The organism is Agrobacterium sp. BT-220-3 (assembly GCF_025910175.1).
Classification (GTDB): domain Bacteria; phylum Pseudomonadota; class Alphaproteobacteria; order Rhizobiales; family Rhizobiaceae; genus Agrobacterium; species Agrobacterium oryzihabitans.
Genome location: NZ_JAPAIX010000004.1, coordinates 1 through 57,671 on the forward strand (window position 1 = coordinate 1; position 57,671 = coordinate 57,671).

54 protein-coding genes (1 of these 54 running past the window's edge) are annotated in these 57,671 nt (G+C 58.9%); 28 read left to right on the top strand and 26 right to left on the bottom strand.

What is annotated here, in order from left to right:
• The 4 genes from OK142_RS13270 to OK142_RS13285 form a co-directional block, all read left to right on the top strand.
• A partial coding sequence (locus OK142_RS13270) for a hypothetical protein (protein ID WP_498683258.1) occupies nt 1-213 on the top strand: 213 nt, incomplete at its 5' end.
• A gap of 136 nt (nt 214-349) precedes the next feature.
• A complete protein-coding gene (hrpB, locus tag OK142_RS13275) occupies nt 350-2,836 on the top strand; it encodes an ATP-dependent helicase HrpB (RefSeq protein WP_498683259.1) in 2,487 nt (828 codons plus the stop codon).
• Between the two features lie 29 nt (nt 2,837-2,865).
• Entirely contained in the window at nt 2,866-4,173 is a 1,308-nt protein-coding gene (locus OK142_RS13280; RefSeq protein WP_080600209.1) for an ActS/PrrB/RegB family redox-sensitive histidine kinase, read from the top strand.
• Nucleotides 4,174-4,238: 65 nt separating this feature from the next.
• On the top strand, nt 4,239-4,826 hold the full coding sequence (locus tag OK142_RS13285) for an ActR/PrrA/RegA family redox response regulator transcription factor (RefSeq protein ID WP_003492893.1): 588 nt from the start codon (nt 4,239-4,241) through the stop codon (nt 4,824-4,826).
• Between the two features lie 58 nt (nt 4,827-4,884).
• On the opposite strand, the gene OK142_RS13290 is transcribed toward OK142_RS13285, so the two are convergent.
• Complete coding sequence (locus tag OK142_RS13290; protein WP_035241937.1) at nt 4,885-5,370, bottom strand: MmcB family DNA repair protein; 486 nt, start codon at nt 5,368-5,370, stop codon at nt 4,885-4,887.
• 183 nt (nt 5,371-5,553) lie between these two features.
• Between OK142_RS13290 and OK142_RS13295 the strand changes: the two genes are divergently transcribed.
• Nucleotides 5,554-6,267: a L,D-transpeptidase gene (locus OK142_RS13295; protein WP_137038433.1), complete on the top strand. Its 714-nt coding sequence runs from the start codon at nt 5,554-5,556 to the stop codon at nt 6,265-6,267.
• 78 nt (nt 6,268-6,345) lie between these two features.
• On the opposite strand, the gene OK142_RS13300 is transcribed toward OK142_RS13295, so the two are convergent.
• The 4 genes from OK142_RS13300 to hslV form a co-directional block, all read right to left on the bottom strand.
• The gene (locus OK142_RS13300; protein ID WP_498683260.1) at nt 6,346-8,514 is read right to left on the bottom strand and encodes a malate synthase G; all 2,169 of its coding nucleotides are present in this window, start codon (nt 8,512-8,514) and stop codon (nt 6,346-6,348) included.
• Nucleotides 8,515-8,635: 121 nt separating this feature from the next.
• On the bottom strand, nt 8,636-9,601 hold the full coding sequence (locus tag OK142_RS13305; protein WP_498683262.1) for a DUF1402 family protein: 966 nt from the start codon (nt 9,599-9,601) through the stop codon (nt 8,636-8,638).
• Between the two features lie 196 nt (nt 9,602-9,797).
• Nucleotides 9,798-11,105 carry an ATP-dependent protease ATPase subunit HslU gene (hslU, locus tag OK142_RS13310; RefSeq protein WP_082183333.1) on the bottom strand — a complete coding sequence of 436 codons (1,308 nt, stop codon included), beginning with the start codon at nt 11,103-11,105 and terminating at the stop codon, nt 9,798-9,800.
• A gap of 84 nt (nt 11,106-11,189) precedes the next feature.
• A complete protein-coding gene (gene hslV, locus OK142_RS13315) occupies nt 11,190-11,714 on the bottom strand; it encodes an ATP-dependent protease subunit HslV (RefSeq protein WP_003492881.1) in 525 nt (174 codons plus the stop codon).
• 202 nt (nt 11,715-11,916) lie between these two features.
• Between hslV and hisB the strand changes: the two genes are divergently transcribed.
• Genes hisB through coaA form a run of 7 tightly spaced genes read left to right on the top strand, consistent with a single transcriptional unit; the run spans nt 11,917 to nt 16,537 of the window.
• Nucleotides 11,917-12,513 (top strand): imidazoleglycerol-phosphate dehydratase HisB, encoded by a 597-nt coding sequence (gene hisB / locus OK142_RS13320; protein ID WP_216330452.1) that lies wholly within the window; start codon nt 11,917-11,919, stop codon nt 12,511-12,513.
• A gap of 23 nt (nt 12,514-12,536) precedes the next feature.
• Nucleotides 12,537-13,028: a DUF2628 domain-containing protein gene (locus tag OK142_RS13325; protein WP_003492877.1), complete on the top strand. Its 492-nt coding sequence runs from the start codon at nt 12,537-12,539 to the stop codon at nt 13,026-13,028.
• Nucleotide 13,029: 1 nt separating this feature from the next.
• Nucleotides 13,030-13,680, top strand: a complete 651-nt coding sequence (gene hisH / locus OK142_RS13330; RefSeq protein WP_498683265.1) for an imidazole glycerol phosphate synthase subunit HisH — start codon at nt 13,030-13,032, stop codon at nt 13,678-13,680.
• A gap of 1 nt (nt 13,681) precedes the next feature.
• Nucleotides 13,682-14,425 (top strand): 1-(5-phosphoribosyl)-5-[(5-phosphoribosylamino)methylideneamino]imidazole-4-carboxamide isomerase, encoded by a 744-nt coding sequence (gene hisA / locus OK142_RS13335; protein ID WP_137038426.1) that lies wholly within the window; start codon nt 13,682-13,684, stop codon nt 14,423-14,425.
• Nucleotides 14,422-15,198 (top strand): imidazole glycerol phosphate synthase subunit HisF, encoded by a 777-nt coding sequence (hisF, locus tag OK142_RS13340; RefSeq protein WP_498683267.1) that lies wholly within the window; start codon nt 14,422-14,424, stop codon nt 15,196-15,198. Before hisA ends, hisF begins: the two co-directional genes overlap by 4 nt.
• Before the next feature lie 17 nt (nt 15,199-15,215).
• On the top strand, nt 15,216-15,539 hold the full coding sequence (locus OK142_RS13345) for a phosphoribosyl-ATP diphosphatase (RefSeq protein ID WP_498683268.1): 324 nt from the start codon (nt 15,216-15,218) through the stop codon (nt 15,537-15,539).
• The gene (coaA, locus tag OK142_RS13350; protein ID WP_498683270.1) at nt 15,536-16,537 is read left to right on the top strand and encodes a type I pantothenate kinase; all 1,002 of its coding nucleotides are present in this window, start codon (nt 15,536-15,538) and stop codon (nt 16,535-16,537) included. Before OK142_RS13345 ends, coaA begins: the two co-directional genes overlap by 4 nt.
• 49 nt (nt 16,538-16,586) lie before the next feature.
• Here coaA and lysM read toward each other — a convergent pair whose 3' ends face one another.
• The 3 genes from lysM to OK142_RS13365 form a co-directional block, all read right to left on the bottom strand.
• Entirely contained in the window at nt 16,587-17,039 is a 453-nt protein-coding gene (lysM, locus tag OK142_RS13355; RefSeq protein ID WP_003492864.1) for a peptidoglycan-binding protein LysM, read from the bottom strand.
• 83 nt (nt 17,040-17,122) lie between these two features.
• Nucleotides 17,123-17,557, bottom strand: coding sequence for an alternative ribosome rescue aminoacyl-tRNA hydrolase ArfB (gene arfB, locus OK142_RS13360; protein ID WP_498683272.1), 435 nt, complete (start codon nt 17,555-17,557; stop codon nt 17,123-17,125).
• A gap of 112 nt (nt 17,558-17,669) precedes the next feature.
• Nucleotides 17,670-19,280: a phosphoenolpyruvate carboxykinase gene (locus OK142_RS13365; RefSeq protein WP_082183319.1), complete on the bottom strand. Its 1,611-nt coding sequence runs from the start codon at nt 19,278-19,280 to the stop codon at nt 17,670-17,672.
• A 338-nt stretch (nt 19,281-19,618) separates the two neighbouring features.
• Here OK142_RS13365 and chvI point away from each other — a divergent pair, with 338 nt between their 5' ends.
• The 12 genes from chvI (at nt 19,619) to trxA (ending at nt 37,171) form a co-directional block, all read left to right on the top strand.
• Entirely contained in the window at nt 19,619-20,347 is a 729-nt protein-coding gene (gene chvI, locus OK142_RS13370; protein ID WP_080600208.1) for a two-component system response regulator ChvI, read from the top strand.
• 56 nt (nt 20,348-20,403) lie between these two features.
• Nucleotides 20,404-22,194: a two-component system sensor histidine kinase ChvG gene (gene chvG, locus OK142_RS13375; protein ID WP_498683274.1), complete on the top strand. Its 1,791-nt coding sequence runs from the start codon at nt 20,404-20,406 to the stop codon at nt 22,192-22,194.
• Nucleotides 22,184-22,648: an HPr kinase/phosphorylase gene (locus tag OK142_RS13380; RefSeq protein WP_498683276.1), complete on the top strand. Its 465-nt coding sequence runs from the start codon at nt 22,184-22,186 to the stop codon at nt 22,646-22,648. The genes chvG and OK142_RS13380 overlap by 11 nt, the downstream gene beginning before the upstream one ends.
• Nucleotides 22,649-22,773: 125 nt before the next feature.
• Nucleotides 22,774-23,175: a PTS sugar transporter subunit IIA gene (locus OK142_RS13385; RefSeq protein WP_035222011.1), complete on the top strand. Its 402-nt coding sequence runs from the start codon at nt 22,774-22,776 to the stop codon at nt 23,173-23,175.
• An 11-nt stretch (nt 23,176-23,186) separates the two neighbouring features.
• On the top strand, nt 23,187-23,462 hold the full coding sequence (locus tag OK142_RS13390; protein WP_003492846.1) for an HPr family phosphocarrier protein: 276 nt from the start codon (nt 23,187-23,189) through the stop codon (nt 23,460-23,462).
• A 128-nt stretch (nt 23,463-23,590) separates the two neighbouring features.
• On the top strand, nt 23,591-24,991 hold the full coding sequence (gene ahcY / locus OK142_RS13395) for an adenosylhomocysteinase (protein ID WP_498683278.1): 1,401 nt from the start codon (nt 23,591-23,593) through the stop codon (nt 24,989-24,991).
• A gap of 209 nt (nt 24,992-25,200) precedes the next feature.
• Nucleotides 25,201-27,783, top strand: a complete 2,583-nt coding sequence (locus OK142_RS13400; RefSeq protein WP_498683280.1) for a sensor histidine kinase — start codon at nt 25,201-25,203, stop codon at nt 27,781-27,783.
• Nucleotides 27,780-29,291: a tRNA (adenosine(37)-N6)-threonylcarbamoyltransferase complex ATPase subunit type 1 TsaE gene (tsaE, locus tag OK142_RS13405; RefSeq protein WP_498683285.1), complete on the top strand. Its 1,512-nt coding sequence runs from the start codon at nt 27,780-27,782 to the stop codon at nt 29,289-29,291. The genes OK142_RS13400 and tsaE overlap by 4 nt, the downstream gene beginning before the upstream one ends.
• Before the next feature lie 16 nt (nt 29,292-29,307).
• A complete protein-coding gene (locus tag OK142_RS13410; RefSeq protein WP_498683287.1) occupies nt 29,308-30,045 on the top strand; it encodes a nucleotidyltransferase family protein in 738 nt (245 codons plus the stop codon).
• The gene (gene addB / locus OK142_RS13415; protein ID WP_498683290.1) at nt 30,042-33,227 is read left to right on the top strand and encodes a double-strand break repair protein AddB; all 3,186 of its coding nucleotides are present in this window, start codon (nt 30,042-30,044) and stop codon (nt 33,225-33,227) included. The genes OK142_RS13410 and addB overlap by 4 nt, the downstream gene beginning before the upstream one ends.
• Nucleotides 33,217-36,774 (top strand): double-strand break repair helicase AddA, encoded by a 3,558-nt coding sequence (gene addA / locus OK142_RS13420; RefSeq protein WP_498683291.1) that lies wholly within the window; start codon nt 33,217-33,219, stop codon nt 36,772-36,774. Before addB ends, addA begins: the two co-directional genes overlap by 11 nt.
• A 76-nt stretch (nt 36,775-36,850) precedes the next feature.
• Complete coding sequence (trxA, locus tag OK142_RS13425; protein WP_003492832.1) at nt 36,851-37,171, top strand: thioredoxin; 321 nt, start codon at nt 36,851-36,853, stop codon at nt 37,169-37,171.
• 48 nt (nt 37,172-37,219) lie between these two features.
• Here the strand turns inward: trxA and OK142_RS13430 are convergent, their stop codons facing one another.
• From OK142_RS13430 to OK142_RS13465, 8 genes are all read right to left on the bottom strand, one after another.
• Entirely contained in the window at nt 37,220-38,599 is a 1,380-nt protein-coding gene (locus tag OK142_RS13430) for a bifunctional folylpolyglutamate synthase/dihydrofolate synthase (protein WP_498683293.1), read from the bottom strand.
• A gap of 85 nt (nt 38,600-38,684) precedes the next feature.
• Nucleotides 38,685-39,578, bottom strand: a complete 894-nt coding sequence (gene accD, locus OK142_RS13435; protein WP_003492828.1) for an acetyl-CoA carboxylase, carboxyltransferase subunit beta — start codon at nt 39,576-39,578, stop codon at nt 38,685-38,687.
• Nucleotides 39,579-39,605: 27 nt separating this feature from the next.
• Nucleotides 39,606-40,445 carry a tryptophan synthase subunit alpha gene (trpA, locus tag OK142_RS13440; protein WP_035241931.1) on the bottom strand — a complete coding sequence of 280 codons (840 nt, stop codon included), beginning with the start codon at nt 40,443-40,445 and terminating at the stop codon, nt 39,606-39,608.
• Nucleotides 40,446-40,449: 4 nt separating this feature from the next.
• Complete coding sequence (trpB, locus tag OK142_RS13445; RefSeq protein ID WP_216330441.1) at nt 40,450-41,670, bottom strand: tryptophan synthase subunit beta; 1,221 nt, start codon at nt 41,668-41,670, stop codon at nt 40,450-40,452.
• A gap of 1 nt (nt 41,671) precedes the next feature.
• Nucleotides 41,672-42,334, bottom strand: coding sequence for a phosphoribosylanthranilate isomerase (locus OK142_RS13450; RefSeq protein WP_498683294.1), 663 nt, complete (start codon nt 42,332-42,334; stop codon nt 41,672-41,674).
• A gap of 102 nt (nt 42,335-42,436) precedes the next feature.
• Nucleotides 42,437-43,204: a M48 family metallopeptidase gene (locus OK142_RS13455; protein WP_498683295.1), complete on the bottom strand. Its 768-nt coding sequence runs from the start codon at nt 43,202-43,204 to the stop codon at nt 42,437-42,439.
• Nucleotides 43,205-43,272: 68 nt separating this feature from the next.
• Nucleotides 43,273-44,505 carry a polyhydroxyalkanoate depolymerase gene (locus OK142_RS13460; protein WP_498683297.1) on the bottom strand — a complete coding sequence of 411 codons (1,233 nt, stop codon included), beginning with the start codon at nt 44,503-44,505 and terminating at the stop codon, nt 43,273-43,275.
• Nucleotides 44,506-44,631: 126 nt separating this feature from the next.
• On the bottom strand, nt 44,632-45,474 hold the full coding sequence (locus OK142_RS13465; protein ID WP_080836351.1) for a fumarylacetoacetate hydrolase family protein: 843 nt from the start codon (nt 45,472-45,474) through the stop codon (nt 44,632-44,634).
• Nucleotides 45,475-45,602: 128 nt separating this feature from the next.
• Between OK142_RS13465 and OK142_RS13470 the strand changes: the two genes are divergently transcribed.
• Nucleotides 45,603-46,205, top strand: a complete 603-nt coding sequence (locus OK142_RS13470; RefSeq protein WP_498683298.1) for a nitroreductase family protein — start codon at nt 45,603-45,605, stop codon at nt 46,203-46,205.
• Nucleotides 46,206-46,301: 96 nt separating this feature from the next.
• On the opposite strand, the gene gyrB is transcribed toward OK142_RS13470, so the two are convergent.
• The 5 genes from gyrB to OK142_RS13495 all read right to left on the bottom strand — a co-directional run bounded on the left by gyrB (nt 46,302) and on the right by OK142_RS13495 (nt 51,629).
• Nucleotides 46,302-48,737, bottom strand: a complete 2,436-nt coding sequence (gene gyrB, locus OK142_RS13475; RefSeq protein WP_498683300.1) for a DNA topoisomerase (ATP-hydrolyzing) subunit B — start codon at nt 48,735-48,737, stop codon at nt 46,302-46,304.
• Between the two features lie 156 nt (nt 48,738-48,893).
• Entirely contained in the window at nt 48,894-49,259 is a 366-nt protein-coding gene (locus OK142_RS13480) for a helix-turn-helix domain-containing protein (RefSeq protein ID WP_003492812.1), read from the bottom strand.
• Nucleotides 49,256-49,825, bottom strand: a complete 570-nt coding sequence (locus OK142_RS13485; protein WP_498683302.1) for a Smr/MutS family protein — start codon at nt 49,823-49,825, stop codon at nt 49,256-49,258. The genes OK142_RS13480 and OK142_RS13485 overlap by 4 nt, the downstream gene beginning before the upstream one ends.
• Nucleotides 49,822-50,934, bottom strand: a complete 1,113-nt coding sequence (mltA, locus tag OK142_RS13490; RefSeq protein WP_498683304.1) for a murein transglycosylase A — start codon at nt 50,932-50,934, stop codon at nt 49,822-49,824. The genes OK142_RS13485 and mltA overlap by 4 nt, the downstream gene beginning before the upstream one ends.
• Entirely contained in the window at nt 50,931-51,629 is a 699-nt protein-coding gene (locus OK142_RS13495) for a Tim44/TimA family putative adaptor protein (protein WP_216330434.1), read from the bottom strand. The genes mltA and OK142_RS13495 overlap by 4 nt, the downstream gene beginning before the upstream one ends.
• 141 nt (nt 51,630-51,770) lie before the next feature.
• On the opposite strand from OK142_RS13495, the gene OK142_RS13500 reads away from it, so the two are divergent.
• Complete coding sequence (locus tag OK142_RS13500) at nt 51,771-52,319, top strand: FxsA family protein (protein WP_498683306.1); 549 nt, start codon at nt 51,771-51,773, stop codon at nt 52,317-52,319.
• 101 nt (nt 52,320-52,420) lie between these two features.
• Nucleotides 52,421-52,903, top strand: a complete 483-nt coding sequence (gene secB, locus OK142_RS13505; protein ID WP_003492802.1) for a protein-export chaperone SecB — start codon at nt 52,421-52,423, stop codon at nt 52,901-52,903.
• Between the two features lie 103 nt (nt 52,904-53,006).
• On the opposite strand, the gene dnaQ is transcribed toward secB, so the two are convergent.
• The 5 genes from dnaQ to OK142_RS13530 are packed head-to-tail and all read right to left on the bottom strand — an operon-like array spanning nt 53,007 to nt 56,611.
• A complete protein-coding gene (gene dnaQ, locus OK142_RS13510) occupies nt 53,007-53,705 on the bottom strand; it encodes a DNA polymerase III subunit epsilon (RefSeq protein ID WP_498683308.1) in 699 nt (232 codons plus the stop codon).
• On the bottom strand, nt 53,698-54,306 hold the full coding sequence (gene coaE, locus OK142_RS13515; RefSeq protein WP_498683309.1) for a dephospho-CoA kinase: 609 nt from the start codon (nt 54,304-54,306) through the stop codon (nt 53,698-53,700). The genes dnaQ and coaE overlap by 8 nt, the downstream gene beginning before the upstream one ends.
• Nucleotides 54,306-55,166, bottom strand: a complete 861-nt coding sequence (locus OK142_RS13520) for a shikimate dehydrogenase (RefSeq protein WP_498683310.1) — start codon at nt 55,164-55,166, stop codon at nt 54,306-54,308. Before OK142_RS13520 ends, coaE begins: the two co-directional genes overlap by 1 nt.
• Nucleotides 55,159-55,758: a Maf-like protein gene (locus OK142_RS13525; RefSeq protein ID WP_498683311.1), complete on the bottom strand. Its 600-nt coding sequence runs from the start codon at nt 55,756-55,758 to the stop codon at nt 55,159-55,161. The genes OK142_RS13520 and OK142_RS13525 overlap by 8 nt, the downstream gene beginning before the upstream one ends.
• Before the next feature lie 31 nt (nt 55,759-55,789).
• Complete coding sequence (locus tag OK142_RS13530; protein ID WP_003492790.1) at nt 55,790-56,611, bottom strand: pyruvate, water dikinase regulatory protein; 822 nt, start codon at nt 56,609-56,611, stop codon at nt 55,790-55,792.
• A gap of 410 nt (nt 56,612-57,021) precedes the next feature.
• Between OK142_RS13530 and hemE the strand changes: the two genes are divergently transcribed.
• Nucleotides 57,022-57,671, top strand: partial view of a uroporphyrinogen decarboxylase gene (gene hemE / locus OK142_RS13535; protein WP_498683313.1) — the 5' portion only. 385 nt of this gene lie beyond the right edge of the window; the window shows 650 of its 1,035 coding nt (coding positions 1-650); its start codon is at nt 57,022-57,024; its stop codon lies beyond the right edge, outside the window.

Below are 57,671 nucleotides of genomic sequence, written 5' to 3' on the forward strand. Positions count from 1 at the left end.
CAGCGCCGCCGCCCTCGTTCAGTGAGCGGACTTATAAGAGAACACCCACAAACAAGTCAACACACCCATCGTCAAAAAACTGACATTTTTCTCAAGATGCTGAAATTAAAAGGTAATTTAACGGAAGCGGCTGTGGAAGGAGAGAATGGGCGAAGTCTTCCGCTGTTTTCCATACGCACCGGATTCCGCCTTTCCAAGGCTCAACCCAAATAGCTTGCAAGGAACCTCGATTTTTGCAGGAAGAGCTTTTGCGAAACCCTCACAGCCGGCTGTCAAAGCGCCGGGCCGTGCTTTAGAAACGGCATATGAGACACTCAGACACCAACACGATTGCCGCAGGCCTGTTTGCATGACCAAAACGCCAGCCTTTATAAAGACGGATCTGCCCGAACTTCCCGTCAGCGACGTTCTGGCAGATATCGCCGATGCGCTTGGGGGAGCAAAGCGTGCGGTTCTTTCAGCTCCGCCGGGCGCGGGCAAAACCACGCTGGTGCCGCTTCACCTCTTGCGAGAGGAATGGCGGGGTGACGGCAAGATCATTCTTCTCGAACCACGTCGGCTTGCGGCCCGCGCCGCCGCCGGGCGCATGGCTGATCTGCTACATGAGAATGTCGGGGAAACCGTCGGCTACCGCATGCGGCTCGACAATCGCATCTCCTCAAGGACCCGGATTGAAGTGGTGACGGAGGGCGTGTTCGCCCGGATGGTTCTTGACGACCCGGAACTTGCCGGCGTTTCCACGGTGATTTTCGACGAGTTTCACGAACGTTCGCTCGACGGCGATTTCGGACTGGCGCTTGCGCTCGACGTGCAGGAAGGGTTGCGAGATGATCTGCGCATCCTCGTCATGTCCGCCACCCTCGATGTGGACCGCATCAGCACGCTGATGGGTGACGCCCCGGTCATTCAGAGCCTGGGTCGGACATTTCCGATCGATATCCGCTACGAGGACCGCTGGCAGGGTGTCCCCGTCGAAGAGAAAGTCACAAAGGCGATTACCGAAGCCCATGCAGCGGAAACGGGCTCCATCCTCGCCTTCCTTCCGGGACAGGCTGAGATCACCCGCACGGCTGCACGGCTGGAGGGACGTTTTTCCACAGATACGGATGTCATCCCGCTTTACGGCAATCTTTCGCAAAAGGAACAGGATGCGGCGATCAAGCCGGCACCGGCCGGACGGCGCAAGATCGTGCTTGCCACCTCTATCGCCGAAACCTCGATCACCATAGACGGCGTGCGCGTGGTGATCGACAGCGGGTTGCAGCGACTGCCGGTCTTCGAACCGGCAACGGGCATAACGAGGCTGGAGACTGTGCGGGTTTCGCGGGCTTCCGCCGATCAGCGGGCGGGCCGCGCTGGGCGAACGGAGCCCGGCGTTGCGGTCCGTCTTTGGCATCAAGGGCAGATGGCGGCGCTCAACACCTTCACACCACCGCAAATTCTGGCGAGCGACCTTTCCAGCCTAGCGCTTGATCTTGCCCATTGGGGCGTTCACGATCCGTCTGCGCTTGCATTTCTGGACGCCCCTCCCGAAGCGGCGCTGAAGGAATCCATCGCGCTTCTCAAAAATCTCGGCGCACTCGATGAAGCCGGATCACTGACGCAACGCGGCCACCTCATGCGCGGCCTCTCATTGCCGCCGCGACTGGCGGCCATGGTGATTGCCGCGACGGGTGAAGGTGCGGGAAAAAAGGCGGCTATGCTCGCCGTCATGCTGACCGAACAGGGGCTCGGCGGAAACGACATTGATCTCGATGAACGATTGCGGCGCTTTCTTTCCGAGAAGAACGAAAGGGCGCAGGCGGCCCGCAAGCTGGCGTCGAGGCTTTTCGATACGATCGGCGGTGCGAAGGCAGCAACCGAATTGCCGAACGAGGCTGGCCCCCTGCTGCTGCATGCCTATCCGGACCGGATTGCGCTTCAGCGTGGAGCACGCGGCCGTTACGTGATGGCGAACGGCCGGGGTGCCGAACTCGCCGAGACCGAGCGGCTTGCCGCAAGCAGGATGCTGGTGGTTGCCGACATCACCGGGCGGGCGGCGCAGCCGCGTATCCTTTCAGCTGCCGGCATTGAGCGAGCCGATATAGAAGAGCGAATGCCGCATCTTATCGTGCAGCAGGACCAGCTGCTGTTCGACAAGGCGAGCGGCCAGGCGCGTGCGCGCCGCGTCACGCGCCTCGGCGCCATCATACTCGACGAAACGCCCCTACCCCGTCCCGAAGGCGAACAGGCGGCGCAGGCGCTCGCCAACGGCGTTCGCGAATACGGCATCGGCATTCTTCCTTTTTCGAAAGAGACCCTTCAGCTGCGTGACAGGATCGGCTTTCTGAGCGCCAGCATCGGAGAGCCTTGGCCGGATGTCAGCGATGCGGCATTGCTTTTGCGACTGGATGAATGGTTCGTGCCTTTCCAGCACGGCGCACGCAGCCTGCAGGATATCCGGCCCGGCAGCCTTTCCGAGGGACTTTTATCCTTGGTGCCCTATGAGGCCGCGCGCGATCTCGGCAGGCTTGCGCCGACGCATTTCGAAGCACCGACGGGCCAGCGGCATCCCATCCGCTACGACGCCAGCGAACCGACGCTTTCCATTCGCGTGCAGGAGCTTTTCGGGCTGACGGCCCACCCTGCCATCGCGCAGGGACGATTGCCGCTGCTTCTGGAATTGACCTCGCCGGCGCACAGGCCGATACAGACGACACGCGATCTTCCCGGTTTCTGGGCGGGATCGTGGAAGGACGTGCGGGCGGATATGCGCGGGCGTTATCCGCGCCATCCATGGCCGGAAGACCCCGCATCGGCATTGCCGACCAGCCGCGCCAAACCGCGCGGAACGTGACGACGATGACAAAGGTAAAGGAGACGAAGGTGGCTGGTCATCCGATCGAAACCACAAGGCTTGGCCGCGCCAGCCGCAGGATAAGGCTGCAAACCATCGTATGGCTGCGCTGGCTGGCGGTGGCGGGACAGACCGCAACGATCCTGTTCGTCGCCCTGGGGCTGAATTTCCCCCTACCGCTTCTCGCTTGCAGCCTTTTGATTGCGGCTCTGGCGCTTGCCAACCTGTTTCTCACAGCCCGTTTTCCCTCCACCTATCGTCTGGAGCCCTGGGAAGCGACGCTGCTGCTTGCTTTCGATCTGCTGCAATTGACCGCGCTCATCTATATTACCGGCGGCCTTTCCAATCCGTTCGCGCCGCTGATCTGCGTGCAGGTCATCATTGCCTTTGCCTCGCAGCCGCTTCGGCATTCTCTTATTCTTCTCGCCTTTGCCGTCATCTGCTCGACGGCGATTGCCTTTTCGCCGTTTCCGGTTCCTTGGTATCCCGGCGAGGTGCTGCCGATCCAGCTTCTGCTGCATGTGGGCACCTGGGTCGCGATCATTGCTACCACTTCTTTCGCAGCCTTTTATGCCTATCGCGTTTCGCACGAGGCCAACCAGCTCGCGGATGCGCTGGCTGCGACCGAACTGGTGCTGGAGCGGGAAAAACATCTGTCGCAGCTGGATGGGCTTGCAGCAGCAGCAGCGCATGAACTGGGCACACCGCTCGCGACAATCAGTGTCGTCGCCAAGGAGATGGAGCGGGAATTCGGCAATGATGAAAGATTTGGCGAAGACATAGCGCTGCTGCGCAGCCAGAGCGAACGATGCCGCGATATTCTGCGCCGCCTCACATCGCTTTCCGCCGACAATGAGGAGCACATGCGCCGCCTGCCTCTCTCCTCCCTGATCGAGGAGGTGGTGGCGCCGCACCGGGAATTCGGCATCCGCCTGGAACTCGTTGAAAAGAACAACCGGGCTGACGAGCCGGTCGGCATCCGCAATGCCGGCGTCATTTACGGGCTGGGCAACCTCATTGAAAACGGTGTCGACTATGCGCGGGAAAAAGTAACCGTGACGGTGGACTACGATTCGCAGACCATCACTGTCATCATTGAGGATGACGGACCTGGTTATGCCCATGACGTGCTTGCGCGCATCGGCGAACCCTATGTGACCGAACGTCACAATGACACGCGGGCTGGCGGGCTGGGCCTTGGGCTTTTTATCGCCAAGACGTTGCTGGAAAGGTCCGGCGCCGCCGTCACCTTCGGAAATCGCGGTTCGAGCGGAACCGGAGCGCGGGTCACAATCGTCTGGCCTCGGGCACTTATGGACGATAAAAGAAGCCGTTGACTTTACCATCCACGTTGAAGCGGCGATAAGAAGAAAGCCGACGAAGTTGCCGGAAGGCCGGAAACATGAAGACAGAAGACCAGAACCCATCCACCAGCGCGCCGACGGACGACGAAGATCCGATCGGACCTGACAGATCACTGCTGATCGTCGATGACGACGGCCCGTTTCTGCGCCGGCTTGCCCGGGCGATGGAAACACGCGGATTTGCCGTCGACACCGCCGAGACGGTCAGCGAGGGCATTGCGCGCTCCAAGGCGGCACCGCCCAAATATGCGGTCGTCGATCTGAGGCTTGCGGATGGCAATGGTCTGGAGGTCATCGAAGCCATCAGGCAGAACCGGGACGATACGCAGATCGTTGTCCTGACCGGCTACGGCAATATTGCAACCGCCGTTACCGCGGTAAAACTCGGGGCGCTGGACTATCTTGCAAAACCCGCCGATGCGGACGATGTCTTCAATGCGCTGACGCAGCGCAAGGGCGAGAAGACCGAAGTCCCTGAAAACCCCATGTCGGCGGACCGGGTTCGGTGGGAGCATATTCAGCGCGTTTATGAAATGTGCGAGCGCAACGTTTCGGAAACAGCCCGCCGGCTCAACATGCATCGGCGAACGCTGCAGCGCATTCTGGCGAAACGCGCGCCGAAGTAGAGCATTTCCAGTAAAAGTGCGAAGCGGTTCTGCGCCCGGAAAATGCGCCGAACCGGAACTACTCTCCGAAGCTGCGCCCGGTCGTCCATTCCGCCAGCATCAGCCGGGTTGCAGCGGTTCTCGAGAAATCCAGCATCACCGATTTGCGGGTCGCCGGCGGCAATTTGTGCTCCGGCGCATCGCGAAGCATATGGGCGCCATATCCATCCGACAGGATCAAACCGCATTCCTCCGGGAAGATTTCGACCGGTACTTCCGGATGGGTCGCGAAAAACAGCCGGTCGCAATGCAGGCGGTATTCCGGCCATTTGCGGTCGACCCGAAAATCCTCGATGGAGGATTTGATCTCGATGATCCAGATTTCACCCTTCACCGACAGGCTGATGAGGTCCGCCCTGCGTCCGCTTGCAAGCGGCAGTTCCGGCAGCACCGAATGGCGCATCTCGTGCAGAAGCACTTGAACGCCACGGCGTACAAGCATCGCCTTGTCCGACTGGCGGCCGTCGATTAACGGATTATTGTTGGTAACGGAAAGAATAGTCATGGATAAAAGCTGCTGAAGCGTTTGACCTATTGTTGCAAAAAGGCAATCAACCGGCAATTTCGAGGGCACAACCGTCTTGCGGCAGCGCAACGGCTTGCCAAGAGCGGCTGAATGGAAAATAACCGATTTATCCTGTTAAGCCTACTCCTTCGCACAATTTGGCGAATTTTCCGCGAGAACGACATGCGCATCCGCACCCCATTGACCGCACTCGGTCTGACGGCAGCACTGGCTCTGGCCGGCTGCGCCGAAACCACTTCCCAATCATCTGCGCCGACTTCCGGCAAGATCGCGGCGTCCGTGCCGGTCGCCGACCCGGTTCCGGCGAAGGTCGAAACGGTCCAGATCTTCAACGATGTTTACGGCCCCGTGACCGATGCGGGCTATGCGCTGCCGGCCATTCCGATCAATCGCGTGAATGAGAAGTTCCGTCGCCAGATCGTCGAGTTCCAGACCAACGAACGGCCGGGCACGATCATCGTCAACACGCGTGACCGTTACCTCTATTATATCCTGTCCGGCAACCGTGCCGTTCGTTACGGCATCGGCGTCGGCAAGGCGGGTTTCGCCTGGGCCGGTGAGGCCTATGTCGCCTGGAAGCAGGAATGGCCAATGTGGCATCCGCCAAAGGAAATGGCGGACCGCAAGCCGGAAGTCGCGAAATATGTCGAGGCGGGCATGGGCCCGGGTCTTTCCAACCCGCTCGGCGCGCGCGCCATGTATCTCTTCAACGAAAAGGGACAGGACACGCTGTTCCGTATCCATGGTTCGCCTGAATGGGCTTCGATCGGCACTGCCGCCTCTTCCGGCTGCATCCGCATGATCAACCAGGACGTCATGGACCTCTACAGCCGCGTCCGTCCGGGCCGCAGCTCCAAGGTTGTCGTGATCCAGTAAGATCGACACCAGACCAAGAAAAAGCCGCCGAGGAATGCCCGGCGGCTTTTTTGTTTATGGAAATGGCTTGCGGCGACGTCAGGCCGCCTGCTTCGCCTTGAGTTCAAGACGGCGGCGATGCAGAACCGGTTCGGTATAACCGTTCGGCTGCTCCCGACCCTTCAGCACCAGTTCGACGGCAGCCTGAAACGCGACCGATCCATCAAAGTCGGACGCCATCGGCAGATAGGCCGGATCTCCGGAATTCTGGCCATCGACCACCGCCGCCATGCGCTTCATGGTCTCAACGATCTGCCCCTCTGTCACCACGCCATGGCGCAGCCAGTTCGCCATATGCTGCGCGGAGATACGCAGTGTGGCGCGGTCTTCCATCAGCCCGACATTGTTGATGTCAGGCACCTTGGAGCAACCAACGCCCTGATCAACCCAGCGCACGACATAGCCGAGAATACCCTGCGCATTATTATCGAGTTCGCGCTGGATTTCCTCCGGCGTCCAGTTGGGACGCGTCGCGACCGGGACGGACAGAATATCCGAGAGCTTCGCGCGGCCGCGGCTTTTCAAGCCTTCCTGAACGGCTGCGACATCGACCTTGTGATAATGCGTGGCGTGCAGCGTTGCCGCCGTCGGTGAAGGCACCCAAGCGGTGTTGGCGCCGGCCTTCGGATGCGCGATCTTCTGTTCCAGCATGGCCGCCATCAGGTCCGGCATAGCCCACATGCCCTTGCCTATCTGCGCATGGCCGGAAAGGCCGCATTCCAGCCCGATATCGACGTTCCAGTTCTCGTAAGCCGCGATCCAGGCCGCCTGCTTCATGTCGCCCTTGCGGATCATCGGACCCGCTTCCATCGAGGTATGGATCTCGTCGCCCGTGCGGTCGAGGAAGCCCGTATTGATGAAGACGACCCGATCCTTTGCCGCGCGGATGCTTTCCTTGAGGTTGACCGTCGTGCGGCGCTCCTCATCCATGATGCCCATTTTCATGGTGTTAGGCGCCATACCGATCAGATTTTCGACCCGCGCGAAAATCTCGTTGGCGAAGGCGACCTCCTCCGGCCCGTGCATCTTCGGCTTGACGACGTACATCGAGCCGGCGCGTGAATTCTGACGCCGCCCGGACGGGCCAACATCATAGAGCGCGATCAGCGCAGTGACGACGGCGTCCATGATGCCTTCCGGCACCTCACGACCATCCCTGTCGAGGATCGCCGGATTGGTCATGAGATGACCGACATTGCGCACCAGCATCAGGGAGCGCCCCGGCAGAGTAAGCGCCGACCCATCGGGGGCCGTATAATAACGATCCGGATTGAGGCTGCGGGTGAAGGTCTTGCCACCCTTCGACACCTCCTCCGTCAGGTCGCCGCGCATCAGGCCAAGCCAGTTGCCATAAACCAGCACCTTGTCCTCGGCGTCGACTGCGGCAACCGAATCCTCGCAATCCATGATGGTCGTGAGCGCTGATTCGAGAAGGACATCCGAGATACCCGCCTTGTCGCCCTTGCCGATTTCTATCGACGGATCGATGACGATCTCCGTGTGCAAACCATTCTTGCCAAGCAGGATGGTTGCCGGTTTTTCCGCCTCACCGGTAAAGCCCTTGAATTGCGCCGCATCCTTCAGTTCCGTCGTGCCCTCACCGATTGCAAGCTGCAATACGCCGCCGACAATCTCGAAGCCGGTCACATCCGACCAGTCTGCCGTTTCGAGCGGGGCCGATTCGTTGAGGAAGTTCCGCGCCCAGGCAATGACCTTGTCACCGCGCTTGGGATTGTAGCCCCTGCCCTTTTCCGCTCCGTCGGCGTCAGAAATGGCATCCGTTCCGTAAAGCGCATCATAAAGCGAACCCCAGCGGGCATTGGCGGCATTCAGCGCATAACGCGCATTCATGACCGGAACGACGAGCTGCGGGCCAGCAACGGCGGCAATTTCAGGATCGACGTTGCTCGTTTCCACCTTGAAGTCGGGGCCTTCCGGCAGCAGATAACCGATTTCCTTGAGGAAACCTTCATACACATCGAAATCCGTCGGCGCGCCGTTCTGCCGGTACCAGCCATCAAGCTTTTCCTGCAAGGCGTCGCGCTTGGCGAGCAGCTCACGGTTTTTCGGGGAAAGCTCGTGGACGATGGCTGAAAAGCCTTCGAAAAAAGCCTCGCTGTTCAGGCCCGTGCCCGGCAGCACCTCATCCGTCAAAAAGGCATGAAGCCTGTTATCGATGGAAAGACCGAATTTATCCGTGCGGCTCACATGCGCCTCCATTTTAACTTGAGGGCACAGAGTGGACGCTGAGGCGGCCGCTCGTCAATTGCGGGAGACAACCAAATATTATTTCCATTTTGGAAATAATGCAGGAGATAATAGCCTTTTCCTACAAAAGCGCCTGCAGGTCCTTGAGGCGGTCATTCACCAGCCAGCCGTAATAATTCTCTTCCGGCAACAGGGGCTGTTCCCCGCCAGCGGCGCGCTGCCGGTTTTTCTGGGCGAGCGCCGCCGCACGCTGCTGCGAGCCGCCGACATTATAAAGCGTTGAGGTGACGCCCGGATTTCTGGTGATGTCCATGTCGGCAATCGATTTATAGTCATCGATCGATCTACGGATGGACGCCGCCATGAAAGCCAGCGAGCGGTCGGGATCCATGATCGCGGTATAAACGGCGGTAGCGTCATTCTCGTCCAGCTTCTCGTAACCGGACGTTCTCGACACCATGTCGGACAGCATCAGTGCCGTCAGCGGATTGATCTGGCCGAGACCGAAAGTCTGTCCTGCATAAAAGGGCTGGAAGAATACGGCGCTGAAACGATTGTTCGGATAGGCAACCCCATCCACCGTCTTGCCGCGGAAGCTGTCGTCCCAGACGTCTTCCCGACAGTTCCAAAGGCTGTAGGAGTCCTTTTTCGACTGGCATCTGGAAAATTGCGAATGCGTCAGAAACTGCGCAATGGTTTCGTCCTTGTAGCCGAAACGGAAGCTGTTGCCGGCATAGGAAGCCGCCTTGACGTAATAGGATTGCAGGCGGTCATAGGCATCGACATTATAAGTATGCTCACCAACGATTGCGCCTATCATATGGATCGGATCGATACCGTAGCGCGCGGCCGTCGACTTGATCTTGCCGATCAGCGCCTTGTCGGAGGACAGGAGGTCGATCACTTTCTGGTATTTGCGCTCGAAAGAGGTGTTGGATGCCTTGGTCCTCTTTGCGGAAGCGCCCGGGACGTCCGGCTGTTCTGCATTGCGATTGCCAGGCGGAACGACCGTCGCGGCCTCGGCAAAGGAAGACGAGACGACGGTGAACGTCAAAGCAGCGGCAAATGCCAGAAGAGTTTTGCGCACGAGCGAATGCCTTTTCTCAAGCCTGCGGTTTCCCTTCCGACATATGCGGGAAAACCGGACCATTCCACTAAAGCGGTTCCAACCGGAATGCAGCCCTTCCATAAACAAAATGCGGGCTGAATGCGAGACAAGGCAGATAAAATAAAAGAGTGCGGCAAATATGGCCGCACTCTCACCTCTTTGATCTGAAGAGTCTTCAGAGAATATAGCGCGACAAATCCGTATCGGCAGCGAGATCGCCGACATGTTTTTTCACATATTCCTGATCGATCTTGACGGCTGAGCCACCGCGATCCGGTGCATTGAACGAAATCTCGTCCAGAACACGTTCCATCACGGTCTGGAGGCGGCGCGCACCGATATTCTCGACCGACGAGTTGAGATGAACGGCCACGTCGGCCAAAGCATCTATCGCATCGTCAGTGAAGTCGAGATCGAGTTCTTCCGTCGCCATCAGCGCCTTGTACTGGCGGATGAGGCTTGCTTCCGTCTCGGTGAGGATACGGCGGAAATCCTCCTTCGTCAGCGGCTTCAGCTCCACGCGGATCGGCAGACGACCCTGAAGCTCCGGCAGAAGGTCGGAAGGCTTTGCGACATGGAAAGCGCCCGATGCGATGAAGAGCACGTGGTCGGTCTTCACCGGTCCATATTTCGTCGAAACCGTCGTGCCTTCGACAAGCGGCAGAAGATCACGCTGCACACCTTCGCGCGAGACGCCGGCACCCATGCCACCGTCACGGGCAGCGATCTTGTCGATCTCGTCGAGGAAGACGATACCGTCATTTTCCACCGACTTCACCGCTTCGCGCTGGATCATTTCATTGTCGAGCAGCTTGTCGGATTCGTCGCGGACAAGATCGGTATAGGATTTCGAAACCGTGGTGCGCACCTTCTTGGTACGTCCGCCCATGGCCTTGCCGAACATTTCCGACAGGTTGAGAACGCCGATATTGGCGCCCGGCATGCCGGGAATTTCAAAGCCGGGCATGCCCGATCCGCTGTCTGCAACCTCGATGTCGATTTCCTTGTCGTCCAGTTCACCATCACGCAGCTTCTTGCGGAAGCTTTCGCGAGTGCCGGGCGACGCCGTCGATCCGACCAGTGCGTCAAGCACCCGTTCTTCGGCGCTGGCATGGGCCTTTGCCTGAACCTCGGCACGCTTCTTTTCACGCACGAGACCGATGCCGATTTCGACCAGATCGCGTATGATCTGCTCGACATCGCGGCCGACATAACCGACCTCGGTAAACTTGGTCGCCTCGACCTTGATGAAGGGCGCGCCGGCAAGCTTGGCCAAGCGGCGGGAAATCTCCGTCTTGCCGACACCGGTCGGTCCAATCATCAGAATGTTTTTCGGCATGACTTCGTCGCGCAGGCTCTCATCGAGCTGCTGGCGACGCCAGCGGTTGCGAAGCGCAATCGCGACCGCACGTTTCGCATCATGCTGGCCGATGATGTGGCGGTCGAGTTCCGAGACAATTTCCCGGGGAGAAAAAGTGGTCATTCTGTCCTCTCGGCTTTCCTGTTCCGACCGGCCTTTCTGGCCCGGCCCACAGGACCCTTGGGTGAGAAATGGGGTGGAATATACTTACTCGGCGTCGAGAGTTTCGATGACGAGGTTATGGTTGGTATAAACGCAGATATCGGCGGCGATATCGAGCGACTGGCGCGCCACGTCTTCTGCCGACTTGTCCGTGTCCATCATCGCGCGGGCAGCCGCAAAGGCGTAGTTACCGCCCGAGCCGATGGCGATCGCGCCGTGTTCCGGCTCCAGCACGTCACCATTGCCGGTGATGGCCAAAGTGGTGGATTTGTCGGCGACCAGCATCATGGCTTCGAGGTTGCGCAGATATTTGTCCGTGCGCCAATCCTTCGCAAGCTCCACGGCTGCGCGCATCAACTGGCCGGGATATTGCTCGAGTTTCTTTTCGAGACGGTCGAGCAGCGTGAAGGCATCCGCGGTCGCACCGGCAAAACCGGCAATCACTTCGCCCTTGCCGATGCGGCGAACCTTGCGGGCGTTGCCCTTCATGACGGTCTGGCCAAGGCTTACCTGACCATCGCCAGCCATGACGACCTTGCCGCCCTTCCTGACTGTAATAATCGTTGTCATCAAACACCTGTCTGCCCTGCCGGGCCTGCTGTTAACGGGCCGGCATCCGGCCCTTCTCGAGTTCTATGTAAGTTTGCTTTTCACGATTGCAATCTTGGGCGCCGTGTACCGTTTTGCGCAAGCCAGGCAAGACGATGGAACAACTGGATATTTATGTCCTGTGCTGATAAGGAACGGCAACATTTTCACGGAGCGGCCACAAATGGCAGAACGTAAAGGCGAGATTATCCGCAAGACCAACGAAACATCGGTTTCGGTGCGCGTGGATATCGACGGCACCGGCAAGTCGACAATTTCCACCGGCGTTGGATTTTTCGACCATATGCTGGACCAGCTCAGCCGCCATTCGCTGATCGACATGGAGATCGAGGTCAAGGGCGACCTGCATATCGATGACCACCATACGGTGGAAGATACGGGCATCGCCATCGGCCAGGCCATCGCCAAGGCGCTGGGCGACCGGCGCGGCATTACCCGTTATGCCTCGCTCGATCTTGCCATGGATGAGACGATGACCAAGGCCGCCGTCGATATTTCCGGGCGTCCCTTCCTGGTCTGGAACGTGAACTTCTCCGCACCGAAGATCGGCACCTTCGACACCGAGCTGGTGCGTGAGTTCTTTCAGGCGCTGGCGCAGAATGCCGGCATCACCCTGCATATCCTGAACCATTACGGCGCCAACAACCATCATATCGCCGAAACATGCTTCAAGGCCGTTGCCCGCGTTCTTCGCGCGGCAACCGAGATCGACCCCCGGCAGGCAGGCCGCGTTCCCTCGACAAAGGGCATGCTGGCCTGACCGCCAAAGCTGTCAGGAAGCCCATGACAAGCTATCTCGTTCTGGAAGCCCCCAACGGGCCGGACAGGGACCACAAGACGACCCGCTTCATTGCAGACCGTTTTGTCTGGCTGGCGCTGATTGCGCCCTGGCTTTGGCTCGCCCTGAACCGGTTGTGGCTGGCCGCCGCCATTGTTTTCGTCGCCATCATTCTGGCCGGTCAGGCATCGATGTTACCCGGGTTTGAACCGGCCGGCATTCTGTGTGGCTTCGCCATTGCCCTCATCACCGCACTGGAAGGACGCAATTTTCTCGTCCGGCACCTGATCGGCAAAGGCTGGAAGATGACTTCCGTCATTTCCGCCCCTGATCTTTCGAGTGCAGAGGAAATATATTTCTCCGACCTCACCGATACCGCAACGACGGAACAGCTGTCGCAGCCGGTATGGACCCCTGCGCCGCAAAGGAGCGGCGACAAAAACTTCGTCAACGATCCCGCCGGATCGTTTCTTTTCGACTTGAATGGAAGGCGCTGACATGCGTGTCGCGATCATCGACTACGGTTCGGGCAATCTGCGTTCGGCCACCAAAGCTTTCGAGCGTGCCGCCCGTGAAGCAGGCATCAGTGCAACCATCGACCTGACCGACAGGCCGGATCACGTCGCATCGGCGGACCGCATCGTTCTGCCTGGTGTCGGTGCCTATGCGGATTGCCGCGCCGGTCTCGACGCCGTTCCCGGCATGCATGAGGCGCTCATTGAAGCTGTCGAGAAAAAAGCCCATCCGTTCCTTGGCATCTGCGTGGGCATGCAGCTGATGTCCTCGCGCGGGCTGGAAAAGACCGTCAGTGCCGGGCTTGGCTGGATCGAAGGCGACGTCGTGGAAATGACGCCGTCCGATCCGGGCCTGAAGATTCCGCAGATCGGCTGGAACACGCTGGAAATCCGTCACGCCCACCCGCTATTTGACGGCATCAAGACCGGCGCGGACGGATTGCACGCCTATTTCGTACATTCCTATCATCTGGCAGCCAAGCATTCGACGGATGTCATTGCCACCACCAATTACGGTGGCGCGATGACGGCTTTCGTCGGTCGTGACAATATGGCGGGTGCGCAATTCCACCCGGAAAAAAGCCAGACGCTCGGCCTTGCCCTGATTTCCAATTTCCTGCGCTGGAAGCCCTGACATGATTCTTTTTCCCGCAATCGACCTTAAAGACGGCCAGTGCGTTCGCCTGAAACTCGGCGATATGGACCAGGCCACCGTTTATAACGAGGACCCCGGCGCGCAGGCCAAGGCCTTCGAGGATCAGGGTTTCGAATGGCTGCATGTCGTTGATCTCAACGGCGCCTTTGCCGGCCAGACAGTCAACGGCGAGGCGGTCGACGCCATTCTGAAAGCCACGAAAAACCCGGTGCAGCTCGGCGGCGGCATCCGCACGCTCGACCATATCGAAGCGTGGCTGAGCCGTGGGCTTGCCCGCGTCATTCTCGGCACCGTGGCGGTGCGCGATCCGGTTCTGGTTCTGGAAGCCTGCAAGCGTTTCCCCGGCCAGGTCGCCGTCGGCATCGACGCCAAGGGCGGCAAGGTTGCCGTGGAAGGCTGGGCGGAAGCCTCCGAACTCGGTGTCATCGAACTCGCCAAACGTTTCGAAGGTGCCGGCGTCGCGGCCATCATCTACACCGATATCGATCGCGACGGCATTCTGGCCGGCATCAACTGGGCCTCAACGCTGGAACTGGCGGATGCCGTGTCGATCCCGGTCATCGCCTCCGGCGGCCTCGCCTCCATTGAGGACATCAAGCGCATGTTGCAGCCTGATGCTGCAAAGCTCGAAGGCGCGATTTCAGGTCGTGCGCTTTATGACGGGCGCATCGACCCCGCCGAGGCACTTGCTCTGATCAAGGCTGCAAAGGAGGTAAACGCATGACCCTCAAAGCCCGCGTTATCCCATGCCTCGATGTGAAAGACGGCCGCGTCGTCAAGGGCGTGAACTTCGTCGACCTGATCGACGCCGGTGATCCCGTCGAGGCGGCGAAGGCCTATGATGCGGCGGGAGCGGACGAACTCTGCTTTCTCGACATCACCGCTTCGTCCGACAATCGCGACACGATTTTCGACGTCGTATCGCGCACCGCCGACCATTGCTTCATGCCGCTCACCGTCGGTGGCGGTGTCCGCGCCGTCGCTGACATCCGCAAGCTGCTTCTCTGCGGTGCCGACAAGGTCTCGATAAATTCCGCAGCGGTGAAGGATCCTGATTTCGTCGCGCAGGCCGCCGACAAGTTCGGGAACCAGTGCATCGTCGTCTCGATCGACGCCAAGCGGGTTTCGAAAGACGGGGAAGCCGACCGTTGGGAAATCTTTACCCATGGCGGACGCCAGCCGACCGGGATCGACGCCGTGGAATTCGCCGTCAAGATGGTCGAACGCGGTGCCGGCGAATTGCTCGTGACATCGATGGATCGCGACGGCACCAAAAGCGGATACGATATCGGCCTGACGCGCACCATTGCCGATCAGGTTCGCGTCCCCGTCATCGCCTCGGGCGGCGTCGGCACGCTGGATGATCTGGTGGCAGGTGTGCGTGATGGCCATGCCACCGCGGTGCTTGCCGCTTCCATCTTTCACTTCGGCACCTATTCGATCGGGCAAGCCAAGACCTATATGGCCGAGCATGGCATCCCCATGCGTCTCGACTGATTGCAGGAACCTCTTCCATGAGTGCATTTTCCCTTTCCGATCTGGAGCGCATCGTCGCGACACGCGCCGCCGCCTCTCCTGATGAATCCTGGACAGCCAAGCTGGTTGCTTCCGGCCAGGAGCGTGCGGCGAAAAAACTGGGCGAAGAGGCTGTCGAAGCCATTATCGCCGCTATCGCGAAGGATCGCGACGGGCTGAAAAACGAGGCCGCCGATCTGCTTTATCACCTGCTGGTGGTGCTGAAGATTGCCGACATTCCGCTTGCCGACGTTTTTGCCGAGCTGGAGCGCCGGACCGGACAGACCGGGCTTGCGGAAAAGGCAGCGAGGCCGACATCATGAACGTCAAGGCAGGCAGCGGGGAGAGAGGCATGCCGAGCACACTCGATCATTTCCGCCCGGATGAATATTCGCCCTACCACTTCTTCAGCTCTGAAGAATGGGCGAATTTTCGCGCCGACACGCCGCTCACCCTTTCCGCCGACGAGGTGAAAAGGCTGCGTTCGCTGGATGACCCGATCGATCTGGACGAAGTGCGGCGGATCTATCTGTCGCTGTCGCGCCTCTTGTCATCGCATGTGGAAGCGTCGCAGCTGCTTTTCGAACAGCGCAACCGCTTCCTGAATATGGCGGACGTCAACAAGACGCCTTTCGTCATCGGCATTGCCGGTTCGGTGGCCGTTGGCAAGTCAACGACGGCACGTATCCTGAAGGAGCTTCTGGCCCGCTGGCCCTCCAGCCCGAAAGTCGATCTCATCACCACCGACGGGTTTCTTTACCCGAACGAGGTGCTGCGACGCGAGAGCCTGATGGAGCGCAAGGGCTTTCCTGAAAGCTACGATATCGGCGCTTTGCTGCGTTTCCTCTCGGCGATCAAGGCGGGCCAACCGAATGTGAAGGCCCCGCGTTATTCCCACCTGACCTATGACGTTTTGCCGAACGAATTCACTGTCATCGACCAGCCGGACATCCTGATCTTCGAAGGCATCAACGTTCTGCAATCGCGCGACCTGCCGGCGGGCGGGCGGATCGTACCGATCGTTTCCGATTTCTTCGATTTCTCGATCTATATCGATGCCGACGAGGACTTCATTCACAACTGGTATGTGAACCGGTTCATGAATCTGAGACAAACCGCATTCCGCGACCCGAATTCGTTCTTCAATCGCTATGCATCGATCAGCGAGGAAGCAGCACTCAGCATTGCCGAGGGTCTCTGGCAGAACATCAACCTGAAGAACCTGCGCCAGAACATCGTGCCCACGCGACCGCGCGCCGATCTTATCTTGCGCAAGGGAAAGAACCACCTGATCGACACGGTGGCGCTTCGCAAGCTGTAAAAGATGCCGCGCGAGGCGGCATCTCCATTGCAGCGGTTAAAAGCCGTTATTACGCAAGGTCTGGAATACGCAGGACCTGACCGGGATAGATTTTATCGGGGTGAGTCAGCATCGGCTTGTTGGCTTCGAAGATGATGTTGTTCTTTGCACCATTGGCCTTGCCATATTGCGCTTCGGCGATCTTCCAGAGATTGTCGCCCTTCTTGACCGTGTAGAAGACGGGTTCTTTCGCCGGCGCTTCGGCGACCTTCAGTTCACCCGCCTCGACCTTGGAAATGCCGAGCGTATTGCCAACCGCGATGACCGCCTTTTCGAAAACCGACTGATCGGCCACTTCGCCCTTCAGAACGACCTTGTCGTCCACCACCTCGACCTGAACCTTGTCCGTGCCGAGATCGTGGGAAGCGAGTTCCTTTTTGACCGCTTCGACATCGGGGGCATCATCACCACCGCCGATACCAAGCTTCTTTCCCGCTTCCTTGATGAAATTGAACAGACCCATAGCACCCTCCTTGGTTGTAGGGATGCTTACCAGACGATATTTGAGGCTCTATGACAAGTGCGAAACATTTCGCCATCTGCCGCCTATTCGCCTGACGGTTTGCCACGCATTTTCTTCACGTCCGAACGTCCGGACTTTGCCTTGAGGCGGCGCTCGACCGAACCTTTGGTCGGCTTGGTGGCCTTGCGCACCGGTGGCGGCGGGGCGGCGGCTTCAAGGATCAGTTCCTTCAACCGATCGCGGGCATCTTCCCGATTGCGCTCCTGGCTGCGAAACCGGCTCGCCTCGATCATCAGCACGCCGTCTTTCGAAACACGCCTGCCGCCCAGGCGCAGGGCATTGGTTTTCACCCGGTCCGGCAGGGAAGGTGAATTGGCGATGTCGAAAAACAGCTGGACCGCCGTCGAGACCTTGTTGACATTCTGGCCGCCGGGACCGCCGGCCAGCACGAATTGCTCCGTCAGCTCCCAGCCGGCGATGGTGATACGGTTACTGATGTAAAGCGGGTCGCTGGCCATGATCTTTCTCCGCGCCGGTGATGCCACAGATCACAAAAAATGAAAACAGCAGGCCAAACGAAAGAACCCGGCACAAGGCCGGGTCCCCTCCTCCTCATAAATGAGGCTTCATTCATTCAGCCGCGAGCAGCAGGCCAGGTGCAGCGTCGCGAACCTTGCTGTCCACATGATCTTCGAACTTGGTGAAGTTCGTGACGAACATGGAAACCAGCTTCTTCGCCTGCGCATCGTAAGCTGCGCCATCGGCCCAGGTCGAACGCGGATCGAGGATCGCGCTATCGACGCCTTCCAGCGACAGCGGCACGGCGAAGCCGAAATTCGCATCGGTGCGGAATTCGGCACCCTTGAGCTCACCGGTAAGTGCCGCCGTCAGAAGCGCGCGGGTCGCCTTGATGGGCATGCGCTTGCCGATGCCGTAAGCGCCCCCGGTCCAGCCAGTGTTGACCAGCCAGCAATCGACGCCATGCTTGCCGATCAGCTCACGCAGCAGGTTGCCGTATTCCGCCGGATGGCGCGGCATGAAGGGCGCGCCGAAGCAGGTGGAGAAGGTTGCTTCCGGTTCCGTTACGCCCTTTTCCGTGCCGGCAACCTTCGCGGTGTAGCCGGAGAGGAAGTGGTACATGGCCTGTTCCGGCGTCAGACGGGCGATCGGCGGCAGCACGCCGAAGGCATCCGCCGTCAGCATGATGATCGTCTTCGGATGGCCGGCAATGCCGGTTTCCGATGCATTCGGAATGAAGTGCAGCGGATAGGCGCTGCGGGTGTTTTCCGTCAGCGAGTTGTCGTTGAAATCAGGAACGCGGTTTTCGTCCAGCACCACGTTTTCGAGAACCGTGCCGAAACGGCGGGTCGCGGCATAGATTTCCGGCTCGGCTTCCGCCGAAAGCTTGATCGCCTTGGCGTAGCAACCACCTTCGAAATTGAAGATGCCATGCTCACCCCAGCCATGTTCGTCGTCGCCGATCAGCGTGCGCGACGGATCGGCCGAAAGCGTGGTCTTGCCGGTGCCGGAGAGACCGAAGAACACGGCGGAATCACCCTCGGGACCCACATTGGCCGAGCAATGCATGGGCATGACGCCCTTGGCCGGCAGCAGGTAGTTCAGCACCGTGAAGACGGACTTTTTGTTTTCGCCGGCATAGGAGGTGCCGCCGATGAGGACGAGACCATTGGTGAGATCGCAGGCGATGACAGTTTCCGTACGCACGCCGTGACGGGCGGGATCTGCCTTGAAGCTCGGCAGGTTGATGATGGTGAGCTTCTGCTTGAAGCCCGCCAGTTTCTCCTGCTTCGGGCGGATCAGCAGATTACGGATGAACAGCGAATGCCAGGCAAGCTCGGTGACGACGCGTGTTGGCAGCGCGTTTTCCTCATCGGCACCGCCGATCAGATCCTGAACATAAAGGGTCTTACCGGCGGCATGGGCCAGCATGTCCTGGCGCAGCAGCTCGAAATTCTCCGGCGACAGCGGCTTGTTGTTATCCCACCAGATGGTGTTCTCGGTGGAGGCATCACGAACGACGAACTTATCCTTCGGCGAGCGGCCCGTATGCTGACCGGTGACGGCGCGCAGCGCACCATCGATGGTCAGTTCAGCCTCGCCGTTGCGGATGGCCTCTTCGTATAATTCGCTCTCATTGAGGTTATAAAAGACGCGGGAGGCCTCGCCCAGTCCGAGTTCTGCAACTCCATTGGCAGGATTATGAACCCCAAGCTCGTTCATGACGCGTTCCTTGTTAATGACGATGAGGACGTTGAAATTTCCTCGGAAAATACGTGGCGGCTTTTAGAAACGCAAGAGCCGAACTTTAAAAAACTTAGTGATTTCAATATATTAATCGATTTAAAAGATTTTATTTCTTTTTAAATCGGTTGAAGACGCATTAAAATCCGGCTGCGGCGTTTTCACCGAAATCCCCTCATCGCGCTGCGGATTTGGCTGCGAGATTTCCTTTGCCACAATTTGTTCCACCTTTATACTCAAGAGAGTGGCTCACGGCGCACAACCTTGGCTGGGTGAATGTCGGGAGTTACGAGAAAATGACGATGGAGACCAACTACATGCAGACTATCGCGCTTGTCGACGATGACCGGAACATTCTCACTTCGGTATCGATCGCGCTCGAAGCCGAAGGGTACCGGGTCGAAACGTATACGGACGGCGCGTCCGCGCTTGACGGGCTGATCGCCCGCCCGCCGCAGCTCGCCATTTTCGACATCAAGATGCCCCGCATGGACGGCATGGAGCTTTTGCGGCGTCTTCGCCAGAAATCGGATATTCCCGTTATCTTCCTGACGTCCAAGGACGAAGAGATCGACGAATTGTTCGGCCTTAAGATGGGCGCTGACGATTTCATCACAAAGCCTTTTTCGCAGCGCCTTCTGGTGGAGCGCGTCAAGGCCATCCTGCGCCGCGCCAGCAGCCGCGATGCTTCCCCCGTTGCCGGTGGCGGCGCGGCGAAACCGACTGCGGACCAGCAGGCGCGCACGCTTGAGCGCGGTCAGCTCGCCATGGACCAGGAGCGCCATACCTGCACCTGGAAGGGCGAACCGGTGACACTCACCGTGACCGAATTCCTCATTCTGCATTCGCTGGCGCAGAGGCCGGGCGTGGTAAAAAGCCGCGACGCGCTGATGGATGCCGCCTATGACGAACAGGTCTATGTGGATGACCGCACGATCGACAGCCACATCAAGCGCCTTCGCAAGAAGTTCAAACTGGTCGACGGCGACTTCGATATGATTGAAACGCTTTATGGCGTAGGATATCGCTTCCGCGAAGCGGCCTGAATCGGCACGCAAATCGGAAGAGACCACCCGAAAAGTGGTGGCGAGGACTTAAATACGTGTTGAAGAAAACGCCGGAAACCGTCTCGGACAGTGACGATGCCGAAGATCGCGGCAGCGAACGCCGCCATCGTATCCATCCACTGACGATTATCCGGCGCATCTTCGGCAATGCGGTGTTTTCCAGCCTCACGCGCCGTATTCTTTTCTTCAACGTCGCGGCGACGGTCGTTCTGGTCGGCGGCATTCTCTACCTCAACCAGTTCCGCGAGGGGCTGATCGATGCGCGGGTGGAGAGCCTTCTGACACAGGGCGAAATCATTGCTGGCGCCATTTCCGCCTCCGCCTCTGTTGACACCAACTCGATCACCATCAATCCGGAAAAGCTTCTCGAATTGCAGGCTGGGCAGAGCATCACGCCTGCCCCCAATGACGAGGACTTAAGTTTCCCGATCAATCCTGAACGGGTGGCCCCTGTGCTGCGCCGGCTGATTTCACCGACCCGCACCCGCGCGCGTCTGTTCGATGCCGACGCCAACCTGCTTCTCGATTCCCGCCATCTTTATTCCCGCGGCCAGGTCCTGCGCTTCGATCTGCCGCCGGTGACGCCGGAAACCCAGACCTGGGGCGAATGGTTCACCAGCATGTTCAACCGCATGCTGCAACCAAGCAGCCTGCCGCAATACAAGGAAGCGCCGGGCGGCGACGGCTCTATTTATCCGGAAGTGATGAATGCACTGACCGGCGTGCGTGGCGCCGTCGTGCGGGTCACCGAAAAGGGCGAGCTGATCGTTTCGGTTGCCGTGCCGGTGCAGCGCTTCCGGGCCGTGCTCGGCGTGCTGCTGCTGTCGACGCAGGCGGGCGATATCGACAAGATCGTGCATGCAGAGCGCCTTGCCATCATGCGCGTCTTCGGCATCGCCACGCTCGTCAATATCGTGCTGTCTCTGTTATTGTCCTCGACAATCGCCACGCCGCTCCGGCGGCTCTCGGCCGCCGCGATCCGCGTGCGTCGTGGGGCGAGAACCCGTGAGGAAATACCGGATTTCTCAGCGCGTCAGGACGAGATCGGCAACCTCTCCATCGCGCTGCGTGAAATGACGACGGCGCTCTATGACCGCATTGATGCGATCGAAAGTTTCGCCGCCGATGTGAGCCACGAGCTCAAGAACCCGTTGACGTCGCTGCGCAGCGCCGTGGAAACGCTGCCGCGCGCCAAGACCGAAGAGTCCAAACAGCGCCTGACAGAAATCATCTTCCACGATGTCCGCCGCCTCGACCGGCTGATCAGCGATATTTCGGATGCCTCGCGGCTCGATGCCGAGCTGGCACGCGCCGATGCATCGCCGCTCGATCTCGATGTGCTGATGAAGGGGCTTGTGGATATATCCCGCCAGATCAGCACCAAAAAGAAAAGCGTGACGATCGATTATGTTGCCGATCGCAAGGCAGGCGCCAAAACCTCCTTCGTGGTGAATGGTCACGATCTTCGTATCGGCCAGGTCGTTACCAACCTCATCGAGAATGCGCGCTCTTTCGTTGCCGAGGAAAGCGGCCGCATCACCGTTCGCCTTTCCCGCCACAAGGATCGTTGCATCGTGCAGGTGGAGGACAACGGACCCGGCATTCAGGCAGAAGACATCGACCGGATTTTCGAGCGCTTCTACACCGACCGGCCGGCAAGCGAAGGTTTCGGCCAGAACTCCGGCCTTGGCCTTTCCATCAGCCGCCAGATAGCCGAGGCCCATGGCGGCAGCCTCAGGGCGGAAAATGTCGTCGACAAATATGGCGTGATTTCCGGCGCGCGCTTCACCCTGTCGCTGCCGGCGGCCGAGACCCATGAACGCTGAACGCTTCAACCTGCACGCAACCGCCATCGTCGTTCAAAATACCGGCATTCTTTTCACCGGACCGTCCAGCAGCGGCAAAAGCGAGCTTGCCTTCAGTTTCCTGACGGAAGCCGAACGGTGCGGATTGCCGGCCGCATTGATCGCGGACGATCAGATCTTCGTGTATCGCGACGGCGAAAACATCATTGCCGAGAGGCCGGAGGCGATTGCCGGATTGCTGGAACTACGCGGCAGCGGCATTGTTTCGCTTAAAAGCGTTGCGCGCGCTCCACTACATTTCGCCGTCACGACAGTTCTTTCACCGGAAAATCCAAGACTTCCTGAAGATGACGAGGTGTTTCTGCTGCCCTGCGGCGGGCATCTTCCACTCTTACGCATTCCGCTTGCAAGTCTTGCGCCCTATGGAAAATTTGCTGCACTTGCTCAAAATCTTTTTAAAACGAATGTGAAGTGACCGCGATTCGGGCGATTTTAGGCTTGCGATTCGCATTTTCCTCATCAAGATGAAATCCCACCGATGGACAGGATTGCCGCGTTGCGATAGTCGGCAATGAGAGTGCGTGTGCAAGGGAGCATTTCATGATCGGACTAGTGCTTGTCACCCATGGCAAGCTGGCTGAGGAGTTTCGCCATGCGTTGGAGCATGTCGTCGGTCCCCAGAAATTGATCGAGACGGTTTGTATCGGTCCCGAAGACGACATGGATCAGCGCCGGCAGGATATCATCGACGCCGTCACACGCGCCAATGATGGCAATGGCGTCATCATCCTGACGGACATGTTCGGCGGCACGCCCTCCAATCTCGCGATTTCCGTCATGAACAACGGCAATGTCGAAGTCATCGCCGGCGTCAATCTTCCCATGCTGATAAAGCTCGCCGGTGTTCGCAGCGAAGACAACATGGACAAGGCGCTCCAGGATGCGTCCGACGCCGGCCGCAAATACATCAACGTCGCCAGCCGCGTTCTAAGCGGCAAGTGAGAAGTCAGCCCATGTCGCCATTTTCCCGGGAATTACCGATCATCAACAAACGCGGTCTCCACGCCCGGGCATCCGCGAAGTTCGTGCAGATGGTCGAGGGGTTCGACGCGACGATCACGGTTTCCAAGGATGGCATGACCGTTGGCGGCACTTCCATCATGGGTCTCATGATGCTGGCGGCGAGCCCCGGCTGCAGCGTCTATGTCGAGGCAAGCGGCAACCAGGCGGAAGAAGCGCTCGCGGCACTCGAGGCGCTTGTCGCCGACCGCTTCGGCGAAGAAGCCTGAACCTCAGCCATATAAAGACATAAAGACTTCTTTATATCATCATTGCCAGATCGTTTGTGGCCTGCTAAACCGCTGCTACGTTTAAAAGCCGGGCTGACAGGCACGGCATTTCTGATCTGGAGAACCTCATGAGCCTTGAGAAGGACTACATCGTCGCCGATATCAACCTTGCCGCATTCGGCCGCAAGGAATTGGACATCGCCGAAACCGAAATGCCTGGCCTGATGTCCTGCCGCAAAGAATTCGGCGAGAGCAAGCCCCTGAAGGGCGCACGCATCACCGGTTCTCTTCACATGACGATCCAGACCGGCGTTCTGATCGAGACGCTCAAGGAACTCGGCGCGGATATCCGCTGGGCATCCTGCAACATTTTCTCGACGCAGGATCATGCAGCAGCGGCCATCGCGGCTGCCGGCATTCCGGTCTTTGCCGTCAAGGGTGAAAGCCTGACGGAATATTGGGAATATACCGACAAGATTTTCCAGTGGACCGATGGCGGTCTCTCCAACATGATCCTCGATGATGGCGGCGACGCCACCATGTACATCCTGCTCGGTGCGCGCGCCGAAGCCGGCGAGGACGTTCTTTCCAATCCCGGCTCCGAAGAAGAAGAAATCCTCTTCGCACAGATCAACAAGCGCCTGAAGGCTTCGCCCGGCTGGTTCACCAAGCAGCGTGACGCGCTGAAGGGTGTTACCGAAGAAACGACGACAGGCGTTCACCGTCTTTACGACCTCAGCAAGAAGGGCCTGCTGCCCTTCCCGGCCATCAACGTCAATGACAGCGTCACCAAGTCGAAGTTCGACAACAAATACGGCTGCAAGGAATCGCTCGTCGACGGCATTCGCCGCGCAACCGACGTGATGATGGCCGGCAAGGTCGCCGTGGTCTGCGGTTACGGCGATGTGGGCAAGGGTTCGGCCGCCTCGCTGCAGGGCGCCGGCGCCCGTGTCAAGGTCACCGAAATCGACCCGATCTGCGCGCTTCAGGCCGCCATGGACGGTTTCGAAGTTGTTCGTCTTGAAGATGTCATTTCGTCGGCCGATATCTTCATCACCACCACCGGCAACAAGGACGTGATCCGCATCGAGCATATGCGCGAGATGAAGGACATGGCGATCGTCGGCAATATCGGCCATTTCGACAATGAAATTCAGGTCGCATCGCTGCGTAACCTCAAGTGGACGAACATCAAGCCGCAGGTCGACATGATCGAGTTCCCGAAGGGCAACCGCATCATCCTTCTGTCCGAAGGTCGCCTGCTGAACCTCGGCAATGCCACGGGTCACCCGTCCTTCGTCATGTCGGCGTCCTTCACCAACCAGGTGCTTGGCCAGATCGAACTCTTCACCAAGCAGAGCGAATACAAGAACGAGGTTTACGTGCTGCCGAAGCACCTCGACGAAAAGGTTGCACGCCTTCATCTTGAGAAGCTCGGCGTGCGTCTGACGGAACTTACCGACGTGCAGGCAGATTATATCGGCATCTCGAAGCAGGGCCCGTTCAAGGCAGAACACTACAGATATTAATTTCATAGTTAATATCCACTGAAATTACACAATATGTAGATGCCGCGCGCTTGACAAAGCGCGCGGCATCTTTTTTGCGCGCTCCCTTTCCGCAGATTTATGAAGGCGGTATTGTCATCGAACTTGATTCGGACACGCCAAAGGGCGGCGGGGGACGAAATGGGATGTCTTGTCGAAGATGCGGCACATAGGACGGAGACAGACCGGGGATGACGGTTCACAATTCGGATCTGCGCGAGCAGACAGTTCAACGCGTTGAAAACACGCATTCTGGCGTGGCATTGAGCGCGGCTATTGGCCGTTGCCGGCAGGTCGTCAGTGCGGTTCGGACGGGCTTTGCGAGGCTTCCCGTCCTGATGTCGGGTACTATTCTCACCGGCTCTGCAAGCATGGCGCTGGCGCAGGACAGCCTTGCGGCAAAGACCGGCGCACGGCTGTTTTCATCCGGAGAAACAATCACCTATTCGCTTTTTGTCGGCATGCTGTCAGCAACGCTGTTTTCCGTCGTCTGGCTGGTGCGGCAGCGCGGCAATATAGAGGCGGAAAGCAGCGAATATCGCCAGGCACTTGCCCAGTCCCACCACAAGATCGCGAAATATGAAGCGCTGATCTCGGACAAAAGCCGACGCATCGTCATCTGGGATGGTGCGGACAGGCGCCCGGAGTTTCTCGGGCAATTGCCGGTGGAAACGGGCGCACCGCAGGCCGACCATGATTTTCTGGCCTTTGGGCGCTGGCTGAAACCCGCATCCGCAAGCCAGCTTGAAAAATCACTGGAAAAGCTGCGCAGCCACGCGCAAAGTTTCGACCTGACCATCGAGACACAGCGCGGCGAAGTCATTGAGGTTCAGGGCCGGGTTTCCGGCGGCAATGCCTTTGCGCGTTTCATCGCGCTCAACAATCTGCGTGCGGAGCTTGCCGAATTGCAGGTGGAGCGCGAGCGCCTCGTGGCCTCGGTCTCGACGTTTCAGGAACTTCTGGATTCGATCGAGCAGCCCGTCTGGCAGCGCAATGGCGAAGGTGACCTCACCTGGGTCAACCACGCCTATGCGCAGGCAGTGGATGCGCGCAATGCCGACCAGGCCGTTCACGAAAAACGCGAGCTTCTCAATACCGTTACCCGGCAGAAGATACGCGCGGCCGCAACGCCGGAATCGCCCTATCACGACCGTATTTCGACAGTGGTGTCCGGAAATCGTACTTTCTTCGATGTTGTCGACATCAAGACGGCGGGCGGGTCCGCCGGCATCGCCATCGACGCCACAGAAGCGGAAACCATCCGCGAGGAACTCAAGCGGGTTCTGAAAAGCCACGCCGAAACGCTGGATCATCTGGCAACGCCCGTCGCCATTTTCGACGGCCGGCAGCGACTGCAATTCTACAATCAGGCTTTTGCAACCCTGTGGGGTTTCGATCTGGTTTTCCTCGAGTCCGGCCCTGATAATTCCGAGCTTCTCGACAGGCTGCGCACCGCCGGCAAGTTGCCGGAGCAACTGAACTGGAAAAACTGGAAAGAGACGGCACTCTCCGTCTATCGCTCGCTCGATACCAAGACCGATCTCTGGCATCTGCCAAACGGCCAGACCCTGCGGGTCATCGCAACCGCCCACCCGCAGGGCGGCGCGACCTGGGTCTTCGAGAACCTGACCGAACAGGTCGATCTGCAGATGCGCTACAACACGCTGGTGAAGGTGCAGGGCGAAACCATCGACCATCTGGCCGAAGGTGTCGCCGTGTTCGGTGCGGATGGGCGCATTCGCCTTTCCAACCCGGCATTCCGGGCGCTTTGGGGCGTTACCGCGGAACAGGTCGAAACGGGCACCCACATCCGCGCGATCGAAACGGCCTGCACGCAATCCTATGACAGGCCGGACGGCTGGCGTTCTTTCAGCCAGTTCATCACCAGCTTCGACGACGAACGTCCCTCCAGGCAGGGTACGCTTGAGCTGCTCTCCGGCCTCGTGCTCGACTACGCCATCATTCCGCTGCCGGACGCGCAGACCATGCTGACTTTCGTCAACATGACAGACAGCGTGCGGGCCGAGCGAGCGCTGAAGGAAAAGAACGACGCACTGCTCAAAGCCGACGAGTTGAAGAACGATTTCGTGCAGCACGTCTCCTACGAATTGCGCTCGCCGCTGACGAATATCATCGGTTTCACCGATCTCCTGAAGACCCCGGGTATTGGAGAACTGACGGAGCGGCAGGCGGAATATCTCGACCATATTTCCACCTCGTCCTCGGTTCTTCTGACCATCGTCAACGATATTCTCGATCTCGCGACCGTCGATGCCGGCATCATGCAGCTGAATTATTCGGAAAACGATCTGAACGAGTTGCTTGACGATGTATCGGTGCAGATCGCCGACCGGCTGCAGGAGAGCGGCATTTCGCTCGAGGTCGTCGCACCGGCCCATCTTGGCAGCCTGGTGGCCGATCATCAGCGCCTGAAGCAGATCCTCATCAAGCTTCTGACCAATGCGATCAATTTCGCGCCGGAAGGATCTGTCGTTCAGCTTTCCTGCCGGCGCAGCGAGGGCGACTTCCTGTTCTCGGTGGCGGACAAGGGCCCGGGCATCCCGGAAGACATGCTGAAGAGCGTCTTCGACCGCTTCGAGACGCGCGGTAATGGCGGGCGGCGAACCGGCGCGGGGCTTGGCCTTTCCATCGTGGAAAGCTTCGTCAGCCTGCATCACGGCACCGTCAGCATCGACAGCCGACCCGGTAACGGCACCATCGTCACCTGCCGCATTCCCTCCGCCACGCGCCCGCATTCCATCGCCGCAGAATGAGTGACGATATCCTGCCAATCGCCATTTCCCTTGATGGGGAAAAAGACACCATCCGGTTAGGTGAAGATTTGGCGCTGGCTTTGACGGCCGGGGATTGCCTTGCGCTCATCGGCGATCTCGGTGCTGGCAAATCCACCCTCGCGCGTGCTTTCATCCGGGCGATGGCGGACGCACCGGATCTTGAAGTTCCAAGCCCCACATTCACGATCATCCAGACCTACCCCACACGTATTCCGGTCGCGCATCTCGATCTCTACCGGCTTTCGGATGTCTCCGAACTGGACGAGCTCGGCATTGACGAGATGCTGGAGGACGGTATCTGTCTGATCGAGTGGCCGGATATGGCTGCCGAGGTTCTGCCGCCCGAGCAGACCATCAGCTTGACGCTGACCCACTCCGGTGAAGGGCGTCTGGCTGTGATCGACGCTCCCGCGAAGCAAAAAGCACGGCTTGAGCGCGTTTTTGCCATCCGCGCGTTCCTCGCAAAAAATGGCATGGGCGACGCGACGCGCCGTTTTCTGAGCGGCGATGCTTCCACACGCGCCTATGAGACTATTTCCACCGATGGTTCGGACCTTATCCTGATGGACTGGCGACGCCCCTTGAGAGGGGCGATCGTCGCGGATGGCAAGACCTATGCGGAAATCGCCCATCTCGCCCAGGATGCCCGTTCCTTCGTGGCGATCGGCAACTATCTGGGAAATAGCGGCTTTTGCGCGCCGGAGATTCTGGCGGCGGATACCGATCAGGGCATTCTCCTTTTGGAGGACCTCGGACGGGACGGAGTGCTGGCATCTGACGGAACGCCGATAGAGGAGCGTTATCTGCAAAGCGTCGCCTGTCTCGCCGCCCTCCATCAGACGCCCCGGCCCGATCTGCTGCCGGTCGGCGATGGCAGTACTTATGAGGTTCCGCCGTTCGACCGGCAGGCGATGAAGATCGAGGTGTCGCTACTGGTGGAATGGTATCTGCCCCACAAACGCGGCAAGCCGCTCACCGACGGAGAAAAGAGCGACTACTACGCCCTATGGGACAGGCTGATCGATACGCTCGCCGATTGCGAAACGGGGCTTCTGCTGCGCGATTTCCATTCGCCGAATATTATATGGCAACAGCAGAATAGCGGCATCCGGCAGGTCGGACTGATTGATTTTCAGGACGCGATGATCGGCCCGACCGCCTATGATCTCGCTTCCATCGTGCAGGATGCCCGGGTCACCATCTCCCGCGAACTGCAAGCGCGTCTGCTTTCGCACTATCTCGACGGCAGAAGAAACACACCTTCGTTTGAGGAGACCGCTTTCCTCAAGGCCTTCGCCATCATGTCGGCGCAGCGCAACTGCAAGCTTGCCGGTATCTGGGTAAGACTGTTGGAACGGGATGGAAAACCCGGTTATATGCAACATATGCCAAGGACGTTCCGCTATCTTGGCGCAGCGCTTTCGCATCCGGAACTTGCGCCTCTCCGAGACTGGTGCTTGCGCATGGGCATGGAATTTAACGACTGAAAGACGGTTGACCACGATGACGATCAAGAACGCGATGGTGCTTGCCGCAGGGCTCGGCACGCGGATGCGCCCGATCACGGATACGATACCGAAGCCGCTCGTCAAGATCGCCGGCAAGCCGATGATCGACTACGCGCTCGATGCCCTTGTCGAAGCCGGGGCCGAGAGGATCGTCGTCAATGTGCATCACCATGCCGAACAGATGATCGCCCACCTTGAAACCCGCTCGGATGCCGAGATCCTGATTTCCGACGAGCGGTCGCAGCTGATGAATTCCGGTGGCGGGCTTGCCAAGGGCCTGAAACTTCTGGAGCCCGGTCCCGTCTTCGTCATGAACGCCGATCTTTTCTGGATTGGCGAGCAGCTGAATGCCGTCAGCAATCTGCGCAAGCTTGCGCAATTCTTCGATGCCACGCACATGGATATGGCGCTGCTCTGCGTCGACATGGACCGCACAACCGGACATAACGGCAAGAGGGATTTCAACCTCTCTGCCAGTGGCAAACTGGCGCGTTATCGCGACGGTGATCCGAACCCGGTGGTTTATGCCGGGGCGATCGCCATGGATTCGCGCCTGCTTGACGATGCGCCGACGGATGCCTTCAATCTTAATATCTATTTTGACCGCGCCATCGAAAAAGACCGGCTTTTCGGGCTTTCACTGGATGGCCACTGGATCACCGTCGGCACGCCGGATGCGATAGAAGACGCCGAAAGCATTATCCGGCAATATAGGGAAAAGCGCTCTGCATGACTTTGACCCACCACGCAAAGCGCGTCCTGACGATCGCCGCGGGAACACCGTTCCTCAAGACGCTCGCGGAAACGCTGTGTGACGGGACACTGACATCCGGCTATCAATATGACCCGGCCGATCCGCTTTCGCTCGCCAAGGTGACGATCTATGTGCCGACCCGGCGCTCCGCCCGCGTGCTGCGCTCCGAATTCGTCGATCTTCTGGGTGGTCGATCCGCCATTCTGCCGCTCATCCGGCCACTCGGCGAAACGGATGACGACAGCGGCTTCTTCGAAATTGAAAATCCCGAGATCATGGATCTGGCGCCGCCGATCTCCGGCACCGGCCGGCTGATAGAGCTGGCGCGCCTCATTCTAGCATGGCGCAACAGCCTGCCGGACGCCATCAGGGCGATCCATTCGGATTCACCGCTCGTCGCCCCCGCCAGCCCCGCCGACGCCATATGGCTGGCGCGCGCGCTCGGCGAGGTGATCGATGCGATGGATACCGAAGAAAAGGAATGGGAAGCTCTTCAGCATCTCGATACCGGCGATCACGCCCAATGGTGGCAGCTGACGGCGGATTTCCTGAAGATCGCCAGCATCTTCTGGCCTGCCCGTCTCGCCGAGCTCAACCGCACCTCCGCAGGCCGGCATCGAAACGGCATCCTGCGGGCGGAGGCCAACCGGCTTGCTAATCTGCCGGATACCGGACCGATCATCGTTGCGGGCTCCACGGGCTCCATTCCGGCGGCAGCTGACCTCATCGCCTCCGTTGCCTCCCTGCCGCAGGGCGTGGTCGTGCTTCCAGGTCTCGATCTTTCGATGCCGGAGGAGCAATGGGAGGCGATTGCCGAGGACCCCACCGACCCTTCCAGCCGCACCCATTCGCAATATGGGCTTTACATGCTTTTGCAGAAGCTCGGCATCATGCGCGACGATGTCGTTCAGATCGGCGCTGTCGACAGCGATCTCGAAAAACGCGCGGCGGTGTTTTCAGCGGCACTCGCGCCGGCCAAATCCACCAGCGACTGGAACCGCTGGCGTGAGGAGAAGCAGCCCGGCTTTTTCGACGATGCTTTCGCAGCGGCGACCCTGATAGAAGCTGCCAATGAGCGGGAAGAGGCAACCGCAATCGCGGTGGCGCTGCGGCTGGCGCTTGAAGCGCCGGGTGCCGGGCGTTCGTCTCAGGCAGCGCTGATCACGCCCGACCGCGGACTGGCGCGGCGCGTTGCGACGGAACTGCAGCGCTTCGGTATCGAAGCCGATGATTCGGCCGGCACGCCATTATCCGCCACGCCACAGGCGGGGCTGACGCAACTGGCGCTGGAAGCGATCCTCAGGCCCGGAGATCCGGTGCCGGTCATTTCCCTTCTGAAACATCCGCTCAGCCGTTTCGGGCTTTCTGAGGAAGCATTCACGACGGCATCTAAAGCGCTGGAGTTGATCGCGCTCAGAGGCGGCCGCGTCGAAACTGAAATCGGCAATCTGGAGGCGGTTCTCGACGCGCAACTCGTGGCGCAGCGCGATGATCGGCACCCGCCTGCCTGGCGGCTGGCACTGCCGGAGGGAAGCGTGGAGGCCGCACACGATCTGGCGCGGCGGATCGCCGTTTCGATAGAGCCGCTCGGTGCTGCATTCGTTCGACGCGACAGGTCGGGCCGGTCTTTCACGGATAAATTACCGCTTTCCGATTGGGCGGAGCGGACCGGCCGGGTGATCGAAGCCATTTGCGCCGATGAAAACAATGATCTTGCCGCGCTCTGGTCCGGCGAGGCAGGCGACAAGCTTTCCGGCCTGTTCGGCGAATTGATGGAAAGCGGCGAAATCCTCGATGCTGACGGTCCGCAATGGGCCGATATCTTCGCGGCACTGGTGGCCGGCGAATCGATCAAACCGCGATCCATGCGCCATCCACGAATTTTCATCTTCGGCGCGCTCGAAGCGCGTTTGCAGAGCGTCAACACCGTGGTGATCGGCGGCCTCAACGAAGGGCTTTGGCCGGGCCAGACGGCAAACAATCCATTTTTATCCCGCAACATGAAGACAGCCATCGGCCTGGAGCCGCCGGAGAGGCGGATCGGCCAGTTGGCGCATGATTTCGAGATGGCGAACGGCACGCGGCAGATTTTTTACAGCCGGGCGCTCAGACAAGGTTCGACACCCGCCGTCGCATCACGCTGGCTGCAGCGATTGCTGGCACTCGGCGGCGAGGATTTCGCCGACCAGCTGAAGAAGCGTGGCGAGACCTATCGCCACTGGGCGGGTCTGATGGACGCGAGCATTGACCAGGAAGCGGCAAAACGCCCGGCCCCGAAGCCTCCGGCGGAGCTACATCCGAAAAGCTATTCCTTCAGCGAAGTGGGCAGGCTGCGCCGCGATCCCTATTCGATCTATGCGCGGCGCATCCTGCGGCTCGATCCTCTCCACCCGTTCAATCGCGACCCCAACGCCGCCGACCGTGGTACGCTTTATCACGCAATCATCGAACGTTATTCCCGCGAGGGGCATATTCCGGGCACGCCGGCATCGCTTGAGGCCATGCAGCGTATTCTGGATGAAAGTTTCGATGCGCAAGATCTTCCCTTGCATGTCGATGTCATCTGGCGCCCGCGATTCGAGGCGGTGGCGCGCGCCTTTATCGACTGGGAGAAGGAACGACACCCATCCATCCGCCGCAGCTTTTTCGAAGCCCGCGCCGGACAGGAAATCCCCGAGGCAGGCATAAGGCTGACTGGTATCGCCGACCGTATCGACATCAAGACCAGCGGTCAGGCGGATATTATCGATTACAAGACGGGGCTCGCGCCGTCAGTCAATCAGGCGCGCGCGCTGCTTGACCCGCAGCTTGCGCTCGAAGCGGCAGCGCTGATGCGCGGCGCCTTCCGCGAGGCGGGTTCGCATACGCCGGAAAACCTCATCTATGTGCGCCTGCGGCCAGGTGAGCGTTTTTTTGCCGACCAGGTGAATAACGAACATTCCAACCGGAGTAGCAAGAAAGCACCCAAATCGGCAATCGAACTGGCAACCGAATCCATCGACCAGCTGGCCAAATTCGTGCGTTCGCTGCGTGATGGCGAGAATGGCTTTGCCTCACGGCTGGTGCCGGAGGAGCAGCAATCCTATGGCGGGGAATATGACCACCTCGCCCGGGTTTCGGAATGGTCGACGGCGGAACCGGGAGACGGCGATGATGATTGACCCTATCGATCACGGGCCCGCCACGGACACCCCTCAAAGCTGGATCGACTGGACGAGCGACCGGCAGCGGCTCGCCTCCGATCCGGCAAGCTCCGCCTGGGTTTCGGCCAATGCCGGATCCGGCAAGACCCATGTTCTGACCCAACGCGTCATCCGCCTGCTTCTGGCCGGATGCCGACCCTCCGCGATTTTGTGCCTCACCTATACCAAGGCGGCGGCTTCTGAAATGTCGAGCCGCGTTTTCGACCGCCTGGCGGAATGGGCTACATTGCCGGATAATGATCTTAAGGACCGCATTGCCGCCATCGAAGGCAAGGTGCCGGATCGCATCAAGCTTGCTGAAGCGCGGCGGCTGTTCGCCAAGGCGCTCGAAACGCCGGGCGGGCTGAAAATCCAGACGATCCACGCTTTCTGTGAAGCGCTGCTGCATCAGTTCCCGCTGGAGGCCAATGTCGCTGGCCATTTCTCGGTTCTTGATGACCGTGCCGCAACCACCCTGCTGGCCGAGGCGCGCCGTTCGCTCCTAACGGCGGTTTCGACGGAGGGAGACACTGATCTCGCGCAGTCTCTCGCTTATGTGCTTGATCTGGCAGATGAAAGCGGACTTGAATCGCTTCTGACCGCCATCATCGCCAATCGCAGCGCCCTTCGCGCCTTTTTGATCGAGGCAAAACAGGCTGATGGCATCGATGCCCAATTGCGGCAGGCAATGCAGATTGAAGCGGGTGAAACAGAAGAGACGGCAGCGGCGGCCTTCTGGCCCCTGCCCGGCCTCTTCGGGCTTTCCCTCGATACATATCTCACGCTTGCCGACGAAGTGGGCGGATCGCGCGTCATCGACGTCGCTTATGCCCTGCGGGAAGCGAAACGGCAGACGGATTCCGTGCGGCGCATGGAATTCATCGAGGCCGCGCTGTTGACGGCCAAGGGCGAGAAAAAATCCGATGCCTATGTCATCAACAAGGGCATGCAGAAATCGGCACCTGATCTCCTCGACGCGCTGACGCTTGCGCGGGACCATGTCGTTGCCTGCCGCAACCGCTATCGTCTGGTGCGGATGCTGGAGGCGACGAAATGTGCGCTTGTTCTGGCCGAGCGGTTGATCGGCGATTTCGAGGATCTGAAAAAGCAGCGAAGCCAGCTCGATTTCGAAGATCTGATCGAACGCGCCGCCAACCTCCTCAACCGCGATACGGCGGGTGCCTGGGTGCATTACAAGCTGGACCAGGGCATAGACCATATTCTCGTCGATGAGGCGCAGGATACGAGCCCGGTGCAATGGTCAATCATCCAGTCGCTGGCGGCGGATTTCTTCACCGGCGAGAGTGCCCGCCTAGGCCGGCGCACGCTTTTTGCAGTGGGTGACGAAAAGCAGTCGATCTATTCGTTTCAGGGCGCAAGGCCGGAACGGTTCTCCCAGGAGCGCGACGAGACAAAAAGGCGCGTCGATTCGGTCGAGCAGGCGTTTCACCGCATCCGCCTGCCGCTGTCCTTCCGTTCCACGGAAGATGTGCTGGCCGCCGTCGATCAGGTCTTCTCCGACCCCAAAAATGCCAGTGGCCTCAGCGCCGATAACGAGCCTGTCGAACACCGTTCCAACCGCGCCGGCCACCCCGGCACGGTGGAAGTCTGGGATATGGTTGCGCCGGAAACCGCCGAGGACGAAGAAGACTGGACAGCACCTTTCGATGCACTTCGGGAAAGCGCGCCGGCCACCATCGTTGCTCGCCGGATCGCCGCGCGCATTGCCGGGATGATCGGGACCCAGACCATCATCGAAAAGGGCGTGGAACGCGCCGTCGAACCGGGCGACATTCTGGTCTTGGTCAGAAAACGCCACGCCTTCGTCAACGCGCTGACGCGCGAGCTGAAACGACGCAAGAACATTCCCGTTGCCGGTGCCGACCGTCTTCGCCTGACCGACCACATCGCCGTCCAGGATCTTCTGGCGCTTGGCCGTTTTGTCGTGCTGCCCGAGGATGATCTTTCGCTGGCAGCACTTTTGAAAAGCCCTATTTTCAATCTCACCGAAGATGATGTTTTCGATGCGGCTGCCTCGCGATCCGATATGGAGAGCGTGTGGCAGAGATTGCAGACACTTTCGCAGGATGAGAGCAGCCGCTTTTCCGCAGTGGTCAGCAAACTCAAAAACTTCATCGCGCTTTCAAAAACGGCAACCGTGCATGATTTCTTTGCCGCGGTTCTGACCCTGCATGACGGTCGCAAGAAGTTCCTCGGCCGTCTCGGCAACGAGGCGAGCGATGTTCTGGACGAGTTCCTGTCCTTTGCGCTTGACCATGAGAGGACAGGCCTGCCCGGCCTGCAGGCCTTCCTTTCCGTTCTGGAAACGGATTCGCCGGAGGTGAAGCGCGAACAGGACAAGGATCGCGGTGAAGTGCGGATCATGACCGTGCATGCCTCCAAGGGTCTTGAAGCGCCGGTTGTTTTCGTCGTTGATGGCGGATCGAAAGCCTTCAACCACAGCCATGTGCCGAAACTGCGCTTCGTGGAAGCGGACGGCGACGCCTTCCCCGTCTGGCTGCCGGGCAGCGGTTTTTCCAATCATCTCATTCGCGCTGACGAGGACCGCCTGAAGACGGCCGCCGAAGATGAATATCGCCGGCTGCTTTATGTAGCGATGACACGCGCTGCCGATCATCTGGTCGTTTGTGGTTATCGCGGCCAGAAGGAAAATCCCGAATGCTGGCATGCCATCGTAAAGGCAGCACTTGCCGACAATGAAAAACACTCGCAGCCGCAACTGTTTGCGGCCGACGGCGAGGAATGGCAGGGGCTGGTCTGGCGCAAGTCCGAGGCCCGCCCGACACCCGCCCCGCAAAGACTGACCGAACCGCAGCAGCACGAAGAATATGCGCTTCCGGCGGGACTTCTCGGCCCCTTGCCTGCCCTACCCTCCCTGCCGAGACCGCTCAGCCCTTCCGGCGCGGGCACCATCATCGATGACGGTGCCGACGATCTGGCCGTGCGTTCACCGCTGTTCGGCGAAAAAGCCGATGCATCCTCACTGGCGCTGCAACGCGGCCGGCTGGTGCATCGCATGCTGCAGGCCCTTCCGGATTTTACCGAGAGTGAGCGGGAAGAGGCGGCCCGCCGCTATGCGGAACGCGCTGCCCGTTTCTGGCCACCCAATGAACGCGAACATCTGATACGGGCCGTCCTGCGGGTGATGTCCGAACCGGCGGTACAGCCGGCATTTTCACCCAACAGCCGTGCGGAAGTTTCCATCATGGGAACCATGACGATCGGCAGGCAGCATTATGCCGTTTCTGGCCGTATAGACCGGCTGGCGGTGGATGGCGACCGGGTCATTCTGGTCGATTACAAGACCAACCGCGTACCGCCGCGCGAGGCGCGTGAAATACCCTTTTCCCACACGGCGCAGCTTGCCATTTATCGCGAAATCCTCGCACCGCTTTATCCCGGCAAGGAATTCGTCTGCGCGTTGATCTACACGGAAAATGCTGCTTTTGTGACGGTAGATGACGATGCCATGAAGCAGGCCCTTGCCGCAATAAAGACAAAGTGAGATACCGGGGCATTGAAATTTCGCCGCGCCCGCATCACATCATAGCGGAAAAGTTTAGCTGAAAGGAGAGCCAGATATGGCTACCGTAAAAGTCGATGCCGCCAACTTCCAGTCCGAAGTCCTCGAATCCGCCGAACCAGTCGTGGTGGATTTCTGGGCCGAATGGTGTGGCCCTTGCAAGATGATCGCCCCGAGCCTTGAAGAGATTTCTTCGGAGCTTGCCGGCAAGGTCAAGGTTGCAAAGCTCAACATCGACGAGAACCCGGAACTGGCCGCCAAATTCGGCGTTCGCTCGATCCCGACGCTCGCCATGTTCAAGGGCGGCGAAGTGGCCGATATCAAGGTTGGTGCTGCTCCCAAGACAGCGCTTTCCGCCTGGATTTCCGGCGCCGCATAAGCGATTTTTGATGGAATAAGAAAAGCCCGGCAGCGATGCCGGGCTTTTTTATTGGGGAATGGTGCCGTTCAGTGCGAGCGCATTTCCGGCAAGGTAAAGCGAACCGCCGATCAGGATACGCGGCGCCGGCCCTTCGGGATCGAAGCGGCGTGACAATTCGTCCAGCGCTTCGGTGAGGGAAGATGTAGGCGCTGCCACCAGACCGGCATCAAAGGCCGCATGGGCAAGCACGACGGGGTCGATCGCCGCATCGGTACCGCCGATCGGTACGGTGAAGACATATTCGGCGATATCCGCAAAAGCCTTGAAATAGCCCACCGGGTCCTTGGTATTGATCATGCCCGCAATGATGAACAGCGGACGTGGCGTCTTGTCCTCAAACCCCGCCATGGCTTCAGCGATAACTTCGCCGGCACCCGGGTTGTGGCCGCCATCGATCCAGATCTCCGCATCCTTCGGGGCCATGTCGGCGATTTTGCCGGTCAGGACGCGCTGAAGACGGCCGGGCCACTCCACTGTCGTCATGGCCTTTTCGATCATCCGCTCCGTCACCTCGAAACCGGCCGCCTTGACGGCGCGGATCGCGGCAGCGGCATTGGCAAGCTGGTGGCGGCCGGGGAGCCGCGGCAGCGGCGCATCGGTCAGGCCGAACTCATCCTGATAGACCATGCGGCCAAACTCTTCATGGGCGGAAAAATCCTGCCTATAGACCGATGCAGGGCAACCGAGACGCTCCGCCGTGGCAACAAGCGTTTCCAGCGCCGCGTCGTATTCCTGGTGGCCGATGACGACGGGAGAACCCGATTTCATGATGCCGGCCTTTTCAGCGGCAATCAGTTCCACCCGATCTCCAAGATAGGCCTGATGATCGAGTGATATCGGCATGATAACGGAAACGGCCGGGTTGTTGATCACATTGGTCGCATCGAAGCGCCCGCCAAGCCCAACTTCGACGACAGCGGCGTCAGCGGGCTGCTCCGCAAAAAGCACGAACATCGCGGCGGTCAGGATTTCGAAAACCGTTATCATCTGGCCGCCATTGGCAGCTTCAATACGGCGCAGCGCATCCGCAAAGACGGCGTCCTCGACATAACGGCCCCTCTCGCCGGAAACCCCGATCCGATAACGCTCGTGCCAGTTCACGAGATGCGGAGAGGTGTGCACGTGGACGGAAAGGCCCGCCGCCTCCAATAATGCGCGGCAGAAGGCCGTAACCGAACCCTTGCCGTTAGTGCCTGCGACATGAATGACCGGTGGGAGTCTTTTCTGAGGGCTACCCAATTTTTCGAGAAGACGGGAAATTCTATCCAGCGAAAGATCAAAACCCTTGGGGTGGAGCTGCATCAGCTCTTCGATGATCTGTTCGGCCTCGCCGATTGCGGGCTTCGTCATGTCTTCTGTCCGCCTTTCAGGCGTTGTCTTGGCCATTTTGTCCGCCGCATCAGAAATGAAATCATGCAACGTATAACATCACCCGAAGGCGATTTGCCGCCTTCGGGTGAGATATTTTTCATCAGGCCGAAGCCGCAAGCGGAACGACCGCATTTGCTTCCGCCGGCGCTTTCGTCATGATCTTGAGAAGGCTGGCCAGCGTATCGGGGATCTCGCGGCGGTCGATCACCATGTCGACCATACCGTGCTCGAACAGGTATTCCGATGTCTGGAAGCCCTCAGGAAGCTTTTCGCGAATGGTCTGCTCGATCACGCGCTTGCCCGCAAAGCAGATTTCGGCACCGGGCTCGGCGATATGCACATCACCCAGCATGGCGTAGGAAGCCGTAACACCACCCGTCGTCGGGTTCGTCAGAACCACGATGTAAGGCATGCCCGCCTCTTTCAGCATGTTCACCGCAACCGTGGTGCGCGGCAGCTGCATCAGGGAGAGAATGCCTTCCTGCATGCGAGCGCCACCGGAGGCCGGAAACATGACCAGCGGGCAACGCTCGGAAATGGCCCGCTCGAATGCCTTGACGATGGCTTCGCCCGCCGCAATGCCGAGAGAACCGCCCATGAACTGGAATTCATGCACGACGGCAACGATCTTGAGGCCTTTCAGCATACCAACGCCGGCAAGGATCGTATCTTCCTGCTCTGTCTTCGTGCGGCTGTCGCGCAGGCGATCGGTGTATTTCTTGGAATCGCGGAACTTCAGCGGATCCTGCGCCACCTTCGGCTGGGGCAAGGCCTCATACACGCCGCCATCAAAAAGATCGACGAGACGCGCCTTTGCCGGCATCTTCATGTGGTAACCGGAAGCCGGGATGACCCACTTGTTATCCTCGAGGTCCTTGTGGAAGACCATCTCGCCCGTTTCCGGGCACTTGATCCACAGGTTCTCCGGAACCTCCGGGCGGCGGCCAAGCATGGAATTGATCCGGGGCCGTACGTAATTGGTGATCCAGTTCAACTGACTACTCCTGACTGGGCCGCGCGATTATTCCGCAGCGGCAAGGCGCGACGCGCGCACGCCCGTTGAAAGTCCTTTTACCAGCGTCGTGACGGCCGGCACGGTGTCGGCGGTCGCCTGTCCGTCCTTGGTCAGGCTGCCCGCAATCTGGTTGACGATGGCCGAACCGACCACCACGCCATCCGCCACGGCACCGATCGCTTTAGCATGATCGGCCGTCTTGACACCGAAACCGACGCACACTGGCAGTTCCGTATGCGCCTTGATACGACCGACAGCGCCCGAGATCAACGAGGGATCGGGAAGTGCGGAGCCGGTAATACCGTTCATCGAGACGTAATAAACGAAACCTGAGGTATTTTTAAGAACGGCAGGCAGGCGCTTGCCATCCGTCGTCGGCGTGGCAAGACGGATGAAATTGATGCCGCGCGCCAGGGCAGGCACGCAGAGCTCATCATCCATTTCCGGCGGCAGATCGACCACGATCAGGCCATCGACACCGGCCGCCAACGCATCATCCAGAAACCTGTCGACACCGTAGATATAGATCGGATTGTAATATCCCATCATCACGATCGGGGTCGCGTCATCACCCTTGCGGAACTCGCGGGCGAGATCGAGTGTGGTTTTCAGCGTCTGGCCGCCTTTCAGCGCGCGCTGTCCCGCCAGCTGGATCGCCGGGCCGTCCGCCATCGGGTCGGAAAACGGCATTCCAAGCTCGATAACATCTGCGCCTGCTTCCGGCAGGGCCTTCATGATGCCGAGCGAGGTTTCGAAATCCGGGTCGCCGCCCATGAAATAGGTGATCAGGGCCGGGCGATTTTCCGCCCGCAGATCGGCGAAGCGCTTGTCCATACGTGCAGTCATGATCTTATACATCCATTCCAAGGAACTTGCTGACGGTGTGGACATCCTTGTCGCCGCGACCGGAGAGGTTCATCAGGATGATTTCATCCTTGCCCATCGTCGGCGCGCGCTTGATGACCTCGGCCAGGGCGTGGCTCGGCTCAAGAGCTGGAATGATGCCTTCAAGGCGGGTCAGCATCTGGAAGGCGTCCAGCGCCTCATGGTCCATGATCGGCACATATTCCACGCGGCCGATATCGTTCAGCCAGGAATGTTCAGGGCCGATGCCGGGATAATCGAGGCCGGCGGAGATGGAATGACCTTCCTTGATCTGGCCGTCCTCATCCTGCAGCAGATAGGTGCGGTTGCCATGCAGCACGCCCGGCGAACCGGCTGTGATCGAAGCACAATGCTCGTCACCCGAAAGGCCCTTGCCGCCGGCTTCGACGCCGACGATGCGGACATTCTTGTCATCGAGGAAAGGATGGAAGATGCCGATGGCATTAGAGCCGCCGCCGACAGCCGCGACGACCAGATCCGGCAGGCGGCCTTCCGCCTCCAGCATCTGCGCCTTGGCTTCCTCACCGATGACGGCCTGGAAATCGCGGACCATTTCCGGATAGGGATGCGGGCCAGCCGCAGTGCCGATCAGGTAATAGGTATCCTCGACATTGGTAACCCAGTCGCGCAGGGCCTCATTCATGGCATCCTTCAGGGTGCCGTGACCGGCCGTCACCGGCTTCACTTCAGCGCCAAGGAGCTTCATGCGGAACACATTCGGGGCCTGACGGGCAACGTCCGTCGCGCCCATATAAACGACGCAGGGCAGGCCGAAGCGTGCGGCGACGGTTGCGGAGGCAACGCCGTGCTGGCCGGCACCGGTTTCGGCGATGATGCGGGTCTTGCCCATGCGCTTGGCAAGCAGGATCTGGCCAAGGCAATTGTTGATCTTGTGCGAACCGGTGTGGTTCAGCTCTTCGCGCTTGAAATAGATCTTCGCGCCGCCAAGTTCCGCCGTCAGGCGTTCCGCAAAATAAAGCGGGCTCGGACGACCGGTATAGTGCGCGCCGAGATGCTTGAGTTCCGCCTGAAACGCGGGATCGGTCTTGGCCTTGTCCCATTCCGCCTGCAAATCCAGAATGAGCGGCATCAGCGTTTCGGCAACGAAGCGACCTCCGTAAATGCCGAAACGGCCGTCCTCATCGGGACCAGCGCGAAAAGAATTGGGTGTTGGCGCGTCGTTCACTTCAAGCTCCCTTTGGGCCTTTCGACCAATCATTCACCACATCGAAAAATGCGTCGATCATGGACAGATCCTTGACGCCCGGCGCACTTTCCACACCGGACGATAAATCTAGTCCGCTTGCCCTGGTCTCCGCCAGCGCCTCGGCGACATTGTCCTTGTTCAATCCCCCGGAAAGCATGTAATCCACACTTCCGTCAAGTGATCGCAGGATGGTCCAGTCGAAGGAGACGCCGTTGCCGCCAGGCAGCTCGGAACCGGCGGGCGCATTGGCGTCCAGCAGAAAACGGTCGGCTATTCCAATATAAGGGTCGATTTTGGCAAGATCAGCGGCATCGCGAATGGAAATCGCCTTCATGACAGGCAGGCCATACAGCGCCTTGATATTCAGCAGCCGCTCCGGGCTTTCATTGCCATGCAACTGCAGGATGTCCGGTTTTACGAGATCGACGATTTCATCGAGATAATCATTGTCGGCATTGACGGTGACGGCGACCACCTTGGCGGCGCCGCGGGCGGCTTCCGCCAGCCTGCCGGCAATATCGGGTTCGATGTTGCGCGGGCTCTTTTCAAAGAAAATAAAACCGACATGGGAGGCGCCGCGCCTGACGACGCGCTCCAGCGCTTCCGGTGTCTTCAATCCGCAAATCTTGATATCCGGTTTCATACCCGCGACCTGACATGAAATGCGACAAGAGTCGAGCCAAATCGCATCCGTTTTCTCTGGAATGTTTCACGTGAATCCAGATGGCGATCCACGCCTCCACTTTCAATCGAAATCGATGGCGTGGAGTCTGGAGCCATGGCGTTTCAGCCATTCCTTGGCTTCGTCAGTATGCGGGCAGAGCTTTTCACACAGGGCCCAGAATTTCGGGCCGTGGTTCATTTCACTCAGATGCGCAACCTCGTGGGCGGCAAGATAATCGATGACCTTCTCCGGCGCCATGACGATGCGCCATGAGAAGCTCAGATTTCCATCATGCGAGCATGATCCCCAGCGACTGCGGGTGTCCTTCATGCTGATGGACCGCACAGGTCGGCCGGCGGCACGCGCATGGAACGCGACCAGCTTCTCCAGATCAGCCTTCGCTTCCTTTTTCAGAAAGGTCGCCACCCTTCTGCGCAGATGCTCGGGCGCGCCGCTGACTTTCAGAACCGCCGTGCCGTCGGCGTCCCGGGATATATGGGTCAGGCCCCGCAGGCTGCCGGTGTGGTCTATGCGGTGGGATATGCCGCGAATATCGATGGTCGCGCCATGACCCAAACCGTCGTCAGGACCGATTTTCAAAAGCTTGCCTTCCAGCCAGCCCTGATGCCTTTCAAGGAAATCATCAACCTGTCGGTGGTGCAGGCCCTGCGGGATCGTCAGCTTTAGTGCCCGACCGCCGGGTTCGATGCGCAAGGTAATGCGCGTGGCCCGCGGGTTTTCCCTCACCGTGATGGGGACGTGCCGTCCGGCCACCTCGACGGTGCGCTGGCTCGGTGCGGTCTTTTTTGACGCCGGCGACTTCACGGATTTTCTGAGAAGCGAAAACATGAATGGTTCATAGCCGATTCGACACCGGCTTGGCCACGCAAATGCGCGGCATCGCCTGTCTTCCAGCGCTAGACAGTCTGGTGTTTGCCGATGAATTCCACCATACGCGGCACGATTTCCTTGCGGAACCGCGACCCGTTGAAAACGCCGTAATGGCCGACATCGGGCTGCATATAGTGGGCGCGCTTTTCATCCGGGATGTTCCGGCACAGATCATGGGCCGCCTTGGTCTGGCCGACACCAGAGATATCGTCATTCTCACCTTCCACGGTAAACAAGGCGACATTTCGAATGGCAGCGGGATCAATCGCCCTGCCCCTGTGCTGCATGTTTCCCTTCGGCAGCGCATGGTCGATAAAAACGGTTTCGACAGTCTGCAGATAGAATTCCGCCGTCAAATCCATGACGGCCAGATATTCATCGTAAAAATCGCGATGCTTCTCGGCGGAATCGCCATCGTTCTTGACGAGGTTGAGGTAGAAATCCTTATGCGCCGTCATGTGTTTGTCGAGGTTCATGGACATGAAACCGGACAATTGCAGGAAGCCGGGATAAACGGACCTGCCGAAAGCAGGCTGCGGCCACGGTACCTGCATGACGACGTTATCGCGGAACCACTCGATGGGCTTGGCCTTGGCCAGGCCGTTGACGGCTGTGGGATTGATGCGCGTATCGATCGGCCCCCCCATCAGCGTCATGGATGCCGGTGCGAAACCATCCCCATCGGCTTCCATCAGGGAAACGGCCGCGAGCACCGGCACCGAGGGTTGACAGACGGCAACCACATGCGCACCCGGTCCAATCTCACGCAGCATATCGATGACATAGCTGATGTAATCGTCGAGATCGAAGGTGCCTTCTGTCACCGGCACCATGCGGGCATCGATCCAGTCAGTGATGTATATATCCGCCGATGGCAGCAGCGCCTCCACCGTTCCCCGCAGCAATGTGGCGTAGTGGCCGGACATCGGCGCTACCAGCAGCACCTTCGGATCCGCTTTGCGGGTCGTATCAAGTTCTTTTTTGAAATGAACGAGGTTGCAGAAGGGACGCGACCAGACGATTTCTTCGGTGACAGCAACCGTCTCGCCATCAACGGTCGTGGTGCCAAGGCCGAACTCCGGCTTGACGTAACGGCGTGTCAGACGCTCGAACACCTCAAAGCCCGCATCGAGGCTTCGCCCGAAGGCGGTGCTGGAAAGCGGGTTCAATGGATTGCTGCAGGCCTGGCGCATCATATCGGCACCCGCGCGCAGGGGCACCATCGCCGCATGGTTCATTTCATAAAGGTGGTAGAACACTGATTACGCCTCCCTCGCGGATCACGCTCTTTTTTTGACCATAGCAGCTTTTCGCAACTGCACAAAATCGAAGGCGCCGGTGGTTTCCCCCCGGCGCCTCAATTTCAGTTGAACACTTGTCGATAATCAGATGTCGGCGACGAAGGTCTGCTTCTGGGAACCGAGGCCTTCAATGCCGAGTTCCACGACATCACCGGTCTTGAGATAACGCGGCGGCTTCTGGCCCATGCCGACGCCGGGAGGCGTGCCGGTGGAGATGACGTCACCGGGATGCAGCGACATGAACTGGCTGAGATAGGAAACGACATGGGCAACGCCGTAGACCATGGTCTTGCTGGAACCGTCCTGCATCGTCTGGCCATTCACCTTCAGCCACATGCCGAGGTTCTGCGGATCGGTGATTTCGTCCTTCGTGACGAGCCAGGGGCCGATCGGGCCGAAGGTGTCGCAGGACTTGCCCTTGGTCCACTGCCCGGCGCGCTCCGTCTGGAAGGCGCGTTCGGAAACATCGTGCGAGACGCAATAACCGGCAACGTAGTCGAGAGCATCGGCTTCCGAAACATATTTTGCCGTCTTGCCGATGACGACACCAAGCTCGACTTCCCAGTCGGTTTTTTCGGAGCCGCGCGGAATGACAACATCATCGTTCGGACCGACGATCGCCGAGGTCGCCTTCATGAAAATGACGGGTTCCGGCGGTACGGTCGCACCCGTTTCAGCGGCGTGGTCAGAGAAGTTGAGGCCGATGCAGATGAATTTTCCGGTTCCCGTGACGCAGGCGCCGATGCGCTCTTCGTTGAGGACCGGAAGAGTGCCAAGATCGATGGCGGCAATCTTCTTGAGGCCTTCGGGAGAGATGGCATCGCCGCCGATATCTTTCACGTGGGCGGACAAATCGCGGACTTTTCCTTCCGCGTCGAGGATCGCAGGCTTTTCCTGGCCAGGCTGGCCAACGCGCATCAATTTCATGGAACTCTCTCCCGGTTGTCTGACAAGGTGATGCATATATGAACGATGCATTCATACTTGTCACCCCTTGACTGCTCCGACTTTCGAAAAATACCTTTTCCTTCCCGGCAATCAAAAGGACATGGCCCGTGACGAACAGCAATTCCCGGCAATCAGAATATCCCGTCGATCCCCTTTTCCTCGATCGCTGGTCTCCGCGCGCCTTCGATGGCAACGCCATGCCGCAAGAGCATCTGCTGACCATTCTCGATGCGGCGCATTGGGCACCCTCGGCATCCAATCATCAGCCATGGCGATTTGTCTATGCACACAAGGATAGCGAGGACTGGCCGCTCTTCGTGGAACTTCTGATGGAGGGGAACCAGCGCTGGGCAAAAAATGCCTCCGTGCTGCTCTTCGTCATTTCCCGCGACCACAATATTTCGCGAGAAGGCGAGAAAAAACCTTCAGCGACCCATTCCTTCGATGCCGGTGCGGCATGGTTTTCGCTCGCCATGCAGGCCCATCTGCTCGGTTACCACGCCCATGGCATGGCCGGCATATTGAAAGACCAGATCGTGGAAAAGCTCAATGTTCCTGATGGGTACAAGGTGGAGGCAGCGGTTGCCATCGGCACGCTGACCGACAAGACCGTCCTTCCCGAAGATCTGGCGGAACGGGAAGTGCCGAGCAAGCGCCTTCCCCTTTCGGACGTCGCTTTCAAGGGGCGTTTTACCGGCAAGGCCGATTGATATCCGATCAACAAAAAGGCCCGGCGGAAAACAACCGCCGGGCCTTTTATTAAAGTTTCGTTTCACGTGAATCGTTACGTGAGACGCTCCACAGGATTAAATGTCGAGGTTGGCAACGCTCAGGGCATTTTCCTGGATGAAGTCACGGCGCGGCTCCACCTCGTCGCCCATCAGGCGGGCAAACAGGCCATCGGCATCGGTCGCATCATTGACCTTGACCTGCAGAAGCGAACGGACATTGGCGTCAAGCGTCGTTTCCCAAAGCTGCTCGGCATTCATTTCACCGAGGCCCTTGTAACGCTGCATGGAAAGCCCCTTGCGGCCGGCGGCGAAAATCGCATCCAGAAGCGCACGCGGACCTGGCAGCTCCATGGTGCCGTCCTTGCGTTGCAGAACCGGCGGCGTCACGTAGATGTCACGCGTGCGGGCTGCGAGTTGATCGATATGGCGGGCATCGGCCGAACCGATGAGACCCATATCCAGCGTCGAAACTTCCTTGACGCCGCGCACCATGCGCTCGAAGCGCAGGCCGCCGTCATCAAGCACCGTACCCGTCCAGCCACGTTCGGTTTCTTCCGCAATCATGTCGAGACGGCGGGCAACTTCGGCAACCGTTTCCACGGCACGTGCCGCATTGGCCGAAAGCTCAGGGTTGAGCGCACCGGCAATGGCGGCCTGTTCCACAATCGAACGGCTGTAGCGGGAATGCAGACCATCGATCAGCGAGCGCATGCGCAGCGCATCGAGAATAACTTCGCGAAGATCGGCGCCAACGCGAACCTCACCGGTGCCGAGGGTCAGCGATGCTTCCTCAAGACCCATGGAAATGAGGTATTCTTCCAGCGCCTTCTCATCCTTGAGGTACTGCACGGATTTTCCGCGCGTCACCTTATAAAGCGGTGGCTGGGCGATATAGAGATGGCCGCGCTCGATCAGTTCCGGCATCTGGCGGAAGAAGAAGGTCAAAAGCAGGGTACGGATATGGGCGCCATCGACGTCGGCGTCCGTCATGATGATGATCTTGTGGTAACGCAGCTTGTCGGCGTTGAACTCGTCCTTGCCGATCGACGTGCCGAGCGCAGTGATCAGCGTGCCGATTTCCTGGCTGGACAACATCTTGTCGAAACGCGCGCGCTCGACATTGAGGATCTTACCGCGCAGCGGCAGGATGGCCTGGGTTTCACGCGAGCGGCCCTGCTTGGCCGAACCGCCGGCGGAGTCGCCCTCGACGAGGAAGAGTTCGGATTTCGCCGGATCGCGCTCGGAGCAGTCGGCAAGCTTGCCGGGCAGAGAGGCGATATCGAGCGCACCCTTGCGACGCGTCAGTTCGCGTGCCTTGCGGGCGGCTTCGCGGGCGACGGCCGCTTCCACGACCTTGCCGACAAGGATCCTTGCGTCGGAAGGATGTTCTTCCAGCCAGGTGGAGAGAGCCTCGTTGACGAGGCTTTCCACGACCGGGCGCACTTCGGACGAAACGAGCTTGTCCTTCGTCTGCGACGAAAACTTGGGATCGGGAACCTTGACGGAAAGAATGGCCGTCAGACCTTCACGGCAGTCCTCACCCTGCAGGCTCACCTTTTCCTTTTTCAGGATGCCTGATGTTTCGGCGTAGGATGTTACCTGGCGTGTGAGCGCCGCACGGAAACCGGCCATATGGGTGCCGCCGTCGCGCTGGGGAATGTTGTTGGTAAAGCAGAGCACGTTTTCATGGTAGCTGTCGTTCCACCACAGCGCGACCTCGACCGTGATGCCGTCCTTTTCGCCGCGGATGGCGACCGGCTTGTCCACCAGCGGCTTCTTGGCGCGGTCCAGATAACGCACGAAGGCTTCAAGCCCGCCATCATACAGCAGCTCTTCCTGCTTGATATCGGAATGGCGCTTGTCGGTGAGCAGGATGCGCACGCCGGAATTCAGGAATGCCAGTTCGCGCAGACGATGCTCCAGCGTGCCGTAATCATAGTCCGTCATGGTGAAGGTCTGCGGGCTCGCGAGGAAAGTGACTTCCGTGCCGGAGCGACCTTCATATTCGCCAATGACGGAGAGCGGCGCATCGGCGACACCATGGGTGAAGCCGATTTCGTGCAGCTTGCCATTGCGGCGGATTCTGAGCTTCAGCCAGACGGAAAGCGCATTCACCACCGAAACGCCCACACCGTGCAGACCGCCGGAAACCTTGTAGGAGTTCTGGTCGAATTTTCCGCCCGCATGCAGCTGGGTCATGATGACTTCGGCTGCGGAAACGCCTTCGGAAGAATGGATGTCGGTCGGAATGCCGCGTCCATTATCCGTCACCGTCACCGATCCATCGGCATTCAGCGTCACCGTCACCAGATCGGCATGGCCCGCGAGCGCCTCGTCGATGGCGTTGTCGACCACTTCGTAGACCATGTGATGCAGGCCGGAACCGTCATCGGTATCGCCGATATACATGCCGGGCCGTTTGCGCACGGCATCAAGACCCTTGAGGACCTTGATCGAATCGGCTCCGTATTCCGTGTTCGCGCCGACTTCGCTTGACGATGTTTCGGTCATAAGTACTCTTTCCAAAGTTTTCCTGGCCAAGTTTTCAGTGAGAAGGCCTGAAGCCAGCGAATCACTCAAATCCGACATGCGACTATAGAAATTCTACACCCAATCCCAAAGGCCGCATGCTTCCGGATGCTGCATAAAGCAGGGGATAGAGGGGTTTCAATCGCAAGAACGGCTTTTTTGCAGCACCGCTGACAGTTCCTCTATCATACTCGGTGGCAGCTTGCGAATATCCCGCGCCAGACGATTGGCGAAAGCCGTATATTGTGGTGGCAGACCGATGGTGTCGATCACCACCTTCGGGTCGGACGAGCCGGCGAGAAAGAACAATTCCTCCGCCTCGTCCCAGATAATATTGAAATATCCGGCAATGCGCTGAAGGAGATCAAAGCTCGGCTTGCCACGCTTGCCGTGCTCCAGCGCCGAAAGATAGGCTGGCGACACGCCGATGGCGGCGGCCATTTCCTTCTGCGTTACGCCCTTGCGTTCGCGAAGCTGTCGCACCGCCTCGGCAAAGGGCGTCATGATTTGTCACCCTTCCGGCGTGCCAGCCGCACATAGAGCGCGCCGTCGCCGCCATGATTGGCCGATGCATCCTCATAGGAAGAAATCAAATGGCGATATTCCGGTTTGGAGAACCACATGGGCACCGCCCTCTTCAGCGCGCCGTCGCTGCCGATGGAACGGCCCTTGCCGGTAATGACCAGCACATGCCGAAGACCACGCTCATGTGCGCGCAACAGAAAATCAAGCAGAACCGCATGGGCCTCGCTCTGGAACATGCCGTGCAGATCGATCCGCCCCTCCAGCGGCAGCCTGCCGCGGGTGAGCTTTCGCTTGACCGGTTTTTCCAGCGGTTGATGAATTCGAGGCTTCTTGTCCGGTGAAACAGGCGGCAGCTCCGCCGGCTCCGCAAGCATACGTGGAAAGAGGCCCTTGCCCGTTTGCGCAATAACGGGCTCTGCCGGGGTTTCCTCTATGTCGTCGAAAGCCAGCAAATCCTCCAGCCTGCCGGAGATCGGCCGCGCTGTCCTTGCGACCTTACCCCACAGGATGCGTTCTTCCTTGCCAAGCTTTCGACTGCCTTTCATCGCCGATACCTTTCCGCAGCAACACGTGGCAGCAGTATATAAAAATCGGCATCATTGCGCACCGTACCGGCAAGTTCGCCGGCTTCGAAACCGGAGCCGGTGAAAATATCGCCGCGCGCCGGGCCGACGATGGCCGACCCCGTATCGAGCGCCAGCATCAGCCGGGCGAATGGTTTTCCATCATCCAGATGGGTCAATGACGGCGCATGGATGAAAAAGGGAAAACCGAATGTGTGGATGAGCCTGTCCACCGCAAGCGCCCGTCCAGCGAGCAGCGGGACCTTGGCGGCGGCAATAGGTCCCATATCGTCTTCGGCAACATCCGCTTCCCGGAAAAAAATATAGGAGCGGTTATGCCAGAGCACGCCATCCACGTCGTCGGGATGATCGGCGAGCCATTTGCGAATGGTCTGCATCGAGACGGTTTTGGGATCGAGTTCTCCGCGATCCAGAAGCAGCCGGCCTATCGGCGAAAACGGATGCCCGGCTTTCGCCGCATAGGTTACCCGTTTTACCGCACCATCCGGAAACACCAGACGGGCGGCGCCCTGAACGTGGACGAAGAACAGGTCGACCTTCGATTTCGCCCAGGCGATCTCAAGACCCCTGCCCTCCAGATATCCTTCATCCATGGCGCGACGGTCGGGAAAATAGGAAATCCCGTCTTCGCCTTCTTTGCCAAAAGCATAGGTCGGATCGAAACCGGTGGGACGATTATCGTCGCCGATATCCACCAGTTCCGGCGGCCTGCGATAGATCGGATAACGCCAGATCTCGTCCGGTGTGGAAGACACTTCCAGTTCCGGTTCGTAAAAGGCGGTGACGAAACCGCTCTTTCCCTGGGACGGAGAAATCTTGAAGGGTACGCAATTGGTTTCGAAAAAGCGGCGCGCCTGTTCCGGGCTATCCGCTTCGTTGCCGTCGGCGGCTTCCAGAAGCAAAACCAGTTCAGCGGCGGTGACGCCCAGCGCGCCGGTCCTGTAGGGTTTCGCATTCCGCAGATGCGACAGGATCGTTCCCATCGCTGCAAAAAGCTTGCTGGGATTGTCTTCCCGCCACCCAGGCAGATCGCGGAAAGACACTTCATCGATTGAAAAGGGCGTGTTCATTGCTCGGATTCGGTAGCGATCAGCTTCCAGTTCGGATCGCGCGAACGAATGTCGCGCGAGAAGGTCCAGATATCATCGACCTCTGCGACCGCATCCGGATCACCATCCACCAGCTTGCCGTCCTTGTCATAGGTGGCAGAAATCAGCTGGCTGACCAGCCTCAGCGTGACCTGCACTTCCGAGTCTCGAACGGCCGCCTGGGTGATATCGGCCTTTTCGATGCCGACGAAGGTGGACTTCACGACCTCGCCGCGACTTTCGCGCTCGGAAATGGCTGCATCGAAACCGTCAAAAACCTCCTTCGACAGAAGGTTCTTCAGCGTCTTGCGGTCGCCATCGGCAAAACCCATGACAATCATTTCATAGGCCATACGAGCGCCGTTCAGGAACTCCTTCGGGCGGAATGTCGGATCCTTGGTCATCACGTCCCTGAGGGAGGCATTTAATGCGGAGTCCACGGGCGCAAGCGCATCAGCTTCGGCAAAGCGGTTTTCATCCTCCGCCTCGCCACGTTTCGGCAGGGTCACGACCTTGTTATCGTCCGTGACGGGACCTTTCGCGACGTCGCGCGGGCTATAGGGATCGAATGGCGGCTTCTCATTGCCCGTTCGGCGGCCGAGAACGCTACGCAGCTGAAAGAAGATCAGCACCGCTGCAACGAGAAAAAACAATGTGATAAAGTCGCTAAAGCCCATCTTTTACCAAAACCGCCATTTAAAATCGAAAACCACACCATCATATAGTCTGCATCTTACCATCATTCAAATGTGCAGATTCAATCATCGGTGTTCTCGCGAACCGGCAATCTGCCAGAGATGCACACGCAAGGCTAGAAGATGCGTTTTTCCTTTCTCCCCATCGTCATCCTGATGATGCCCATCCTCGAAATTGCCGGCTTCATCATTGTCGGCAAGGCGATCGGTTTGTGGCTGACATTGGCGCTCGTCATGTTCACGTCGTTTCTCGGGCTCCTGATCCTGCGCCTCGGCGGCATCGGCATGGTGAGAAACCTCCAGGCAGCCGGACGCACCGGTGCCCAGCCGGCGGATGAGCTGGTCAATGGCGCCATGCGGGTTGTCGCCGGAATCCTGCTTTTCATTCCCGGTTTCATTACCGACATCCTCGGCCTTCTGCTGTTGTCGAAAACGGTTCGGCGCTTTTTCTGGAAAGCCTTCGGACCACGCGTCGTTGTTGCGGGCTCGTTTCGCCAGTCTGGCAGCCAGTCCGGTCCGCAGCCCGGCGATTTTTCCGGGTTCCGCAATGATCAGGGAAAAAGCGGGAATTCCAAGGTCGTAGACCTCGACGAGGAAGAGTTTCACCGCGAAGGACCGAAGGATTCTCCCTGGTCCCGCAAGCCGGATGATCGCGACCTGCCCAAACCCTGAAGGCGCGTCGGAACAGACCCAAGGCCGGCTCACGAAGGGTTGTAAGGCTCGGGTCGAAATGATAGACCGCCTTCCACGAATTCACGCCGCGAGGAAACGTAATGACCGCTGAAAATGGTGCACAGGACGCAGTAAGTCCTTCCCTCAACATTCTTACCCAGTACATCAAGGATCTTTCCTTCGAAAATCCGGGCGCTCCTCGTTCGCTCCAGGCACGTGAAAATGCGCCGTCGATCAACATCAATGTCAATGTCAACGCAAACCCGATCTCGGGTTCGGATTTTGACGTTGTTCTGGCGCTGAATGCGGAAGCCAAGGATGGCGACAAGGTTCTGTTTGCGGCCGAGCTGGTTTATGGCGGCGTGTTCCGCATTGCCGGTTTCCCGCAGGAACATATGCTGCCGGTGCTGTTCATCGAATGCCCGCGCCTTCTGTTCCCCTTCGCACGCCAGATCATCGCGGACGTTACCCGCAACGGCGGCTTCCCGCCGCTGATGATCGACCCGATCGATTTCGCGCAGATGTTCGCTCAGCGCGTTGCCGAAGAACAGGCGAGAGCCAAGGTTCAGGCCGTACCGAACTGAACGGCGCATATCGCGTTTCAGAATCTCTGAGAAAACAAAACCCGGGTTATTCGCCCGGGTTTTTCTTTGACCGCATTTTCCATTTTCAGCGTCCAGGCAGGCGTCAATTCTGGTAGCGGTTCCAGATCGCCTTGTCGCCCATGCCAAGAACAAGTTTGCCATGAGCCGCGAGCGTCTCCGCATCCAGTCTCGAGGGCAAGGGGCTCGGCCGTTGCAGTGGCTCAAGCGGCACATCATCCTCGATGACGATGGTTTCCTGCTTGGCAGAGGAGCCGAAACCGAGCGCCGTCTGGCGCCCGCCGATCATCTCGATGTAGACTTCGGCTAGAAGTTCGGAGTCGAGAAGCGCGCCGTGCTTGGTGCGGTGGGAATTGTCGATGCCATAACGTCGGCAAAGCGCATCGAGAGAATTCGGTCCCATCGGGTGCTTGCGGCGGGCGAGCGAAAGCGTATCCGTCACCAGATCTGGTGCGACAGGTTCAATTCCAAGACGGGCAAATTCGGCGTTGATGAAGCCCATATCGAAGGTCGCATTATGCGCCACCCAGCGCGCGCCCTCGAAGAAATCACGGATCTCGTCGACGACATCTGAGAATTTCGGTTTGTCTTTCAGGAATTCGTCGGTAATGCCGTGAACAGCAAGCGCATCGGGGTGAACCTTGCGGTCTTCCGGGCTGATGTAGAGATGCAGCGTTTTCCCGGTTGGGAAATGGTTGATCAGCTCAATCCCGCCGATTTCGATAACACGGTCCAGTTTCGATTCAAGGCCCGTGGTTTCCGTATCGAAAATGATCTCACGCATTGTTTTCTCCGTGGCCCGAACCGGCGGCCAATTTTTGCAAGATTCCTCTTACCTGATCCCGCGCCGCTTCGACACCATTTCCGGTATCGATGACGAAATCGGCGCGTTGGCGCTTTTCAGCATCTGGCATCTGCCGGGCGAGGATCATTTCAAACTTCTCTTCCGTCATGCCCGGCCGGGATAAAACGCGCTCGCGCTGTATGTCAGGGGCGCAGCTGACGACCACTATTTTATCGACCCGCTCTTCAGCCCCGGTTTCGAACAGAAGGGGAATATCGAGAAGGGCGAATTGCCGAGCTTCTTCCCTAGCCTTTGCGAGAAAGGCCTCCTGTTTCTGCCGGACAAGCGGGTGAACAATCGCTTCGAGCTTGCCAAAATTAGCCGGATTCTCCCGCAGAACTTCGCCGAGCTTCTGGCGATCCACCGCACCGGAAGCGGTCGTGCCGGGGAAAGCGGTTTCGATCGAGCCAACAGCTTCTGCCCGATAAAGCGCGTGCACGACCTCATCGGAATCGAGAACCGGGACGCCTTCTTCAGCAAAGAGCTTCGCCGTCTTTGTTTTTCCCATTCCGATCGAGCCGGTGAGACCGATGACGATCATCAATGTTTCTCCATGTCCTCGATGATGATGGAACGAAGGGTTTCGTCGACCTCCGGCATTTGACCGAACCACTTTTTGAAACCGGGTTTCGCCTGATGGAGGAGCATGCCAAGCCCATCCACGGTCGCAATGCCCTGCGCCTGCGCCATCTGCAGGATGGGCGTTATCAAGGGTACATAGACGATATCCGTCACGACGGCATTTTCTGCCAGCGGCGAGAAGTCGAGTTCGGGCGCTTCGGTCCCGTCCATGCCGAGCGATGTGGTGTTCACGAAAAGACCGGCACCTTGCATGACCTCATGAAGCGCGCCCTGCGGATGGGAAAAAACACGGGCGCCAAAACGGTCGGCCAGTTCCTGGGCACGTTCGACCGTGCGGTTCAAAATGTGGATTTCGCCAATACCGCGGTCCCGCAAGGACTGAACCACTGCCCGGCTTGCGCCACCGGCGCCAAACACCACTGCCCGATCGGTGTTGTCCCAGCCCGGGTGTCGCTCATCGAGATTGGAGACAAAACCATAGCCATCCGTGTTGGTGGCGTGAAGCCTACCCTCTTCCATCCAGATGGTGTTGGCCGCACCCAGTTCTTCAGCCACCTCGTCAGGGCTATCGGCGAGCCTGTAGACGGCTTCCTTGTGCGGGATGGTGACATTTCCGCCGACGGCGGATCCAGGCCCCTGCGCCCTTATTGTCGCAATGAAGTTCGGGAAGTCGTCCGGCGTGACCTCCACGGCCTTATAGGAGCCGGAAATGCCGAATTTCTTCAGCCAATAGGAGTGGATGATAGGCGACCTGGAATGCTTGATCGGGTAACCGGCAACGAAGGCATTTATGGTTAATGTTTCACGTGAATCAGCCATCGATGACATCCATGTCGCGCAGTTTCGATAAAAGAGGCAGAAGCGGCAGGCCGAGAATGGTGAAGTAATCCCCTTCAATCGAAGTGAATAGCTGGATTCCCTCACCCTCAAGCTGATAGGCGCCAACGCTGCTCAAGGCCTTCTCTCCCACCCTTTGCAGGTGCCGGGAGATGAATTCTGCGCTCAGGTTCCGGACGGAAAGCTCGGCACTGGAGACAGTCTGCCATAGCTCTTCCCGTCCGCGAACAAGAACGGCGGCGCTGTTCAGACGATGAACCTTGCCGGACAATGAAAGCAGATGTGCCTCAGCTTCCGCCATGGTTTTCGGTTTGTGATAGACACGGCTGCCGAGCGCCATCGTCTGGTCGCATCCAAGAACGAGTGCTGCCGGATAGAGGGTGCTGACCGCGAGAGCCTTTGCCCTGGCAAGTTCAAGCGCGACTTCTTCCGGACGGGCGCCGTTTCTTTCCAGCTCTTCATCGAGCGCGCGCTCGTTTATATCCGCCGGGATCGCCGAAAATGTCAGGCCCGCATTGCGCATCAGCATCTGGCGGGATGCGCTGGACGAGGCGAGGATCAACTCTTGTTTCATCGACTGTCTGCTCCGAATGGTGCGACCCGGATTATCGTGTCCTCGGACGAAGGGCAAGAATGGCCGCGGCCGTTTCCTCGATGGAGCGTCGCGTAACATCAATCAGTGGCCAATTGTTGCGGGCACAGAGCGCACGCGCATATTTCAGCTCTTCCATGATGGTAGCGCGATCCGTGTAACGCCCGCTGTCAAATCCGCCGGTGACGCCAAGTTCACGGTTTTCACGCACCTGCGATATGCGATCAGATGTTGCAACCAGACCGACGATCAGTGGCCTTGTCGCCGCATAAAGGCTTTCAGGCAGGGGCACATTCGGAACGACGGGTATATTGGCGGTCTTTATTCCCCTGTTGGCGAGATAGATGCTGGTCGGTGTTTTCGATGTGCGGCTGATCCCGATAATGACGATATCGGCCTCGTCATAGGTTTCCGGCATCTGCCCATCATCATGATCCATGGCAAAATTGAGCGCTTCGATCCGTGCGAAATAATCCGCATTCAAGACATGCTGCGCTCCGACCCGCCGTCTGGAAGGCGCACCGAGATAGGTCTGAAAAATGCCGATGATCGGCTCGAGGACGTTGACACAGGGTACTCCGATCGCATGGCAGCGTAAGTCCAGGAACTCAGCCAGCTGCTGGTCAACGATGGTATAGAGGACGATGCCGGGTTCCTTGTCGATAAGGTCAACCACCTGGGCAAGCTGCTTCTGGTTCCTGATCATCGGATAAACATGCTCCACGGGCATGGAGGCATGAAACTGGGCCGAGACGGCGCGACCCGCCGACATGAGAGTCTCTCCCGTCGAGTCCGAAATCAGGTGCAAATGGAAGAAGCTTTTTTTGTTCTCCACGCTGTTTTTCTCCCGCTGTTGATAAACCGGGACAAACTTCCGAATTGTCCTGAAGGCCGAGCCGCGACGTGAATAAGGTGGTGTTTTTCCACAATCCGCAAGTGGCTTCAATCACCATCGGCGTGCCTGTGAATTGTTGGAAGAATGAAGGCTTGTCCAGAATTTTCCCCAGCCTATCCACAGATCAGGATATTTTCCGCATAGGCGGTAAATAAATGAAATCATTCAATAAATATTAGTTCTCCCTGTTGTTGGAGAACTGGCTATCAAATGATATCCGCAAAGACCGGTCACACTCCTCGACTGCGGCATTTCGACTGGAATGATTTTAATCCTTGCTACCCACAGACTCTAAGAAATAGAAAATCTTTTAAATCTCTTTGATTTTATTTTTTGAGAAGTTGGGTGGAATGAGCGAGCGCAAGGTTTTAAAGGTGTTGAACGGGCAAACGGTCACACCGCCGCCCATATGGCTGATGCGGCAGGCAGGGCGTTACCTTCCCGAGTACAGGGAAACGCGCAAGACCGCCGGCAGTTTCCTCGATCTCTGTTATAATCCCGAACTGGCGACCGAAGTGACCCTTCAGCCCATTCGTCGGTTCGGGCTCGACGCCGCCATTCTCTTTTCCGATATTCTGGTGATACCGGATGCGCTTCATCGCAACGTATCCTTCAGCGAAGGCAAGGGTCCGGCGATGGACCCGATCGATGTCAACGGTATCGAAAAGCTCGATGCAGCGAATGTCTTGACACATCTTTCGCCTGTTTTCGAAACTGTCTCCCGGCTACGCACAGCCTTGCCGGATGAGACGACACTTCTCGGATTTTGCGGCGCGCCCTGGACGGTTGCCACCTACATGATTGCCGGTCACGGAACGCCTGACCAGGCGCCAGCGCGGCTATTCGGTTATCAGGAGCCGGTTGCGATGGAAAAGCTTCTCGCTTTCCTCGCGGATATCTCCGCAGACTATCTGGTGGCGCAGATCGATGCCGGGGCGGATGCGGTTCAGATTTTCGATTCCTGGGCCGGCGTGCTCGGCGAGAAGGAATTCGAGGACTA

Coding starts and splice junctions, on each gene's coding strand:
- OK142_RS13400 (WP_498683280.1), top strand. CDS start 25,201: ATGACGGTTCACAATTCGGATCTGCGCGAGCAGACAGTTCAACGCGTT.
- OK142_RS13295 (WP_137038433.1), top strand. CDS start 5,554: ATGCGCATCCGCACCCCATTGACCGCACTCGGTCTGACGGCAGCACTG.
- OK142_RS13345 (WP_498683268.1), top strand. CDS start 15,216: ATGAGTGCATTTTCCCTTTCCGATCTGGAGCGCATCGTCGCGACACGC.
- tsaE (WP_498683285.1), top strand. CDS start 27,780: ATGAGTGACGATATCCTGCCAATCGCCATTTCCCTTGATGGGGAAAAA.
- hisF (WP_498683267.1), top strand. CDS start 14,422: ATGACCCTCAAAGCCCGCGTTATCCCATGCCTCGATGTGAAAGACGGC.
- arfB (WP_498683272.1), bottom strand. CDS start 17,557: ATGGCCAGCGACCCGCTTTACATCAGTAACCGTATCACCATCGCCGGC.
- hisB (WP_216330452.1), top strand. CDS start 11,917: ATGGCAGAACGTAAAGGCGAGATTATCCGCAAGACCAACGAAACATCG.
- addA (WP_498683291.1), top strand. CDS start 33,217: ATGATGATTGACCCTATCGATCACGGGCCCGCCACGGACACCCCTCAA.
- lysM (WP_003492864.1), bottom strand. CDS start 17,039: ATGGGTCTGTTCAATTTCATCAAGGAAGCGGGAAAGAAGCTTGGTATC.
- secB (WP_003492802.1), top strand. CDS start 52,421: ATGACCGCTGAAAATGGTGCACAGGACGCAGTAAGTCCTTCCCTCAAC.
- OK142_RS13380 (WP_498683276.1), top strand. CDS start 22,184: ATGAACGCTGAACGCTTCAACCTGCACGCAACCGCCATCGTCGTTCAA.
- OK142_RS13525 (WP_498683311.1), bottom strand. CDS start 55,758: ATGAAACAAGAGTTGATCCTCGCCTCGTCCAGCGCATCCCGCCAGATG.
- OK142_RS13290 (WP_035241937.1), bottom strand. CDS start 5,370: ATGACTATTCTTTCCGTTACCAACAATAATCCGTTAATCGACGGCCGC.
- gyrB (WP_498683300.1), bottom strand. CDS start 48,737: ATGACCGAAACATCGTCAAGCGAAGTCGGCGCGAACACGGAATACGGA.
- OK142_RS13520 (WP_498683310.1), bottom strand. CDS start 55,166: ATGGCTGATTCACGTGAAACATTAACCATAAATGCCTTCGTTGCCGGT.
- hisA (WP_137038426.1), top strand. CDS start 13,682: ATGATTCTTTTTCCCGCAATCGACCTTAAAGACGGCCAGTGCGTTCGC.
- coaA (WP_498683270.1), top strand. CDS start 15,536: ATGAACGTCAAGGCAGGCAGCGGGGAGAGAGGCATGCCGAGCACACTC.
- OK142_RS13480 (WP_003492812.1), bottom strand. CDS start 49,259: ATGACGCCCTTTGCCGAGGCGGTGCGACAGCTTCGCGAACGCAAGGGC.
- dnaQ (WP_498683308.1), bottom strand. CDS start 53,705: ATGCGTGAGATCATTTTCGATACGGAAACCACGGGCCTTGAATCGAAA.
- OK142_RS13455 (WP_498683295.1), bottom strand. CDS start 43,204: ATGTTTTCGCTTCTCAGAAAATCCGTGAAGTCGCCGGCGTCAAAAAAG.
- OK142_RS13465 (WP_080836351.1), bottom strand. CDS start 45,474: ATGAAATTGATGCGCGTTGGCCAGCCTGGCCAGGAAAAGCCTGCGATC.
- OK142_RS13495 (WP_216330434.1), bottom strand. CDS start 51,629: ATGGGCTTTAGCGACTTTATCACATTGTTTTTTCTCGTTGCAGCGGTG.
- hrpB (WP_498683259.1), top strand. CDS start 350: ATGACCAAAACGCCAGCCTTTATAAAGACGGATCTGCCCGAACTTCCC.
- OK142_RS13325 (WP_003492877.1), top strand. CDS start 12,537: ATGACAAGCTATCTCGTTCTGGAAGCCCCCAACGGGCCGGACAGGGAC.
- hslV (WP_003492881.1), bottom strand. CDS start 11,714: ATGACAACGATTATTACAGTCAGGAAGGGCGGCAAGGTCGTCATGGCT.
- hslU (WP_082183333.1), bottom strand. CDS start 11,105: ATGACCACTTTTTCTCCCCGGGAAATTGTCTCGGAACTCGACCGCCAC.
- mltA (WP_498683304.1), bottom strand. CDS start 50,934: ATGAACACGCCCTTTTCAATCGATGAAGTGTCTTTCCGCGATCTGCCT.
- ahcY (WP_498683278.1), top strand. CDS start 23,591: ATGAGCCTTGAGAAGGACTACATCGTCGCCGATATCAACCTTGCCGCA.
- OK142_RS13430 (WP_498683293.1), bottom strand. CDS start 38,599: ATGGCCAAGACAACGCCTGAAAGGCGGACAGAAGACATGACGAAGCCC.
- OK142_RS13410 (WP_498683287.1), top strand. CDS start 29,308: ATGACGATCAAGAACGCGATGGTGCTTGCCGCAGGGCTCGGCACGCGG.
- OK142_RS13500 (WP_498683306.1), top strand. CDS start 51,771: ATGCGTTTTTCCTTTCTCCCCATCGTCATCCTGATGATGCCCATCCTC.
- chvI (WP_080600208.1), top strand. CDS start 19,619: ATGCAGACTATCGCGCTTGTCGACGATGACCGGAACATTCTCACTTCG.
- OK142_RS13485 (WP_498683302.1), bottom strand. CDS start 49,825: ATGAAAGGCAGTCGAAAGCTTGGCAAGGAAGAACGCATCCTGTGGGGT.
- OK142_RS13450 (WP_498683294.1), bottom strand. CDS start 42,334: ATGAAACCGGATATCAAGATTTGCGGATTGAAGACACCGGAAGCGCTG.
- trxA (WP_003492832.1), top strand. CDS start 36,851: ATGGCTACCGTAAAAGTCGATGCCGCCAACTTCCAGTCCGAAGTCCTC.
- trpA (WP_035241931.1), bottom strand. CDS start 40,445: ATGACTGCACGTATGGACAAGCGCTTCGCCGATCTGCGGGCGGAAAAT.
- addB (WP_498683290.1), top strand. CDS start 30,042: ATGACTTTGACCCACCACGCAAAGCGCGTCCTGACGATCGCCGCGGGA.
- coaE (WP_498683309.1), bottom strand. CDS start 54,306: ATGATCGTCATCGGTCTCACCGGCTCGATCGGAATGGGAAAAACAAAG.
- hisH (WP_498683265.1), top strand. CDS start 13,030: ATGCGTGTCGCGATCATCGACTACGGTTCGGGCAATCTGCGTTCGGCC.
- OK142_RS13390 (WP_003492846.1), top strand. CDS start 23,187: ATGTCGCCATTTTCCCGGGAATTACCGATCATCAACAAACGCGGTCTC.
- OK142_RS13365 (WP_082183319.1), bottom strand. CDS start 19,280: ATGAACGAGCTTGGGGTTCATAATCCTGCCAATGGAGTTGCAGAACTC.
- OK142_RS13385 (WP_035222011.1), top strand. CDS start 22,774: ATGATCGGACTAGTGCTTGTCACCCATGGCAAGCTGGCTGAGGAGTTT.
- OK142_RS13285 (WP_003492893.1), top strand. CDS start 4,239: ATGAAGACAGAAGACCAGAACCCATCCACCAGCGCGCCGACGGACGAC.